We start from the raw sequence: 56,836 nt of genomic DNA, 5'->3' as shown, positions 1-56,836 counted from the left end.
TTCCTGCTCATCCGGGCAGCGCTGCCGAAGATGTACGAGCGCGGCTGGGGCAGGGTCATCAACATCTCCTCCGTGCACGGCCTGCGCGCATCCGCCTTCAAGTCCGCCTACGTCGCGGCCAAGCACGGCCTGGAGGGTCTCTCCAAGGTGACCGCCCTCGAGGGTGGGCCGCACGGCGTCACGAGCAACTGCGTGAACCCGGGTTACGTGCGCACCCCGCTGGTCGAGAAGCAGATCGCCGACCAGGCGCGCGTGCATGGCATCCTGGAGTCCGAAGTGGTCGAGAAGATCATGCTCACCGAAAGCGCCATCAAGCGACTCCTCGAGCCCACCGAGGTTGCCGACCTCGTGCGCTGGCTGTCCGGCGACACCGCCCAGATGGTCACCGGTGCTTCGTACACCATGGACGGCGGATGGAGCTCCCGATGACAGCGCCGGACTACCGCGCCCGCATGATCCCGGTGCGCGGCGGAGAACTCGCGGTGGGCAGCTGGGGGCCGGAGGAGGGACCGACCATCCTCGCGGTGCACGGCGTGACGGCGAGCCACATGACCTGGCCGTACCTCAGCGAGGCGCTGCCCGGCGTGCGCATCATCGCGCCGGACCTGCGCGGCCGCGGCCGCAGCAACCGGCTGCCGGGACCGTACGGCATGCCATCACACGCCGACGACCTGGCTGCGGTGCTCGACGCATTCGGGGTCGAGCGGCCGGTTGTCGTCGGGCACTCTATGGGCGGGTTCGCGTCCGTGGTGTTCGCCCACCGGCATCCGGAGCGAGTCGCGGAGCTCGTACTGGTCGACGGCGGTCTTCCGCTGACCGTGCCGGAGGGCATGTCCGATGCCGACTTCACCCGGGCGGTGCTCGGCCCTGCGCAGGAGCGGCTGTCGATGACCTTCCCGACGCGGGCGGCCTACGTCGAGTTCTGGAAAGAGCATCCGGCGTTCGCCGACGACCTCAACGACGTCGTGCTCGACTACATCGACTACGACCTGGACGGCAGCGAACCCGAGCTGCGCCCGTCGACCAGCTACCAGGCGGTCGCAGAGGACTCCGCCGAGCTGTCCGGCAGCGACTCGGTCATGTCGGCGCTGACCGGGATGACCCACGACGCGACCTTCCTTCGCGCACCCCGCGGGCTCATGAACGCGGCTCCGCTGTACACGAGCGAGCAGGTGGCAGGCTGGGCGGAGCGCTTCCCACGGATCTCCACGCTGGAGGTCGACGATGTCAATCACTACACGATCGTGCTAGGAGGAAGGGGCGCCCGCGAAGTCGCGGCTGTGGTTCAGGATGCGCTCGCCCGGGCTGAGAAGAAAGCGGGAGTCTGAATGACTGGAATCGACAAGAGGGTCGCCTCACCGGCCGAAGCGGTCGCCGACATCGGCGACGGTGCCAGCATTGCCGTCGGCGGGTTCGGCCTGAGCGGCAACCCGATGATCCTCATCGAGGCATTGCTCGAGCGGGGCTCGAAGGACCTCTCGATCGTCAGCAACAACTGCGGCGTGGATGACTGGGGCCTTGGCATCCTGCTCGCCGCCCGACGCATCCGCAAGATGACCTCGTCGTATGTCGGCGAGAACAAAGAGTTCGAGCGGCAGTTCCTGTCCGGCGAACTCGAGCTCGAGCTGACCCCCCAGGGCACTCTCGCCGAGAAGCTGCGCGCCGGCGGATCCGGGATCGCGGCCTTCTTCACCCAGACCGGTGTTGGCACGCAGGTCGCAGAGGGCGGCTTGCCGCGCCTCTACGACGGCGACGGCGGCGTCAAGATCGCCTCACCCGAGAAGGAGGTCCGCACCTTCACAGTGCGCGGCCGCGACCTGGAGTTCGTGCTCGAGGATGCGATCACCACCGACTTCGCGCTCGTGCACGCGCTCAGGGGCGACCGGCACGGCAACCTCGTCTTCAACAAGGCCGCGCGCAACTTCTCACCACTGGCGGCGATGGCAGGCAAGATCTGCATCGCGCAGGTCGAGGAACTCGTGGAGCCGGGCGAGTTAGATCCAGATGCCGTGCACCTGCCGGGAATCTACGTGCACCGGGTAGTCGAGGTGGGAAGCGACATCGAGAAGCGCATCGAACGGCGCACCGTGACCGAGAAGGGCGGCAACTGATGGCACTCACACGCGAGCAGATGGCGGCGCGGGCAGCACTCGAACTGGAGGACGGCGCCTACGTCAACCTGGGCATCGGCCTTCCGACGCTGGTCCCGAACTACGTACCGGACGGCCTGACCGTCGTGCTGCAATCGGAGAACGGCATCCTCGGGGTCGGACCGTACCCGACCGAGGACAAGGTCGACCCCGACCTGATCAACGCAGGCAAGGAGACCGTCACCACCCTCCCCGGCACCGCGTTCTTCGACTCAGCGATGAGCTTCGGCATGATCCGCGGCGGCAAGATCGACGCCGCGATCCTCGGTGCGATGCAGGTGTCGGTCAACGGCGACCTCGCCAACTGGATGATCCCGGGCAAGATGGTCAAGGGTCCCGGCGGTGCGATGGATCTGGTGCATGGCGCGGGCAAGCTCATCGTGCTCATGGAGCACGTCGCGAAGGACGGCTCGGCAAAGATCGTGAACGAGTGCTCCCTTCCGCTCACCGGCCGGGGTGTCGTCGACCGGATCATCACGGACCTGGCCGTCATCGACGTGACGCCCGCTGGTCTCGTGCTCCAGGAACTCGCTCCCGGCGTGACCGTGGACGAGGTGCGGGCGGCAACTGAGCCGCCGCTCACCATCGGGAAGGAACTTGCTGCATGACCGCTACCCTGATCGACGGGATCAGTTCCCGCACGCTGAAGACCGACCGGCTCAACGCAAACATCCTGGAACGCGACGGAGATGACCCGAACGCCGAGGCCGTCGTGTTCATCCACGGCAACGTCTCGTCATCGCTGTTCTGGCAGCCGACCATGCTGCGCCTGCCTGCGAACTACCGGGCGATCGCCATCGACCTGCGTGGTTTCGGCGACAGCGAGACGCTGGCGGTTGACGCGACCCGTGGGCTGGCCGATTACTCCGACGACGTCGCATCCGTGCTCCGCGCGCTGGGCATCGAGTCGGCGCATTTCGTCGGCTGGAGCATGGGCGGCGGAGTTGTGCAGCAGCTCATGCTCGACCACAACGAGCTCGTGCGCACCGTCACCCTGCAGGCGCCGGTGTCGCCGTACGGTTTCGGGCCAACCGCTCTTGACGGGTCGCTGCTGACACCGGATGCCGCAGGTTCCGGTGCCGGGGGAGTGAACCCCGACTTCAAAGCGAGGCTGCACAGCGGCGACCGCACTGCGGATGAGCAGACTTCGCCGCGCTCGGTGTTCCGCTCCGCGTACGTCGCACCCGGCTACCAGGGCGACCACGAGGACCTGTGGGTCGAGTCGATGCTCACGACGAAGGTCGCCGACGGAAACTATCCAGGCAACTCCACCCCGAGTGAGAACTGGCCCGGCTTCGCTCCGGGCGACCGTGGCGTGCTCAACACCATGGCGCCGACGTACTTCAACACGACCGGAATCGTCGATCTCGCGGTAAAGCCGCCCGTGCTGTGGATCCACGGCACCCAGGACGCGATCGTGTCCGACACGTCGTACTTCGACCTGAACTACCTCGGTCAGCTCGGTGCGATCCCTGGCTGGCCGGGCGAAGAGGTCGCTCCGGCGCAACCGATGAAGCAACAGACTCGCAACGTACTCATGGAATACGAGGCCGCCGGCGGCAGCGTGACAGAGATCGAACTCGAGAATTGCGGACACTCCCCGCAGCTCGAATACCCGGAGAAGTTCGACGCCGCTCTGCACGCACACCTGCTGGGCCGGACGGCCGTTTAACCCGCTTACCCGCGGCAATGGGGCCGCATCCCACGAGGGTGCGGCCCTAGGTCGCTGCCGCCGAGGCAGCGACTACAGTATGGGCAGCTATTCGTGCGCACAGGTGGAGGAACCCAAGTGGCAGAGTTCGTCGACGCTAATGGCCTCGTCTACCACGCGCTCCTGGAGCGGATCTCGGATGGGTCGCTCGCTCCGGGCACGAAACTGCGAGAGGGCGCGCTCGCCCTGGAGTTCGGGACCAGTCGAACACCGGTGCGTGAGGCGCTTCGTACTCTGGCGGCCGAGGGACTAGTGGAGATCGCCCAGAACCGTGGGGCGACGGTTCGCGCGTGGACGGCGGAGCAGATCTACGAGTCCTACGGTCTCCGGGCAGTCTTGCAGGCGCACGCGGGGCGTTTGGCGGCAGCGAACTCGAATCCGGAAGACGTTGAGAAGCTCCAGGCAGTCCAGACGCAGATGGAGCAACTTCTCGCCCGCCGCCCGGCGACTTTCCTCGACGATTTGGCGCGACTCAACGCCGAGTTCCATGCGACGGTTGTCGGGATGGCGAAGAGCACCTTGCTGGAAAGCATGATCAATACCCTGACGTCGGTGTCGATGGTCGGCCGCACCTTCCGGGGCTTCGAGACCGAAGACCTGGAGCGGAGCATGATGCACCACCGCGACATCATCAGGGGCATAGCAGCGGGCGACGCGGAACTGGTCGCCGCAGTGATGACGAGCCACATCCTGGCGGCCCGACCAGCGGCCCTTGCCATGCTGCAGGCATCAGCCGAGTCCCCCAAGCGGTCTGCAGCGGCGCACTAGCCTCCCGCAGCCCACCCGTTTTTCGCGCGTCGGAGACTCGCGCAATCCACTTCCCTGCCGCATCCGGGACATTCGTTCCATTGGCGTTCCTTCCTGCGCGCTGCCAGAAAACTCACGTTGCGGTATTGCGCTCACTATGTGAGTCACCATAGAGTCCTTCTCATTGGCTCTCGAAGTGGAGGTTCGGTGGTGGGCGATACCCTCACACGCAAGACTCTGCGGGCGCATCTGGTCAGCGGAGGTGCGTTGAGCGCCGGGCTCGACTGCACGGTGAGCGTCGACCAAATCCTCATCGAGGACGCCACCGGGACCATGGCCGCGATGCAGTTCGAGATGCTCGGCGTCGACCGGATCGGCGTGCCCCTCGCCGTCATGTACATCGATCACAACGTGCTGCAGATCGACGACCGCAACATGCAGGACCACCGCTACTTGCGATCGTTCTGCGACCGCTATGGTGTGCGGTACTCGCCACCGGGGCACGGCATCTCGCACTACATTCACCTGGAGAAATTCGGCAAGCCGGGCGAGATCCTCGTCGGGGCGGATTCCCACACGTCGATGGGCGGAGCCCTCGGGATGTTCGCGCTGGGTGCGGGCGGACTCGAGGTAGCAGTCGCGATGGCGGGGTACGGCTTCGACTTCGTATGCCCGGAAATTGTCGGTGTCGAGCTCACCGGAGAATTGGGAATCGCCGTCGAGGCCAAGGACATCGTCCTCGAACTGCTTCGCAGGCATGGCGTCCGCGGCGGCCGCGGCAAGGTGTTCGAATTCTTCGGGGAAGCGGTGGAGCGGCTGTCCGTCTCCGCGCGCGCGACGATCTGCAACATGATCGTGGAGACCGGCGCAATGACGGCGATGTTCCCATCCGATGAGCAGACCCGCCTGTGGCTGCGTTCGCAAGGACGCGAGAGTGACTTCATCCCGCTCGCAGCAGATGCCGATGCAGAGTTCGACGCCGTCGAGCGCGTCGACCTGAGCGTGCTGCGACCGCTTGTGGCAGTCCCTCACTCGCCGGGCAACGTCGTCGCTGTTGCCGACCTGCCGCCGACCCGGGTGGTGCAGGTGTGCGTCGGGTCATCGGTGAACAGCTCGTACGACGACCTGGCTACGGTAGCTGCGATCCTCGATGGTCGGTCGGTGCACCCCGGGGTCCAACTGACCGTCACCCCTGGTTCGCGCCAAATCCTGCAGATGATCATCGCGTCCGGCGTCTACGAGACGCTCATGAAAGCCGGAGCGAGGATGCTCGAGCCGATCTGCGGACCCTGCGTGGGAATCGGTCAGGCACCGGTAGCCGGCGCCGCATCCCTCCGAACGTTCAACCGCAACTTCCCGGGACGCAGCGGAACAGCCGAGGATCAGGTCTACTTGTGCTCCCCTTCGACCGCGGCCGCCAGCGCGCTCACGGGCACGATCACGGAGGCGACGGGGCTTGGCCCGCTGGAGCTCGTGGCCGCCGCCGCACCCGACCTTGGATTGCACGAAGCGAACATCACGCGCGTGCTGCCTGAGGCAGAACGCCGCAACGTGCAAATCGAACGAGGCTCGAACCTGGTGCCGCCGCCACTGCCCGAACCGCTGCCGGCCGACCTGAAGGCCCGGGTTCTGATCGTCGTCGGAGACGACATCTCAACCGGGGACATGGCACCGGATGGCGTGATCGCGATGTCAGTCTGGTCGAACCTCGCCGTCTGCGCCCGCTTCATGTTCAACCGTCTTGACCCGGGATTCCATGATCGGGCGATCGACTGGGGCGGAGGCATCATCGTCGGCGGCGAGAACTACGGGCAGGGTTCATCGCGAGAGCACGCGGCACTCATTCCGCTGCACCTCGGCGTGCGAATCGTCGCGGCCAAGAGCTACGCGCGCATCCACCGCCGGAACCTCATCGCAGCGGGTATCGCGCCGCTGATCCGCCCGGCCGGCGACACCACGGATGAAGGCGACGAGTGGTCGATCTCCGGGCTGCAGGCCGCGATCGCGCACGGCCACTCTGAACTGACTGTGACCACTGGCGACGGGCGGACGCTCGTGCTCGGCATCCAGCTCAGTCCCGCCGAACGCGAAATATTGCTGGCCGGCGGCCTCTTGGCCCAGGTCAACGGGGTGAGCCGACAACTCGCCATCGCATAGCCATTCGGCGACGCCAGTCGCCGAATGACAGGGCAACCCATCCCTGTCACCGCACCACCCTTGTACCAACCAGAGAGGAAGCAATGATGCTGTTGAAGAAGAAGTTGGCGACCGCGAGTGCCCTTGCGGTGCTGCTCGGACTGACCGCGTGTGCGACACCGGGCGAGACGCCTGACGAAGGTGCGCCCGGTTCGGACTCCGAGTCGAGCGCCATTGAGGTTGTTCCCGAGATTGCGGACATGCTGCCGGAGGACATCAAGAAGAGCGGCGTTCTCAAGATCGGCGCCCTGGGCACGAACTTCCCGGAGCAGTACACCACCGAGGCCGGTGAGCACACGGGCTCGATCGTGAAGCTCTACACGGCAGCGGCCCAGGTGCTCGGCCTTGAGCCGCAGTTCGACATCGTGACAAACGACGCCATCCAGGCTGGCGTCGAGTCGGGGCGCTACGACATCGCCCAGATGGCCGACAACCCGGAGCGTCAGAAGCTGTTCGACATCATCTCGGTGCAGTTGAGCGGCGTCGGGCTTGCGGCGCACGCCGACAACGAGAACGACAGTGTGAACATGGACGAGGCGCTGTGCGGTTCGTCGGTGGCTGTGACCAAGACCTCGATCGCGGAGCGGACCGCCATCGCGGTATCCGAGAAGTGCGAGGCAGCGGGCAAGGAGCCGGCCGCAATCAGCTCCTTCGTGGACAACGCAGCGGTCATGCTCGCGATCTCCAGCGAGCAGGCCGAGTACGGAATCGTCTCAACCGGTGTCGCCAACGGCTACATGGCACGGCAGCCGGAGTCCATCAAGGTCGTGGACGCCGACTACTCGTTCAGCGGCGGTCCCGCTGTGCTGAAGGGTCGCGACGAGCTGCGTGACGCCCTCCAGGCCGCACTGCTCCACCTGGTCGAAATCGGACTGTACGACGAGATCCTGGCCGAGTTCGGTCTCGAGGACCACGCCATTCCGAGCATCCCGATCAACAACATGGAAACCGGGAAGCGCCGGGAGTAACCCGTCGATCGACCCGGCGGCTGCGGTTCCGCAGCCGCCGGGTCGGTCTTATCCACCGTCCGAAGCCTTGGCGCCGGACACGAACGAAATACGAGGGCCCAGCCGTGGCGACAACAAGTGCTGCCGAGCGCGCGGTGGACATAAACCACCTGAGAGAGCTTGCCCAGAAGCGGCTGCCCGTGGCGCTATTCGACAACCTCGACAACGGCAACGAGGACGACGTCGCGGTACGACACAATGGCGAGGCCCTGAGGGCCCTCAAACTGGTGCATCGCGTCTTGCGCGACACCTCTCGCCGTGACGCATCGGCATCGCTGTTCGGCAAACGGCACGGGTTGCCGTTGGTGATCGCGCCGACCGGTGTCACCAGCTGGATCTCCTACCGCGGCGAGGTGGCTCTCGCGCGTGCCGCAGCCACCGCCAACATCCCGTTCGTCCTCACCAGCACCACCAACACACCCATGGAAACCGTGCGGAAAGAAGGCGGCGGAACCCAGTGGTACCAGCCCGTCGTCTGGCAGGACACCCGGGCAACACTCGAAGAGATCGACCGTGCGAGGCGAGCCGGGTTCGACGGACTTGTGCTCTCGGTCGATACCACCATCGGATTCAACCAACCGCGTGACAAGCGCCGCGGGTTGACCTTCCCCATGAAGTTCCGGCCCAGCCACCTGATCGAGGCCGTTCACCATCCGCGTTGGACGTTCGGCACCGCCTGCCGCTACCTGCTCACCGAGCGACGCCTGCCCGGGTTTGCCAACGTGACTGTCCCCAGCGCCCTGACCCCCGCCGAGAGGAAGCGGTTCCTCGTCAGAGACGACTCGCTGACCTGGGACTTCCTGCGCCGCGTCCGAGACAGCTGGCCGCACGCCCTGATCGTGAAGGGCCTCCTGCATCCGGATGACGCGCTCAGCGCGGCGGATGCCGGTGCCGATGCGGTCGTGGTCAGCAACCACGGCGGCCGCACCATTGATGCCGCGCCGGCGCCCATCGAACTGCTCCCGGAGGTTGTGGCCGCGGTCGGCGGCCGTGTGCCGGTGCTCGTGGATGGCGGCTTCACTCGCGGAAGCGACGTGCTCAAGGCTGTCGCGTTGGGCGCGGACGCGGTGATGATCGGCCGGGCAACCCTGTACGGACTGGCCGCCGGTGGCGAGCTCGGGGCGCAACGGGCGCTCACCATCCTGCGGGAGGAGGTCGAACGCACGATGGGGGCGCTCGGCCTCACACGTCTTTCCGAGCTCGGTCGCGACGTTCTGCTGACGCCCGGCGACCTCGCCAGCCTGCTGGTCGCAGCCCGATAACGGCGCGGCGCCCGGTCGGTTCGCCAACACACCAACATCTAGGGGAGTAATACAAGTGATTCCAAGCCGGCCACAGCTCATGGGCGACTTCGGTATGGCCACGTCGTCGCATTGGATTTCCAGTGCCGTCGCGATGGGGATGCTCGAATCCGGCGGCAACGCGTTCGATGCCGTAGTTGCTGGTGTCTTCGCCTTGCAGGTCATCGAGCCGCAACAGTCCGGACCGGGCGGCGACATTGTTGCGATGTTCGCGCGCGCAGGCGATGACGTGCCGACGGTGCTGTGCGGGCAGGGGGTTGCGCCCGCCCGGGCCGTCCCGTCCGCCTTCGCTGCGCTTGGGCTGGATCTGATCCCGGGATCCGGGCTCCTGCCCGCTTCGGTGCCGGGGGCGACGCCGGCGCTGCTGACCCTGCTGCGCGATCACGGCACTTTCTCGCTCCGGCAGGTTCTGGAGCCGACGATCGAACTCGCCGCGGGTGGGTACCCGTTGGGGGAGCAGGCGATCGTGACGATCCGCTCCATGGCCGAAGTCTTCGAGAAGTACTGGCCGGCTTCGTACTCGACCTACCTGCCCGGTGGCAGCATCCCTCGTGCCGGCGATCGATTCGTCAACCGCCAACTCGCTGAGACCTACCGACGGCTGCTGGCAGAGGCGGAGGCGGCGGGCGCCGATCGCGACAGCCAACTCGACGCCGCGCTCCTTACCTGGGGTCACGGCTTCATCGCCGAGGCGGTTCACGAGTTCAGCGCCGAAACTCACCGCGATGCCAATGGGACCGAACATCGCGGTCTGATCTCTGCCGATGACCTCGCCTCCTGGGCGCCGAGCTACGAGAGTGCCCTCGGTGTCGAATCGGGTGGGTACACGGTGTACAAGGCCGGGCCGTGGAGTCAGGGACCGGTGATGCTGCAACAGTTGGCCCTGCTCGAAGGGACCGGTTTCGATCCGGTCGACCCAGCGAGCGTGCACGCCGTGATCGAGGCGGCCAAACTCGCCTTTGCAGACCGGGAGGCCTGGTACGGCGACAGCGGAGACACCCCGATCGAGGCGCTGCTGTCGGCGGGGTACGCGGATGAGCGGCGCAAGCTCATCACCGAGTCCGCATCCCACGAGTTCCGCCCTGGCTCACCGAGCGGGCGCACACCGCTGATGCCTGACCTTGACAGGTTGGACCCCGCGAACTCCACGCATGCTGCGTTCGCCGAGCCCAACCTTGCCCTGAGCAACGCAGCGTTCGCAGAGCCGAACCTGGCCGCGCCGGGACCGAAGCCCGGAGCCACCGCGGGGGACACCGTCTCCATCAACGTCATCGACCGATTCGGAAACATGATCTCCGCGCTGCCGAGCGGCGGCTGGCTGCAGTCGTCACCGATCATCCCCAAGCTCGGGTTCGCGCTTGGCACGCGGATGCAGATGATGTGGTTGGAGCAAGGCCTGCCGAGTTCGCTCGTGCCAGGCAAGCGGCCGCGGACCACTCTGTCACCGACCATCGCATTTCGTGATGGCGCGCCCGCTATGGTGCTCGGCTCGCCGGGCGGTGACCAGCAGAATCAGTGGCAGATGGCGTTCCTGCTCGCCGTGCTGCACGGCGAGCGCAACCTGCAGCGCGCCATCGAGTACCCCAAGTTCCACATTCGCCATTTCCCCGCGTCGTTCTATCCGAGGCGCCAGACCCTCGGGCAGGTGCTGGTGGAGGAGTCGTTCGGCGCAGACGTGATCGCCGACCTGAAGGCGCGCGGGCACGATGTCACGGTCAGTCCGGCGTGGTCACTCGGGCGGATCTTCGCGGCGCAGCGCGATCGCGAGACGGGATTCCTCACCGCCGGCGCGGATCCGCGGGGTGGGCTCGGTTACGCACTCGGCCGCTAGAGCGCCAGGGTTCCGTCCGTGCTCACCGGATGCCCGTCCACGAGGGTCAGCACGGAGCGGGTGCCCGCAAGCTCGGCCAAGTCGCACTCGAGAGGGTTTCGATCGAGCACGGCGAAATCTGCGGCGAGGCCCGGGCGGATGACACCTCTCTTGTCTTCGTCGCCTGTCAACCGCGCACCGTTCACGGTGACGAGCTTCAACGCGTCATAACGGCTGACGGCCTCATCGGGGGCGACGATGACTCCGCGCTCATCCTCTCGGCTCACCACGTGCACCATGCTGTCCCAGATCGAGATCGGCCGGTTGTCGGATCCCAGCACCACTGGAACGCCAGCATCCATCAGGGATTTCACCGGCACGATCTCGCTCTCCCGATCCGTGCCGACAAGGTCTCGAGTGAACACCCCACGGTGGAGGTGATGGCCGGTGATGGTCGTCATCATCACTCCGAGGTCGGCGGCGACGTCGATCTGGTCGCGGCTCAGCGTCGGCTGGTGTCCCAGGGTCCAGCCCAACCCACCTATCGGAACCTGCCCGTCGACCCGGGCGAATATCTCGAGGAGGTTCTTGGCCAGTCCGGCCACCCGCACACCGGAGCGTGCGCAGTCGAGCAGCAGCTGCTCGACGTCCGCCATGGGCACGAACGCCCCGGCGGCGAAGCCCGCCCAACCGGTTCGCGGGTGGTTCGCGGAGCGCAGCGCCGTCGCGGTCTCATCGACAGCGCCCCCGATGAAGACGCCGTCGACGCCGGCGAACCTGCCGGCCAGAAGCTCGAAGTCACCCCTCCAGCCTTCAAGTGTGCCTCGCAGGTCGCCAATCTCGGGCCAATGCGGGCTCAACGGCAAGCTCGCGCGGAGTCTTGCACTGCCGGCCGCAGCGTAGGCATCCAGGTAGGCGTCCAAGACCTCGCTGGCGATGCCGTGGCCCTCGAATACCGCGGTTGTGCCGAAGGACGCGTACCGTTCGAACGCGTTCCGGATGGCGGCAGCGCGCTGGTGCCTGGTGAATCCGGGTGCGACTCGCAGGAGCGTGTGCTCAATGAGCGGCTGGTGCGCGGTCTCGACGAACCTGCCGGTCGGGTTGCCCCGAGCGTCACGCTCGATCACCAGGTCATCGTGCGGCGAGAGCGTCTCAGCGCTGATCCCTGCCGCGGCGAGTGCCAATGAGTTTGCAAAGGAGATCTTCTTCGCCCGCATGTTCCAGAAGCCCCAGATCGGCCGGATGAAGACCGGGTTGTCGGGGCTGACGGAGTCGAGATCGTGCCGGTCCGGAAGGCGTCCGCCGCCGAACGGGTCGTCGGCATCGGTGTAGTCCGGGGGAGTGCCCAGGGGTCTGGTGACGATCCATTCGCCCGGTTGTGCATTCACGGCGGCCTGAGCCACGACGTCCAGGATGTCCGCGACGCTTGACGCTCCCGCGAATCCGGGTAGATCGTCACCGAGGGTCTCGCGGTCCAGATGGGCGTGGCCGTCAGTCAGCCCCGGAAGCACGGCCATCCCGGCGGCGTCGATCCGCGGCAGCACGCCTGCGGTCGTCGGCAGGTCGGCATCGCTCGTGTAGACCTGCTGGATGATCCCATCGGCGACGAGCATCGCGGCACGCGGCAACTGCTGAGGCAGCCGTTCGTCCATGCTGATCAGCGTTGCGTTCGTGAGCAGGAAAGTGCGCGGAGACGCCGGTGCCCCGCTCATGGTGCGATCACGTGACCGAACCGGAACACGTTTTGCGGATCGTGTGTCGCCTTCAGCTCCAGCAAGCGGGCTGCCGTCTGCGGGTCGTAGGAGGCGAGCACCCGATCCTTGCCAACCTCATCGCCCTGGAAATTCGGAACCGGCTGGCCGGCCGAGGCGGCATCCGCGAGTTGGAACGCGCGTGCCGCTCTCGCCCGGGAAGCGTCGTCGGTGCGTCCGATCACGAGGAAGGAGAACTCCGAACCGCGTCCGGCAACGGCGTTCGGGTGCGCGGGCATCCGATCCATCGCGCCGCCCAGGTGGCGGAACTCGAGGGTCGGTGCGTATCCATCGTCGTCCGGGTACTGGTGCCACATGTCGTTGAGCAGCTCCTCAGTCAGGCGCGGCAGCAGACGGCTTCGCTCGGTGAAGGGTTTCGGCACGCCGCCGTCGTTGTGCACCTCCCGGATACGCGAGTATGCCTTCTCATCGACGCTGTCCAGGACGATGCCAGGCAGGGAGCGCATCGGATGCAGCAGCGCTGCCGCGTCGTTGCTGTCGCCGGCGGCGGTGACCCTCAGGTGCACGAACTGGGCGAACCCTTCGTTGTCCACAGGCGGCACGGGGCCGCGCATGGCTAGCGAGGTGCCGAACCACTCGGGCAGGGTGCGCACCCACTCCAGGTAGCGCGGCAGCACGTCCGCCGCCGCGTCCGGATGGAAGTAGAGGCCACCGCCGAAGTAGGACTCGAGCGGGAAGAGCTGGACTTCTATAGCCGTGGCGACGCCGAAGCTCCCGCGACCGCCGCGCACGCCCCAGAACAAGTCACTGTTCTCTTCTGGCGTCACCTCGAGGAGCTCTCCGTCCGCGGTGACCAGTTGCACCGCGAGGATCGTGTCTGCGGCGAACCCGAACATCCGCGAGAGCAGCCCGATTCCGCCGCTGAGTGCGTAGCCCATCACCCCGACCGTCGGAGATGACCCGTTGACCGGCGCGAGACCATGTTTGACGGTCTCCGCGACGACCTCGCTCCAGCGCACGCCGGCCCCGATCCACGCCGTCCGCCGATCGGGATAGACGCGGATGCCAGTCATCCGCTGGGTCGCGACGAGGACCGCGCCGTCGTTGCTGCCGATCGTTCCGTGTCCCGTCGATTGCACCGCGATGCCGCGGCCCTCTTCGACAGCCTTGCGAACGGCCCGCTGGACGTCCGCTGCCGTCTCGGCGAAGATGACCGCACTCGGGGTCGGCGGGTGGGCGAGGTTGAATGAACTGAGCTCTTGGAGGTCCGGCTCCCGCTGTCGCATCCGCGTCTTGCCTCGGACTTACGGGAGGATCGCTACTGCCTCGATCTCGACCAGGAGACCTGGGCGAGCGAGGGCGACAACCTGCACTGTGGCCTGTGCGGGGTGCCCCGCGTCACCGGTGACCTCACGAATGGCGGCGCCGATCGTTCCCGGCTCGCCCATCTCGGTCGCGTAGACCTTGCGGTGAACGATGTCGTCCCACGTCGCCCCGACCGCATCCATCGCGATCTTCAAGTTGTTCATGGTCTGGATGACCTGGGCTCGCAGATCGCCGTGGCCGACGATCTCGCCGTTCTCGTCGAACGACACCTGCCCGGCGAAGTGCACGATCGTCTGCCCGGTCCCGATCGCAACATGCGAGTAGGTACCTGGCTTGCTCAGTCCGGACGGGTTGATCAGAATGCGGCCCATGAAATCCTCCGATTGAAAGTGCCGCGTGGCGCGGCAGCATTGCCGTGACAAGCCCAAAACTCATCATGTAGGTTCTAACCCATCATGTAGTACAAAGCTCGATCGTGTCAATGGGGCCGGCGCTCACCGCGCCACTATGATCAACCGCATGGCGCAACCCGGTAGCAGCGGACACCACCCCCTGCTTGTGCTCGGAAAAATCGCCGACATCCTCAGCACCTTTTCCCTCGCCCAGCCCGAGCAGACACTGGCGACCATCCGGGCTGCAACGGGCCTGCCGCCCTCCACGGTGCAACGACTCGTCGGGAACCTGGTAGCGCACGGCTTCCTGGACCGCACCGCTCGCGGGTATCGGATTGGTGCCAGGATGCGGCAGTGGGCAGCGACGGCGATTCGGAGCGACGATGTGGTCGAGGCGGTCAAGCCGGTGCTCACCCGCCTCCGCGACGAGTCCGGGGAGACCGCGTGCTTCTTCCAGACATCGGGTGTGCACCGCGTTTGCGTGGCGATGGCGGAGACCCATCAGGTGCTGCGCGCGGCGATGAACGTGGGCGCTGTGCTTCCGCTGCATGCCGGGTCGCCCGGACGCGTGCTCCTCGCTTGGGAGGACGGCCTGCTTGAAGAGGCGCTCGCTCGCGACCTCGACGCTGTCACCGAGCGGACCATCGTCGACCCGGACGCGTTGCGTGACGCTGTCGAGAGCACTCGCGCCAACGGCTTCGCGATCACCACAGGCGAGCGCGAGTCGGGTGCGAGCGGTCTGTCTGCGCCGGTGTTCAACGCTCAGGGCGACTTGGCCGGTGCGGTCTCGATCATGGGACCCACCCTTCGGATGCCCAGGGAGCGTTGTGAGGCGTTGGTGGACACGCTGCTGAAGGCCGCCGACGAACTCACCGCGGCGATCGGCGGGCGACGACCGGCTCAGGACTGAGCACGTGCGCTGCGCGGGAATGAGCCAGCCGATGCAAGGCCGGAGCGCGGCGCAACCCCGACGATTTCGCAGATCCAGCGTCCGATCTCGGTAGCTCGCTCGGCGTCGACCCCGTGGATGTTCCCTTCCCGCTCGAGCAGCCACGCCAGGTCCTCGGTCGAGATGTTGCCGGCGGCACCGGGCGCGAACGGGCAGCCACCGAGCCCACCGACGCTGGAGTCGAAGCGTCGCACGCCGACGCTGAGTGCGGCGACGGTGTTCGCCAACGCGGTGTGGCGGGTCTCGTGGAAGTGAGCACGCAACTCGACCGCGGTGCGCTGCCGCAGCAGGTCGAAAAGACCGGCTACCTGTGACGGATTGGCGCAGCCGATCGTGTCCGCGAGTGCGAGCTCAGCGACGTCCCCTGCCTCCAGGATCGGAGACACCGTGCGAAGCACCTGGTCGGATGTGACCTCGCCCTCGTAGGGGCAACCGAACGCCACCGCGAACGTGACCGACAGCGGCACATTCGCGGCGCGCGCCTGTCTGCCCGCATAAAGAGCCCCGGCCACCGCCCGCTCCACGGTCGTGTTCTGGTTCGCGGATGCGAACGCCTCGGACACCGGTACGACGAAGTTGATCTCATCGACTCGCGCCGCCAGCGCCCGGTCCACACCGCGTTCGTTGAGCGCGAGGCCGATGTAACTGACCCCGTCGATCCGCGGCAGTGCCGCCATCACCTCGTCTGCGTCCGCCATTTGGGGCACACGCCCGGGGTGCACGAAGCTCGTCGCCTCGATCCGCCGAGCGCCTGCGTCGACGAGTCGCGCGATCAGCTCGATTTTCGCTTCGGTCGAAACGGTCGTGGCCTCGTTCTGCAGCCCGTCACGCGGCGTGACGTCGATGATCTCCACTGCGCTCATGCGAGTTCTCCGGCATCCACCACTGACTCCAAGCCCACTTCGCGTAGCACGGCCTCGGTATGTTCGCCCGGTGTCACTGGGCCGTTCCACCGCACGGCGCCCGGCTCGAGAGAGAGTTTCGGGACGATACCCGGGTGGGTGACTGTGCCCCAGTCGTCATCTGTGACCTCGAGGAACATCTCGCGCTCCCTGAAGTGCGGGTCGGCGACGATATCCGCGATTGTGTTCACGAGGCTCGCCGGCACGTCATGCGCGTCGAGCACCTCGAGCAGGTCTGCGGAGGATCGTGACACCGACCAATCGGCGATGATCTCGTCGAGTTCGGCCTGGTGCCGGCCGCGGGCGGTGTGGTCCGTGAACCGATCGTCCGTCAGAAGGTCCGGCATCGCCATCGCCGCTGCCAGCCGCGTGAAGACGCTGTCCTGGTTGGCCGCGATCACCACCCACTTGCCGTCCCTCGAGTGATAGATGTTCGATGGGGCGATGCCGGCGAGTGACGTGCCGCTCGGCCCCGGGATGTGCCCGCTCGCCATGTAGTCGGGCAGCGCACTCTCCAGCAGCGAGAAGCAGGATTCCACGAGCGAGACATCCACGACCTGGCCGCGACCACCGTTGGTCTGCCGCGCGAGCAGCGCGATCAGCACGCCCTGGACCGCGAACATCGCGCCGAGGCTGTCGCCGAGCGAGATGCCGGTACGCGGGGGTGGGCCATCCGGGAACCCATTCAGGTGCCGAAGGCCTCCGATGGCCTCGGCGATCGACGCATATCCGGGCCGGGATGCCTTGCTTCCGGTCTGGCCATAGCCGGACACTCGCGCGATGACGACGCCCGGGTTCAGTTCGAGCATCCGCTCGGGCGCCAGCCCGAGCCTCTCCAGAGTGCCCGGCCTGAAATTCTCGATCACAACGTCAGCGGTGCCGAGGATGGACTCGAACGCCTCACGGCCAACGTCGCTCTTCAGATCGAGCAACACGCTTTTCTTGTTACGGGACTGCACCGCCCACCACAGAGCGTGACCGTTCTGCTCGGCGCGACCCCAATCGCGGAACGGGTCCGTTCGACCGGGGCTCTCGATCTTAATCACTTCCGCGCCGAAGTCGGCGAGCATCCGACCTGCGAACGGGCCGGCGATCAAGGATCCGAGCTCGATGACCCGGATGCCCGCCAAGGGCCCAATGCGGCCGGTGGCCGGCTCTTCGACTGACTGCATAGGCGGCATTATTGCATACGATTTTCGCATCGTTCACGCATCCGAGCCGAAAACTGCGCCAGATTGTATGCAAACAGGTTGAGTTTGTGGCGCTGGAGCCCTAGGGTTCATATCGGGTGGGGAGCGGGGCCGCCCACACGCACTTAAGTGGCGTGAGCTAGCCAAAGGAGGACTCGCGATGCGTCTGTCAGGAGAACGCCGCCAGTGAGCGAGCGTGCCAACGCGATGAGAGCGAGCATCCTGCGGTCGCACGGCGGTCCAGAGGTACTGCGATTGAGCGAGCTTCCGGCGCCGGTGCCAACCAGCGGTGAGACGCTGATCCGGGTAGGTGCTGCAGGTGTCGAACCGGGCCTCGACGTCCGGACCCGGCTGAACGGCGCCGGTTGGCAGCTTCGGTTTCCTCACGTGCTCGGTGCGAGCATGGCGGGCACGGTGATCTCCAGCCCCGACGCCGCAGCGCCCGATCCCGGCACGAGGGTCGCCGTAGCGCCGAACATCTCCTGCGGTGAGTGTGCCTACTGCCGTTCCGGTCGCGACAACTCGTGCGCGCAGCGAGAGTTCCTGGGGATCCATCACGCCGGCGGGTACGCCGAGTTCTGCAGCGTCCCGACCCGCAATCTCATCCCCATCGCCGACAGCACCTCTTTCGCTGTCGCGGCAAGTACTGCGGTGTCGTTCGGAACGGCGTGGCATCTGCTCGTCACCCGGGCGAGGGTGAGCCCAGCCGATGTGGTTTTCGTCGTCGGTGCCGCAGGCAGCGTCGGCACGGCAGCGGCGCAGATCGCCGCGCTGTTCGGCGCCCGCGTCGTCCTCGGTTCCCGGACGCCCCAGAACTTGCGAGAACTCTCCGACGAGGTGCGCGCGTTGGGGGTTGTGGACACCACGACCGACTTCGCGCCTCAGTTGGAGTCGATTGCGCCAGGGGGAGTCGACGTCGTCGTGGAAACAGTTGGTTCCGATACGTGGGCCGGCAGCGTCGATTCGCTCGCCCCGGAGGGCAGGCTCGTGTGCTGCGGTGGTGCGAGCGGTGGTGAGGTCGGGCTCACTCTTCGCGACCTGTATCGGCGCAATCTCAGCCTGCTGTTTTCGACCAGCAGCACCTTCGAGGACCTGCGTCTGGTGCTCAGGCTGGTCGATGAGGGCAGACTGCGACCGCGAGTCGACAAGGTCTTCGACCTGGCAGACGCTGCTGCCGCCCACGCCGCGGTGGAGGCTGGCGGACTGCAGGGCAAGGTCGTCATTGTTCCGGAGTCGGCAGCATGAGCCTTGAGCACTTTGGCGATGGCATCCGGGTGTTCGCGAGCTCGCCTGGCGCATCCAACCTGTCCGTGATCACAAGCGGTTCGAGTGCACTATTGGTCGACGCAGGCAGCCTGCCCTCGGCGGCACGAGAATTCTGGCGCCAAGCCACGGACGGTGCGAATGCGCAGCTCGTGCTCACCCACCACCACGCTGACCATGTGTTCGGAGCGGCGGGGTTGGCGGATGTGCCGGTGATCGCGAGCGACCGGGCGGCTCGACTCCTCGACGAGCGAGGTGTGCATGAGCGCGATCGCCTGATCGAGCTGCTTCCCGACCACAGGGACGAGTTGGCTTCTGCAGCGGTCCCGGTCGTGACGCAGCCGGTCGACTCGACGACCACCATCGACGTGGACGGGCGAGCTGTGCGCCTTATTCCGGTTGGCCATGCCCACACACCCGGAGACGTCGTTGTTTTCGATCAGCGCACCAGCACCGTGTTCACCGGCGATGTCGTGTTCACGAATGTCATGCCGGTATTGCGCGACGCGAACACGGCAGGGTGGATTGAAGCACTTGCCGTGCTGGAAGGGCTGAAGCCAGAGCGTGTCGTCCCTGGGCATGGCACCGCCGGCAGTGCTGGCGTCCTGGATGACATGATCGAACTGCTGAGCGCGCTCCGAAGCATCGCCGAGCGTCATGCTGACGACGATGACCCCACGGCGTCGATCGCTGAGCTGCCTACCCGCTTCCGCGACCTGCGGCGAATGGAGCGGTTCGAAGGAGCCGTCTCATCGATCGTCGCCGAGCTGCGAAATTCCCCCTCAACGCTGTCACCAAGAAGGAGCGAATAATGACAATCACCGGATGGCACCACATCACCTACCCCGTGCCGGACGTCGAAGCTGCCAGTGACTGGTATCAGCGCGTCTTCAAGGGGACCGAGATCATGCGCACCGGCTGGAACGCATCCGACGTCGCTGCGAAGCGCAACCGTCAGGTGTGGGTGCAGTTCGGCACGGCCGTCATTAACCTTGCAGAGGGCCCGGTCATGCAGCGCCCGACCGACCTCCACTTCTACCACTACGCGATGCACGCCCCTGCAGAGCAGCTCGATGAATGGATTGCTCACCTCGAGGCGAACGGTGTCGAGGTTCTCGGGCCGTACGGTCACGGTGGCCTCGGTCTGCTCTCGCTCTACATGGACGACCCTTGGGGCTACCGCCTCGAGATCATCTTCGACCTCGGTGACTACGAGACCGCGAAGCAAGCAGCGATCTCCCGCGGTGGCGCACTCGGCAACCCGTCCGCGCAGTACGAATGGGACTGAGATGACCGGTCGAACAGGTGAATTGGACGACCTGATCGTCGTCGGTTGCCGCATCCTCGACCGCCTGGGCATCTTTGACAGCTCGGGTCACCTCACCTACCGGCTGCCCGGCACCAACTCATTCGCGATCTCAGCTCGCAAGGCCCCAGGTCTCGCAAGCGCTGACGATCTGATGGTGATCGACGAGGAGGGCACGGTGCTCGATGGGGCGGGCACCGTGCCGCTCGAATGGGCGATCCACGCGCGCATCTATCGCGCGCGCCCTGATGTTCGCTCGATCGTCCATTCGCACTCGCCGATGAGCCGTGCCTTCAGCATCAGCACCCAGCAGATCCTGCCGGTGTTCGGCATCGCGACGCCGTGGCTGCACGCGCCAGTGCCCGTGCTAGATGAGACGGGCCCGATTTCATCGTCTGAGGCGGGGGACCGGCTCGTCGACGTGATCGGTGACGGTCCCGCAGCCCTCCTTCACGCGCATGGCAGCGTCATCGTGGGGCCAAGCGTCGAGGCGACGGTCGTCCGCGCCGTGACGCTCGAGCAGACGGCCGAATCCCTGTTGCGCGCGATCTCGCTCGGCCCAGTGCGCTCGCTGGATGCCATGCAGGTCGAGGCGTGGCGAACCAACACACCAGCCGGCCACGCAAAGGCGTGGGACTACTTCATCGCCATGATGGAACGAGAGGAAACGCAGTGAAGCTTGCAATTTTCAACGACGATCGACTCGGGGTGGTCGTCGACGACCAGACCGTCGTTGACGTGACCTCGGCACTGCCCGAGCATGACCAGGGGCTTGGGGCGGGCTACTGGGTCCGTCTGTGCCGTGACTTCGACTCACTGAAGGATGCGATCACCGCGGCGACGGCAACCGGGAGCCGGCATGCGCTCGACAGCGTCGAGCTCCGGGCACCCGTGCTGAACCCCACCAAGGTCATCGCCGCCGCCTCGAACTACACCGAGCACGTGGAGGAGATGAGCAACCGCGGACTGCCCGAGTGGATGCTCACGTCCGACTTCTTCCTCAAGGCACCCAGTTCGATCACCGGTGGCGGAGAGATCGTGCTGCCGGAGCTTGAAGCGGAAATCCACTACGAGTGCGAGCTGGCCTTCATCATCGGCAAGGGCGGCAAGGACATCCCGGTCGAGTCGGCTCTTGAGCACGTGCTGGGCTGGACGATCCTGCTCGACATCACCGAGCGCGGCTCGGGCGACCGGTCGCGGCGCAAGTCGTACGACGGGTTCACGCCGATCGGGCCGTGGGTTGTCACCGCAGACGAGGTGTCCTCGTGGGAGGACCTGCCGATCGTCATGCATCTGAACGGCGTCGTGCGCCAGGACGTGCGTGCGGGAGACATGATCGTCTCTGTGCCCCAGCTCATCTCCAACATCTCGCGCGTGATGACCCTGGTGCCGGGAGACGTTGTGACGACGGGTGCCCCTCCGGGAGTGGGCAAGATCGAGCCGGGCGACCAGATCGTCGCGACGATCGGCGGAGTCGGCCAGTTGACCGTCAACGTCGGCTGACACCGGCCTAGTCTGAACAGCGGGCGCCCACGAAAGTGGGCGCCCGCCATCGATTAACGCTGCTCCCCGTCAGCTCACGCGGTCTCGGTGGCGGTGGCACGCTGGCTGTCGAATGGACGCGCGACGAGGTGGAGCAGGATAGTGGCCAGCAGCACAATGGCGGCGACAATGAAGCCCCATGCGTTCTGCCACAGGTAGATCGGCATCAGTACCATCGGGGCAACGCCGGCTCCGAAGAACCGGAACGCCTGCACGAACGAGATGGCGGAGTCAGCTGAGCGCAGCCCAAGCACATGCTTGTTGATGCTCAGCGCGACGGCCAGGGCGCACGGAATGGCTACCGCCCACAGCACGGCGAGCATCAGAGGGTTGATCGCAAGTGGCACCGCGAGAATGAAGCTCGCGCTGATGAGCAGGGCGGCAAGGCTGACAGTACGCGAACCCCAGCGATCCACAGCGGACCCGGCTAGCGGGGCGACGATGAGCGATGAGACGCCCCCGATCATCAGGATGATGCCGCGCTCGGAGGCGCTCGAGCCCAGGTTGTCGTAGGCGAATAACGCGACGAGGAACCCAAGTCCGGTGACGCACGCACCGATCGTGAGGTTTGTCACGCACAGCCAGACGATTGGCCAAGAGAGCGTCCTGCTCCCTGTCTGCCTCTGCTGATTCGGAATCGAGGGCAGTCGTATCGTACACAGCAGGAGCGCGTAGACAGCGACGAAGATGAACGCGTAGCGCCAGGTCAACTCTGCGAACAAGCCGCTCACCAGCGGCGCCGAGAGTTGTCCGGTGGCGGCCACCGCGCCGAAGATCCCGAGGGTTCGACCGAGACGGTCCACGGCGGTGAACCGGCTGAGCAGCGTCACGATGAGCGGGTTGGTGAAGGCGTTGCTCACCCCGAGCAGGAAGTACCCGGCAAGGAACACGTGCCAGCTGGGCGCCACTGCGCACAGCACTCCCGCTGCTGTGATCACGACGTACGCCGTGGTCATCATGCGGCGGATGCCCCAGCGTGCGCTGATGGACCCGGACACGAGCATGGTGGTCGCGAACGGCAGCAGGTAGACCATGATCGACACCGATGCCTCTTCCGGCGAGATGCCGTACGAGGCACCCAGCTCAGGAAGGATCGAGGAGGTCATGAGCCCGCCGAACGGGCCAAGGAAGCCGCCCGCATAAAGCGCGACACGCTGGACGCGCGTGAGCCGTGCCGTTTCCATCAGTCGCCGATCAGGACTTGTCGATCAGAAGCGCAACGATCGCGATGACGCCGACGACCACGATGGTGATGCGCAAGGCGAGCTCCGGAATGCGACGCCCAAGCTTCGCGCCCAGCTGACCGCCCACGATCGCGCCCACGGCGATGATCCCTGCCGCAAACCAGTCGATCGGAGTCAATGCGACGAAGACGACACCGGCCGTGAAGTTGGCGGCTGCCGTGAGAACGTTCTTCATGGCATTGGCGCGCTGCAGGGAACCCTTGAGCATTATCGACAGGATGGACAGCAGGATGACGCCCTGCGCGGCACCGAAGTAGCCGCCGTAGGTGCCGGAGAGGGCTGTCGCAACAGCCAATCCCGGACGGTTCTCGCGGAACTCCGGCTCGCCATTGTCTGCCAGGGCCACGGCATGCTGAGCGGCGAGAGCCTGATTGCGTCGCGCGCGTGCGAGCTCTTGCCGGGCAGCGATGTGCCGCTTGATTGTCGGGCCGGTGACGACGAGCACGCACGCGAGTGCGATGAGCACGGGCACGACGCCGTTGAACACTTCGGCGGGAAGCACCAGCAACAACAGCGCCCCGGCGACCCCTCCAATCCCGGACGAGATCATCAGGGGAACGATCGACCGCCACTGCCCTTTGAGCTCCCGGCGGTACCCGATGGCCCCGCTGATCGATCCTGGAAGCACGCCCAGGTTGTTCGTGACGTTGGCTAGCACCGGTGGATAGCCGACGGCGAGCAGCGCCGGAAACGTGATGAGAGATCCGGATCCGACGATCGTATTGATCATCCCAGCGCCGAGCCCGGCCAGTGCGAGGAGAAGGATGGGCACAAGGTCAAGTTCAGGCATCGTTGCTCACTATTCACTAACCGGACAATCCGTTTCACATGGATTGTATACCAAATGGATTAGGTCGCATTCATTCCTTAATCATGTGTGGCCAACCGAGTGGTGAACAACTACGATCGCAGTGTGAAGACGACAGACCCGACCCAGCAGCAGGGCGCTGACCCGAATGCGGGGTTGTCCGATCGCATTGCCGCGGAGTTGACGAAGCAAGTCTCTTCCGGCGAGCTTCCCCTCGGATCATGGCTGCGCCAGAGCAAGATCGCAGAGGAATTCGGCACAAGCCGAACCCCGGTGCGCGAAGCGATTCAATCCCTCAGCGCAACAGGAGTGGTCGAGCTCATCCCCAACCGCGGCGCTCGGATCAGGGTTCCATCGGCGGGCGAGATTGAGGATGGCTACCGCGTCCGCGCCGAACTCGAGGGCCTCGCCGCCGAGCTGGCCGCGACGTTCGCCACACAGCTGCAGATCGACCAGCTGATCGCAGCGGAGGAGCTTTTCGAGGCCGCTGTCACCGAGGTCTCCGATGCGGACACAAGCGTCGAGGTTGGCAGGCAGCGGTGGACCCAGGCCAACGATGAGTTCCACGAGATCATCCTTGCGGCAGCACGCAACCAGACTCTCGTCTCGGCCCTGGCGTGGATTCACAACCAACTCCCGCGCAACCTGACCTGGAATGAACTCGGCAGGGATGTCCGTCTCATGCGCTCGAACGTCGCGCAGCACCGTGCCATCCGAGAGGCGATCGAGGCCGGAGACGGCCGCGCCGCTCGTCAGGCGATGATCCGCCACGTACTGCGATCCGGGGAGCTCGTTTTGCTGGGTCTGCGCGAACTGGACTGAGCGACCCCTGCCTGACCCCGGCTGGTCACCACCATGAGCGCACGCTCGCATCTATTCATTTTTTGCATGCAATAAGCCTCAACTTGTTTCTAAGCAATCGGTTGAGTGACGCGCTTGGTATGCAATACTTACCCCACACGATGTCGAAGGCGCCCATTCCGCGCCGGAGACAGTGGGACAAAGTCGCATGCAAACCGTTTGTGATTGGCTCCCGAGTCTGTAGGATTGAATACACTTTGTTCCGGGCGGCAGCGCCGCGATGGATTCAAGAGACCACAAGGATGTGGCGTTCGATTCCTTAGGGGATCGCCGCATCCGAAGCACCTAGCGGGAGGTTGCGGGACGTGAAGGAAGTCTGTGTCATCGGAGCCGGCATTGTCGGCGCATCCGTGGCGTACCACCTGTCACGACTCCCGAATGTGCGCGTCACGATCGTTGATGCCGGCTATCCGGGTGCAGGTGTCACCGAGGCGGGCACGGGTTGGGTCACCGCTCGCGGCACAGCAGACGAGGGATATCGCAACCTCCGACTGCACGGAATGGAAGAGCACCTCCGGCTCGCCGAGTTGTTCCCCTCCACGCCGTGGCTCACAGTGGGCGGTACCTTGCTCACCGAGGACGCCGACGGTGACTTCGATGGAACCGTTGCCGAATCCCGAGAGCACGGGATGCCGGTCGAGGTGCTGAGCGCCGCGCAGGTGAACGCGCAACTGGAGCCGAACGTCGTCTTCGAGCGCCCCGACCTCCGTGTCGCCCACTTCACGAGCGAGTTCTCCGTCATAGGCTCATTGCTCACCCGAATCCTCTTCGAGTCCGCCACCGAGAGCGGCGCGATCGGCCACATCGGATCCCGAGTGATCGGCCTCGGGCAGCTCTCCGGCGGCCGGCACCGGGTGACACTCGATGACGGCACCTGGATCGACGCGGATGCCGTCGTGAACGCTGCCGGAGCGTCAGCGGACCAAGTAGCCGGCCTGTACGGCATCCCGATGCCGATGCGCCCCCAGCCCGGCATCGGCGTGCTCGTGAAGGTGAACGGTCAGCCGCTCGGCCGCATGATCACGGTGGAGGGGCTGGCCATCAAGCCTGAGATCGACGGCGTGATCCGGTTGCGCAGCCTCCTCGGCTGGAAGTCTGACGTGGGCGCGGCCAGCCGCGACAGCAGCTTCACCGGCGGCATGGAACGGAACGAGTTCGTCGACCACGTCGTCGGCCAATTCGAGCGGGTGCTTCCGGGCAGTGCGCCGATTCGCTCGGTGGTCACGAGGGTCGGCATTCGCCCGTTCCCCGCGGACGGCCTCCCACGCGTCGGCGAGGTCGCGGCCGTGCCCGGCTACTACGACGCCGTGATGCACAGCGGCGGAGTGCTCGCACCCCTCATCGGCCGCCTGCTCGCTTATGAGATCGCCACTGGTGAGCAGAGCGAGCTGCTCGCCGCCTACCGTCCGGGTCGGTTCCTCGAAACCGAATCCAGCCTGACCGCCGGTGACGCCGCCGGAACCACCCTGTAAGCGCACTGGAGAGACACAGATGTCGTCACCAACTCGTGAGAAGACGCTAAGCACCGACCGGCTGCTGAGCCTGCCGCAGAAGCGCCGCTTCGAGATCACCCGGTGGATCCTCCTCATCGTGGGGATCTACGTGGCCGCGGTGGTATTGAATCTCCTGATCTTCAACGAGGCTTGGGACTGGCCACTCGTGTGGTCGTACCTGTTCTCCCAGCGCATCATGCTCGGCGTGCTCAACACCGTCTGGCTCACCGTGCTGGCGCTGATGTTCGGCCTGCTCACTGGCCTCATAGTGTGCCTGGCCCGTCTGTCCCGCTTCTCAGTGCTGCGCGGCGCGGCGTTCGTCTACGTGTGGATCGTGCGCGCGACGCCGCCGCTCGTGATCCTGCTGCTCATCTACTTCCTCGGCGTGCTGAAGCCCACCCTCGGCATCGGATTGCCTTTCCTGCCCTACGTCGTCGAGTGGCCGACGAACGACCTGATCACGCCGTTCACTGCGGCCGTCGTCGGACTGTCCTTCTACCTCGGCGGCAAGACGGCCGAGATCTTCCGGTCTGGGTTCATCGCAGTGGGAGCCGGGCAGCGCGAGGCAGTGCAGGCCCTCGGGCTCGGACCGTGGACGGCGCTCAGCCGCGTCATCGGTCCGCAGGCGATTCGTGTCATCATCCCGCCGATGGCGAACGAGGTCGTCACGATGTTCAAGAACACATCGCTCGTGTCCGTCGTCGGCTTCGCTGAGCTGCTGACAACCACGCAACGGCTGTACGCGACCAACTTCGAGACCATCCCGATGCTCACCGTCGCGTGTGTCTGGTACCTCGCCCTGACCAGCATCCTCATGGTCGGTCAGCTGCGGCTGGAGCGAAAGTTCGGGCGCGGATTCGATCGCAGGGTCTTCCGGCATGACGAAAACCAGGAATTCGGGCCAGACGTGCCGGTCACGGTCGCTGTTCCTCTCTCAGAGTCGATCAATCAGAAAGGTGGTGTTCGGTGAACGCTTCCACGGAGCTCATTCTCGAGCTGGTCAGGGTGGAGAAGAAGTTCGGCTCCTTCCAGGCACTGTACGGAGTTGACCTCTCGATCGCCGCAGGCTCGGTTACCTGCATCGTCGGTCCTTCGGGCTCCGGAAAGTCCACGCTCTTGCGGACGATCAACGGGCTGGAATCGATCGATGGCGGTGCGATCTTCTTCAAGGGGGAGCTCTGCCACGAAGAGGTTCGGGGCGGCTACCGGGTTCCGGTGTCGAGGACCAAGTCGCGGGAGCAGGTCCTGAACTTCGGGATGGTGTTCCAGTCGTTCAACCTGTTCCCGAACCTCACCGCACTGCAGAACGTCATGCTCGCGCCCAAGACCGTTAGGGGCCTCTCCCAATCCGAGGCGAAGCAGGTCGCGAAAGAGCACCTCGCGCGCGTCGGCCTTGGCGACAAGCTTGGCAACTACCCCAACGAGCTGTCCGGAGGACAGCAGCAGCGTGTCGCCATCGCGCGGGCGCTGGCAATGCAGCCCGAGGTGATGCTCTTCGATGAGCCGACGAGTGCACTGGACCCCGAGCTTGTGCACGAGGTGCTCGAGGTGATGCGGAGTCTCGCGAACGACGGCACGACGATGGTGATCGTCACCCACGAGATGAACTTCGCACGCGACATCGCCGACGAGCTGGTTGTGATGGCCGACGGCCGGATCATCGAGCAGGGAGCGCCCCGTGAGGTGCTCTCCAACCCGCAGACCGAGCGCGGCCGCGCCTTCTTCGCGGCGATCGGCGAGCAGCACGAGAAGCAGGTGAGCTGAGTGAGTACAGCGCACAAGGCACAGAACCCGGACAGGAGCTAGATCAGTGGTACGTCTTGACAAGGCAGTGGAGATCAACGACCTGCGCCTCATCGCCAAGCGGCGACTGCCCGTTGCGCTGTTCAATCAGCTGGACCACGGCAGTGAGGACGACGTCTCATACCGCCACAACCGTGAGGTGTTCGAGCGCATCAAGCTCATCCACCGCATCCTCCAGGATGTCTCGCAGCGGGACCCGTCGATCACCCTCTTCGGCAAGAAGCACGACCTGCCGCTCATCATCACACCCACCGGCATAACCAGCTGGATCTCCTATCGGGGTGAGGTCTCACTCGCGCGCGCCGCGGCGAAGGCGAATATTCCCTTCACCCTGACCAGCACCACCGCCACGCCGATGGAGACCGTGCTCGAAGAGGGCGGCGGCACGCAGTGGTACCAGGCCATCATGTGGCGCGACCTCGAATCGTCGCTGCGCGGGGTCGAGCGGGCCAGGGATGCCGGCTTCGAGGCGCTGTTCCTGACGGTCGACTCCACCATCCCGTACAACCGGCCGTGGGACAAGCGCCAGGACATCAAGTTCCCGCTCGAGCGGGTCAAGCTCGGCCACCTCTTCGAAGGGGTGCGTCACCCGCATTGGGCGCTCGGCACACCGGCAAGGTACCTCCTCAAGGAGCGCCAGCTCCCGGGTATGACCAACACCGATGTCCCCGAGGGGATGACCGCAGCGGAACGACGGGCCTGGTTCGTCAAGGAGGACTCCCTCGACTGGACCTTCTTCCAGCGCGTTCGCGACCTGTGGCCGCGTACCCTCATCATCAAGGGAATTCTGCACCCGGATGACGCGGTTCAGGCGATCAGCGCCGGTGCCGACGCCATCGTGGTCAGCAACCACGGCGGCGCAACGAACGACTCGGCCCCATCTCCGCTGGAGATGCTGCCCAGTATCGTGGCGGCAGTCGCTGGCCGCGTCCCGGTGCTTGTCGACAGCGGCTTCCGCCGCGGAAGCGATGTGCTGAAGGCGATCGCGCTGGGAGCAGACGCGGTCATGATCGGACGCGCGACCCTGTACGGACTGGCGGCAGCCGGGGAGGCGGGGGCGTCCCATGCCCTGTCGATCCTCCGCGACGAGATTCGACGCACCATGGGTGCGCTGGGCCTGTCGGATCTCGCCTCGATCGGTCGAGACCACCTGCTGCTTCCCGGCGACCTCGACCACCTGTCACGCGTCGCCGTTCCGTGGAAGGGCACCATCGCCCCGGAACTCGACGCCGAGCTGCGCTGAGCGCAAAGACACCTACCCATCAACGAAGCTAGGAGAACAACGTGACTCTGGTCGTCATTGGAGACAACGCCGAGCGCTCACTTCCGGTTGCCGCCGTCGCGGCGCTGACAAGCGGGGAGCGCGTGCTCTTCACGAGCGAGCATGGCGCGGGCGAGCATTCCGTGCAGGTCGAGGGGACCGGCCTCAGCGGCACAGCGGTCATCGAAGCGGTAGCCCAGGACGCACAGTTCGAGGGCGACAGCTACGTGATCGCGGCGCCGGCCAAGGATCTCGAGTCCTTGCTGAGCGTGAGGCCCGAGCAGTTCGCGGGCAAACTGGTGCTGCTGGGCCCCGGTGGGTTCGGTGGAGCGCTGTTGGCCACCGAGCTGTTCCGCAGGTGGGGCATCGAGTCACCGATCTTCGGTGAGGTCCCGGGCTGGATCGCGGGCGGATCGCTCTCCGGGGACCGGGTGAACATCGCCATGCGCAAGCGAAACCTGGACATCGCGGGCGCCTCCGACGAGGACACGGCGGCACTGCTCGACCACTTCTCGCGGTATCTGCCGGAGCTCGTGGCCGCGGATTTCCTGACGACCTCGCTGTCCAACATCAACGCCACCATCCACCCGCCTCTCGCGATCCTCAACGCCACCCGAATCGAGAACGGCGAGGACTGGCACTACTGGGACGAGGGCCTCACGCCCGGCGTCGCTCGCCTGATGGACGCCATCGACAGCGAACGGGTGAACGTGGTGACAGCGCTCGGCGGTAGTCCCCGCACGCTGCTCGAAGGGGCACTCAACTCCTACGGTGGCGATGGAATGCAGGGCGATACCTTCTTCGACGCGGTCAAGGTGTTCCCGCTCTATCGCAACCGTCTCGGGCCCAAGCAGCTTGACTCCCGCTTCCTCACCGACGACGTGCCCTACGGCATTGCCGCCTACGAGCAACTGGCCGAACGCATCGGCGTTGACCATGCCGCGCTCACGGCTGTTCGTGTGCTGTCCGAGGTCATCCTCGGCCGAGAGCTGAGGGCGGACACGGCCGCTGTCGAGGCCATCGTCCAGTACGCGACTGAGCGTAGCTTCGCCGGTTCGAAGTGAGGTGCAGGGGATGACCACCAATGCTGCAACCGTGCCGGATCGAACTGAGCACCAGAAGGTCGCCGCAATGCCGATCCGGCGGCGTTTCGAGCTCAAGCGCTGGGTTGCCGCGGCGATCGCGATCCTTGTCGTGCTCTCGGTCATCGATTTCCTCCGCAGCCCCGGCTGGAAGTGGGATGTCGTCGCGGCGAATCTCTTCTCGGATGACGTGCTCGAGGGAGTCAGCCGCACGCTGCTGCTCACCGTGACGGCGCTCGCATGCGGGACCATCATCGGCCTGCTCGTGTGCATGGCGCGACTGTCCCGGTTCGCGGCGCTGCGGGTCATGGCACTCGCGTACATCTGGCTCGTCCGGGCGCTGCCGATCATGGTGGTGCTGCTGTTCATCTACTTTCTTGCGGCATTGGTTCCCACTCTCGGCCTCGGCATTCCGGGTCTTCCGGCACTATTTGAGATCGAAACCAAGCACGTCGTCACCCAGTTCGGTGCGGCGTTGCTTGGTCTCTCACTGTATTTCGGAGGGAAGGCGGCCGAGATCTTCCGCGGCGGCTATCTGGCCGTGGGGGCAGGCCAGCATGAGGCCTCGCATGCGCTTGGTTTGAGTGGGCCGACGAAGCTCGCGCGCGTGACCGGACCACAGGCCATCCGGGTGTTGATCCCGCCGCTCGCCAATGAGGTCGTGACGATGTTCAAGAACACGTCGATCGTCACGGTCATCGGCTATGGCGAACTGCTGACGACGGTGCAGAAGGTGTACGCGCAGAACGGGGAGACCATCCCGATGCTCACGGTCGCGTGCGTCTGGTACCTCGGGCTGACAAGTGTGCTCATGGTCGGACAGATCTGGGTTGAGCGCAGGTTCGGACGAGGATTCAACCGGCGTGTCAATTTCAAGGCTCAGGACACCGGGAGGGCGGACTCCTAGCCGCGCGTGATGCGCCCCAAGGCGTCAGCGGTGGCGGTCACCGCTGGTGAGACGAGAGAGCAATGCTCTATCGCCGACAAGAACCGAGAGCAGTACCCACCAAGAGAGGAAGCAAAGATGCTACTGAAGAACAAAGTGGCCGTCGCCGGAGCGCTCGTCGCACTGCTCGGTCTGAGCGCGTGTGCCAACCCAGGCGAGGCTGCCACCCCGGGGTCGGACATCGAAACCACCACGGAGGTCGCGCTCGTGCAGGAGATCGCGGACATGCTGCCGGCGGAGATCGCCAAGCGTGGCACGCTCCAGATCGGCGCAACCAGCACCAACATGCCGGCTCAGTTCACCGACGAGGCTGGCGAGCTGGTCGGTGTTGCCATCGAGCTGTACGACGCTGCAGCCACCGTGCTTGGGCTCAAGGCCGAGTTCGACGTCGTCACGTTCGACGCGCTGCAGCCGGGTGTTGATTCAGGGCGCTACGACCTGGCCACAATGGGTGACAACATCGACCGTCAGAAGCTTTTCGACATCATCTCGATCTACAAGAACGGCTTCGCGGTACTCGCAAACAACACGTTCGAGAAGGATGACGTCGACTACCTCACCGGACTGTGCGGCCACTCGGTGGCGGGTACCAAGGGCACGCTCGTCGACCGCACCATGACTGCGGCGTCCGAGGAGTGCGTCGCCAACGGCGAAGAGGCGATCGACTTCCACACCTACGTTGACAACGCCGGTGTTGCGCTCGCTGTCAAGAGTGAGCAGGACGAGGTCGGAGTGCTCGAGATCATCGTCGCGCTCGCCTACGCGGATCGCGACTCTGACAACCTCCGCGTCGCGGGCTTGGTGCAGAACACCACGAGCGGCCCCGCGATCAAGAAGGGCAACGACGAACTGCGCGATGCATTCCACGCAGCGCTGCAGCACCTGGTGGAGATCGGTTTCTACGAGGAGCTCATGTCCAAGTACGGCATCAAGGACATGATGATCCCGGACATGCCGATCAACAACGCCAAGTAGTCACATCCGCGACCGGCGAGGGCGTCCCCGGATGCCCTCGCCGGTTACGCGTCAGAGAGCAACAAGGAGAAGGAAGATGCACGACAGCCCGACCACCGATGTGAGCCAGCTGAACGCCGAGGCGCGCGGCCTGAGAGTCATTGGCCACACCGACCTGAACGGGTCGGGCGACGCTATGCACGTCAACTTCTACGACAAGTACGCGTACGTCGGGCACATGGGAGACAGGAGCATCGGCACTTCCGTGGTCGACATCTCAGATCCCACGAACCCGAGGGTCGTCTACCAAATGGAAAAGCCCGACGGCGTCCGCACCCACAAGGTGCAGATCCTGGGCGACATCCTGCTGGTCAATCAGGAGATCTACCCCAACGCGCAGCCGGATCCGGCGCTTCCTACCGGCTTCAAGGTGTTCTCGCTCGAGGATCCGACCCGGCCGCGCGAGCTGGCTTATTACCACATGCCTGGTCACGGCGTGCACCGGTTCAAGTACATCGAAGAGCCCTACGTCTACATGAGCGGAAGCGATCTGGGCTTCGACCGGCAGATCTTCATGATCTTCGACCTTAGCGATCCCGCGAACCCGGTCGAGGTGTCCCGGTGGTGGCTGCCCGGCATGAACCACGGTGCGGGGGAGGAGTCGCGCTGGCACTCGGGCCGGGACGTCTGGCACCACCACGCGAACATCGTGGGAGACCGAGCCTACTGTTCGTGGTGGGATGGCGGGGTTGTCATCCTCGACATCGCCGACAAGAGCGCCCCGAAGCTCGTCAAGCACATCATCCTGGACGACCTCGCGAGCCCGCCTCAGGTATCTGGCTCGGTGCACTCGGTGCTGCCCATCCCGGAGCGGAATCTGCTGATCGTCACCGAGGAGGAGATCGTCGACGACCTCGCCACCCAGAAGAAGTACGTGAGGGTGTTCGACATCTCCGATGAGCAGCGTCCCCGGCAGATTTCGATCCTGCCCGAGCCGCAGGGTGACTTCCACACTCGCGGTGGGCGCTTCGGTCCGCACAACCTTCACGAGATGCGCGCTGGCACCTACCAGAGCGTCGACGAGGTGTTCGTGACTTATTTCAGTGCGGGCGTGCGGGTCTACGACCTCAGCGATCCGTTCAGTCCGCGCGAACTGGCCTACCACGTCCCCCCATCGCCAGACGGAAAGCGTGCCATCCAGATGAACGACCTCATCGTGAACTCGGACGGCCTCATCTACGCCACCGATCGGCACGACGGCGGCATGTACATCTTCGAGCGCACCGACGACTGGGGCGTGCGCTGAGGAGTCTCAGCGCTGATCAAGGAGCAAGGATGCGCAGAATCGTTGACCTGTCGGTGCCTTTGAAGTCGGGAATCGCCTCCGACCCGCCGGGGATGGAACCCAAGATCAACTACATCGATCACACCCAGTCGCGAGACGCGATGTTGAGCTACTTTCCCGGTGCGACGGCAGCCGACCTGCCGGACGGCGAGGCGTGGGCCGTGGAGCAAGTCGACCTCTCCACCCACAACGGCACTCACCTCGACGCGCCTTACCACTACGCGTCGACCATGAATGGTGGCGAGCGCGCAATGACCATCGATGAGGTCCCGCTCGAGTGGTGCTTCCAGAACGGCGTCAAGCTCGACTTTCGCGACGCAGCCGACGGCTACGTGCTGACGCCGGCTGACATCGATGCCGAACTCGCGCGCATCGGCTACGAGTTGCAGCCGCTGGACATCGTCATGGTGAACACGAGCGCCGGCGCCCGCTACGGGGAAGACGATTACGTGTCCCGCGGCTGTGGAGTGGGCCGGGAAGCGACGCTGCACCTGCTGCGCCAAGGCGTGCGCGTCACGGGAACCGACGCGTGGAGCTGGGATGCCCCGTTCAGCTACACCGCCAAGCGCTACGCGCAAGACCGCGATGCGGGCATCATCTGGGAAGGGCACCGGGCAGGCCGCGACATCGGCTACTGCCATATCGAGAAGCTGCACAACCTCGAAGCGGTGCCAGCGTTCGGCTTCCAGGTCTCGTGCTTCCCGGTGAAGATCCATAAGGCTTCGGCCGGCTGGACCCGCGCGGTTGCGATCTTCGAGGATGCATCGTGAGCGCCGCGCAAACGGGAAGCATCGCGGATATCCACGGCACCCAGGGCTTCGGTCTGAACAACCTGCCCTACGGTTCCTTCGACGCCGGCGCCGGCTTCCGGCCCGGCGTCCGCATCGGCGACTCGGTGGTCGACCTGCGAGCCGCGCTCGCTGGACACCCCCGGGTGTCGGACGCGCTCCGCGTTGCACTCGACACGCCGTCCCTTGATGGCATCCTCGCCGCTGGCCATCTCGTATGGGCGGAGCTGCGCGAGCTCGTGACGGTCCTGCTTGGCGAGACTCCGGTCGACGACAGGCTGTCGAAGACCGTTCACGCCATCGCATCCGTGCGCATCGGCATGCCGTTCACGGTGTCCGATTACGTCGACTTCTACACCTCGGAGCAGCACGCCCTGAGGGTCGCCGAGATCTTCCAACCGGAGCGCCCCGAATTGTCACGGGCCTGGAAGCACCTGCCGATCGGCTATCACGGACGGTCGGCAACCGTTGTCGCATCCGGGACCGATGTTGTCCGTCCCAAGGGGCTGCGTCTCGACGGCTCGGCCGCAACGTTCGGGCCGACGCGGCAGCTGGACTTCGAGGCGGAGGTTGGCTTCGTCGTCGGGACAACGGATGCCGTGTCCGAGGTGTCGCTCGAAGACGCGAGCCGCCACATCTTCGGGGTCGTGCTGCTGAACGACTGGTCTGCCCGCGACATCCAGATGTTCGAGTCCGCGCCGCTCGGCCCGCACCTGGGCAAGTCGTTTGCCACCGCCATCAGCCCGTGGGTGGTGCCGATCGCGGCGCTCGAGAACGCCCGAGTCCAGCCACCGACCAGAGACACTCCACTCGCGCCGTACCTGGATGACCGCGGCATGCAGCCGTGGGGCTTCGACCTGCGGTTGGCGGTCGAACTCAACGGCGAAGTCATCTCTCGACCGCCGTTCTCCACCCAATACTGGACCGCCGTGCAGATGCTCGCGCACATGACGGTGAACGGCGCGATTCTCCGTTCCGGTGGGCTGTTCGGCTCCGGGACCGTGTCGGGCGAACGGCGTGACCAACGAGGCTGCCTGCTGGAACTGACCTGGAACGGGACCGATCCGCTTCCGCTCGCCGACGGCACGACCATCAGCTACTTAGCCGATGGGGACGAGGTGCGCATCACCGCCACGGCTCCCGGCGCGGGTGGCTCCACCATCTCGTTGGGGGAGGTCACAGGGTGGATCAGCCCGGCGACAGCGATGAAACCCGTCTAGCTCACGGCGTGAGCTCGTAGAAGCGGAAGAAGCCTGCCTCAGCAATCGGAGCGCAGTCGCTGAACCCCGCGTCGAGCGCATATCCGCGCAGCACTGACGGCCTCATGACCGTTCCGGTGGCGACCGACGGCCGGGAGGAACGGCCATCCGGAAGGCACACCAGCAGGCTGAAGCCGTACATCAGCCGTTCGACATCGTCGGATGGGCCGGCGAAGCTCTCGCCAACGGCCTCGTCCATGACGACACAGATCCCGTCGTCCCTCAGCATCGAGCGCATCGCACGCAGGACCCGGACGGGCCTCGGCATGTCGTGGATGCACTCGAACGCCAGGACCACGTCGCAGTGCGCATCGACGGGGTGCTCCGCGATGTTGTCGGAACTGAAAGTCACCCGATCGGCGACTCCCTCTGCCTCCGCATTGCGCCTGGCCATCTCGATCGCCACGGCGTCGATGTCGAAGCCGTTCAGCGTCGCGTTGGGGTAGGCCCTGGCCAGGTGGATGGTCGACCAGCCCGCGCCGCAGCCGACATCGGCGGCCAGCGCATCCGGTTTCGAGAGCAACTCGTGGACTCGCCCCAGCCGGCCGAAGACGTCCGCGAGCTCGTTCTGGAAGAACGGGCGGTTCATGTCGGCTTGCGACTCGCGCATGTCTGGGCCGTACCGGTCCCACGGCACACCGCCGCCGGACCGGTATGCCTCGAGGAGGTCAGGCAGCTGTCCGCCCGCGGCAGTCAGCATGCGAGTCATGGGCGCCAGATAGTTGCTGTCGGTCGCCTCGGTCAGCACCGGCCGGTGCGCGATGGGAAGCGTGAACACCGGATCTGCGCCGCTGAGGTCGACGTCGAGGATGCCGCTTGCGGACTGCTGCTCCAGCCACTCGCGCGCATAGCGCTCGTCGGTCTTCGTGGCAGTGGCGAGCTGGGATGCGGTGACAGCGCGGCCGGCCAGAACCCGGTAGTAGCCGAGGCGATCGCCGATGTAAATCGAGTACATCTCGATCGATCCGAGCGCAGATGCGAAGACCCGCTCTGCGAACTGTTCTGTCGTGAGTGACACTGCTCCTCCATGGCGGGTGACGGTGGCCGGGCCCGGGCACGCAGATTACTCCCCGCATCCGCGAGCCGCCTCGGACGCCGCCGGGAGAGGCACAGCGCACGGACGTAGACTTGAGGCGTGGCAGCAATAAATCTGGGTATGCCCCGAGTCCCCGAAGTACTGGCCCCGAGGCGCAAGACGCGGCAGATCCGGGTCGGCAAGGTTCTCGTCGGAGGCGACGCTCCGGTGAGCGTGCAGTCGATGACCACGACGCAGACCACCAACATCAACGCGACGCTCCAGCAGATTGCGGAGCTCACCGCCACCGGCTGCGACATCGTGCGCGTCGCCGTGCCCCACCAGGAGGACGCCGATGCGCTGAAGATCATCGCCGCCAAGAGCCAGATTCCGGTCATCGCGGACATCCACTTCCAGCCGCGCTACGTCTTCGCCGCCATCGATGCCGGCGTCGGCGCGGTGCGGGTGAACCCGGGGAACATCCGCAAATTCGACGACCAGGTCGGCGCGATCGCGAAGGCCGCCCGTGACGCAGGCGTCAGCATCCGGATCGGCGTGAATGCGGGCTCGCTCGAGCCGAGCCTGCTGCAGAAGCACGGCAAGGCCACTGCGGAAGCGCTCGTCGAGAGCGCGGTGTGGGAGGCGAGCCTGTTCGAGGAGCACGACTTCCACGACTTCAAGATCTCGGTGAAGCACAACGACCCGATCGTCATGGTCAAGGCCTACCGGATGCTTGCCGAGCAGGGCGACTGGCCGCTGCACCTCGGCGTCACCGAGGCAGGCCCGGCGTTCCAGGGCACGATCAAGTCGGCCACCGCGTTCGGCATCCTGCTGGCTGAGGGCATCGGCGACACGATCCGGGTCTCGCTGTCGGCGCCGCCGGTGGAGGAGGTCAAGGTTGGCTTGCAGATCCTGCAGTCGCTGAACCTGCGCGAGCGCAAGCTCGAGATCGTCTCCTGCCCGAGCTGCGGCCGCGCACAGGTCGACGTCTACAGCCTCGCGGACGAGGTCACAGAGGGGCTGCAGGGCATGACGGTGCCCTTGCGCGTCGCCGTCATGGGCTGTGTCGTTAACGGTCCTGGCGAAGCGCGCGAGGCGGACCTCGGTGTCGCATCCGGGAACGGCAAGGGCCAGATCTTCGTCAAGGGCGAGGTCATCAAGACGGTGCCAGAGAGCGAGATCGTCGCGACCCTGCTCGAGGAGGCGCGCCGCATCGCATCCGAGATGCCGGATGCGCCGGTCGGCGAACCCGTCGTCACCACGAGCTAGCGGCCGAGGTCGACCGTTGCGCGCGTGACGCGCGGCGGATCGCCGTGAGGTGTAGCCATGTCGACGAGGGCCAGCTGGGGGAGGGTGTAGCGCTCGCCATCGGTCACCCGCCCGTGCCGTGTCGCCGTGATGTGCGGGCGGTAGCCACGCCCGACATGCGACAGCGTCTCATGGTCGACGAGGCAGCGTCGCAACGTCACCAGCAGGTTGTCGTGCAGCTTCTGGATCCGTCCGTCGTCTGTCACGAGCGAGACGAGCACGTCCTTGCGGTGGCCAAACCAGTCATCCGGCCCCACCGTGATCCGCAGCGGCTCGCGGGCCCGGGCGACCGCGGTCATGGCCTCGCGCAGCTGCTCTGCAGTGCACCGGGTGCGGAACGGCGGCACCACGGTAACGTGCAGCGGCCAGTCGGCGGTGACGAAGCCATCGCCGACGTTCAGCGGCTCAAGCGGCAGGATGATCACGAAGCGGCCCACGCCAGCCTCCCGTCAGTCGGCCGAGCCGATCACGACGGTGGAGTCCAACTTGTCGTCGTGCACGGTCCTTGGCGTGAGGCCGGCGGATGCCATCAGTGCGCTCAGCGTTGCCGCTTGGGTGCGGCCCGTCTCGATCAGCAGGGCGCCGCCGGGTGCGAGCCAATCGGGTGCTGCGGCGATGATGCGGCGTGCGACGTCGAGGCCGTCACTCCCGCCGTCGAGCGCGTGCACCGGCTCGTGGTGGCGCGCTTCGGGCGGCATGAACGGCAGTTCATCCGTCGGCACGTACGGCGCGTTGGCTGCGATGACGTCGATCCTGCCGCGCAGCGACGCGGGAAGCGGCTCGAACAGGTCGCCCGCGAACACGCGCTCTGCCCGGAGGTTTCGCCTGGCGCACGCCACCGCGTTCTCGTCGATGTCGGCCGCAAAGACCTCCACCAACGGCTCCGCCGCCGCGATCACCGCGCCGAGTGCGCCACTGCCGCAGCACAGGTCCAGCACGATCGAGAAGGCATCCGCGAGTGCGAAGGATTCGCGAGCGAGCAGCTCGCTGCGGCGACGCGGCACGAACACTCCGGATGCGACGTGCACGCGCTGCCCGACGAACTGCGCCCAGCCCACCACATGCTCGAGCGGCTCGCCTTCGATGCGGCGGCCGACCAGCGTCTCGAACTCCTCGGCTGTGGTCGCCTCGTCGGCGAGGAGGGCCGCCTCGTCCGCGGCGAACACGCATCCGGCCGCACGCAGGCGGTCGGTGAGGAGTGCGAGTTCCCCGGTCACAGGCTCGGCAGTACGTTCAGCGGGCTCTCGATGCACCGCGCGACGAAGGTGATGAATTCACTGGGCACGTCGCCGTCACAGACCCGGTGGTCGAACACCATCGAGAGCACCATGACCTTGCGCACCGCGAGCTGGCCGTCAACGACCCAGGGCCGGTCGATAATGCGTCCCATGCCGAGCATCGCGACCTCCGGCTGGTTGATGATCGGCGCTGAACCGTCAACGCCGAAGCCACCGTAGTTGTTGAGCGTGAACGTGCCGCCGCGCAGCTGCTCGTTCGGGAAGCCGCCGGTTGCCGCGGTGTCGACGACCGAGGCGATGGCGTCCCGCAGCTGCTGCGTGGTCATCGCGCCAGCACCATGCACGACCGGCACCATCAGACCGCGCGGCGTCTGCGCGGCGAGACCGAGGTTGATGTCGGAGTGCTGCACGATCTCGCCCGCGGCCACGTCGACGGACGAGTTCAGGATCGGGTGCTGCTTGAGACCGGCGATCACGAAGCGTGCGACCAGCGCGAGCAGGCTCCAGCGCTCGCCGGTGGTGCGCTGCAGCTGCTCCTTCGCTTCGAGCAGCGCCGTCGCGTCGACGTCGAGCCAGATGGTTGCCTCCGGCACCTCACGCCGGGACGCGCTCATCCGCTCTGCGATCACCTTGCGGATGCCGGTGAGCGGAATCCGGACGTCGCCGTCGGCGGTGGACTCGGTCGTGCCCGTGAGTTGGGCGATGTGGGCTTCGACGTCGGCGCGCATGACCAGCGAGTCGGGGCCAGACCCCTGGATGCTGGTCGCGTCGATGCCGTGCTCACGCGCGAGCTTGCGCACCAGCGGCGAGACGACGGGGGAGCGGCGGGCGGTGGTGGTCGTGGGAGGTTCGGCTTCGGCCACCGCGGTGCCGCGGCCGTGGAACCGTCCGGCCGGCACGGCACGGTTGGAGGTCTTCCGGGCCGTTGTCCCGTAGCCGATCAGCACGGCGCCGGACCCTTCGTCGCGCAGCGCCGTGCCGGGGACGACATCGCCTCCGCTGGTCTCCTCGACAGTGAGCAGCGGCTGTCCCGCGTGCACGGTCTGCCCCGGCTCGGCGTGAAGCGTGCCGACGACACCCGCGAACGGGCTGGGCAGTTCCACGACCGCCTTGGCCGACTCGACTTCGACGACCGGCTGGTCGATCACGACGGTGTCGCCGGGTGAAACCAGCCAGCGCACCAACTCGGCCTCGGTCAGGCCCTCACCGAGGTCGGGCAGGATGAAATCGCGGCTCACGGCAGCTCCCATTCCCAGGTTGCGAGGGCGTTCAGGATGCGCTCCGGGGTCGGCAGGTAGTACTCCTCGAGCTTGGGGCTGGGGTAGGGGATGTCGAAGCCGGTGATCCGCAGGATCGGTGCGGCCAGGTGATAGAACTCACGTTCGGTGACCCTCGCGGCGACCTCGGCGCCGAAGCCGCCGAATTGGGCCGCCTCGTGGATCACCGCGGCGCGGGAGGTCTTGCGCACCGATGCTCCGACGGTCGCGTCGTCGAACGGGGACAGGCTGCGCAGGTCGATGACCTCGATCGACAGCTCCTCCGCCTCGGCCATCTCGGCGGTCTCCAGCGCGGTCGCCACCGTCGGCCCGTAGGCGATCAGCGTCACGTCCGTGCCCTCCCGCACGACCTTCGCGGTGCCGATCGGCTCGGTTGTGACCGGCAGCGCGACCTCTTGCTTCGACCAGTAGCGGCTCTTCGGCTCCATGAAGATGACCGGGTCGTCGGAGCGGATCGCCTCGCGCATGAGCGAGTACGCGTCAGCCGGATTCGACGGCATCACGACCGTCAGCCCTGGGGTGTGCGTCCAGTACGCCTCCGACGAGTCGGAGTGGTGCTCGACGCCGCCGATGCCACCGGATGCTGGGATCCGGATGACCATGGGAAGCGCGACGCGTCCCTTGGTGCGGTTGTGCATCTTCGCGACGTGGGAGACGATCTGCTCGAACGCCGGGTAGCTGAATGCGTCGAACTGCATCTCCACGACCGGGCGCATGCCGTACATCGCCATGCCGACCGCGGTGCCGACGATGCCGGACTCAGCCAGCGGTGAGTCCCAGACGCGGTTCTCGCCGAACTCGGCCTGCAGCCCGTCGGTGACCCGGAACACCCCGCCGAGCGGGCCGACGTCCTCCCCGTAGACGACGACGGTCGGGTCCTCGGCGATCGCGTCTCGCAGCGCGGCGTTCAGCGCCGCAGCCATCGTGATCGGCTTCGCCTCTGTTGTCGTCATCGGTTCCCCTCGGCCTTCAGGAATTCGCGCTGCTCGACCAGGGACGGCCGCTCGTTCACGTACACGTGCGCGAACAGGTCCATCGGGTCAAGAACGGGCTCTGCGCTCATCGCCTCACGGGTCGCGGCGGCTCTTCGCTCGCCCTCAGCCGTGATCTCGTCCCGGTCGGCGTCGCTCAGGGCATCCTGCGAGACGAGGTAGCGCTCGAGCCGCTCGAGCGGGTCCTTGCCCTTCCAGATCGCGACGTCGTCCGCGGTGCGGTAGCGGGTCGGGTCATCCGAGTTGGTGTGAGCCTCCACCCGGTAGGTGAGGCACTCGACGATGGTCGGGCCGTCGCCGCGGCGTGCGCGCTCCATCGCCCGCGACATGACCGCGTAGACGGCCGCTGCGTCATTGCCGTCGACGTAGTAGCCGGGGATGCCGTAGCCGATCGCCCGGTCGGCGAGCGTGCGAGCGCGGGTCTGCTTGGACAGGGGCACACTGATCGCGAACTGGTTGTTCTGCACCACGAATACCGTCGGCGCCTGCCAGACGCCGGCGAAGTTGAACGCCTCGTGGGTGTCGCCCTCGCTGGACGCGCCGTCGCCGATGAACGTCACTGTCGCGATCCGCTCGCCGTTCAGCTTGGCCGCGGTCGCGTAGCCGACGGCGTGAAGGGCCTGTGTCGCGAGTGGTGTCGCCTGCACCGAGGTGCGGTGCTTCTTCGGGTCCCAGCCGCTGTGCCAGTCGCCGCGGAAGCCCTGCAGCAGTTCGCCCGGGTCGATGCCTCTGGTCATCAGCGCGATCGAGTCGCGGTAGGTGGGGAACAGCCAATCCTGCTCGGTCATCGCGAGGACGGTGCCGATCTCGCACGCTTCCTGGCCGAGCGCCGACGGGTAGGTCGCCAGCCGACCCTGACGGGTGAGTGCGGTCACCTGGGCGTCCCAGCGCCGGGCGATCGCCATCCGGCGATACAGCTCCTTGAGCGTCGCCACGGGCGGAAGTTCGAACCCCTGCCTGGCGCTCGAGCGCACCGCGCGCCCCTCGTCGTCGATCAGTCGCAGCGGCTCCGGGTCGGGCAGGCCGACGGTCGGTTTGGTCTCAACATTGAGGCTCATACCCCATATCGTGCGCCCGATTCCCGGGGCTGATCGGCAGTTTTCAGCGAATCCGAACGCTTGGCGCTCGCACACCCTAAGGCAGTGCCATCCGTCCGCGAAAAACGCGTCAGAGCTGCCAACTGTCCGTCGACTGCTCGGGCGGTGTGCCCGTCCGTTCCTCAAGGATGATGTACGACCGCGTCGACGCGACGCCCGAGATGTTCCGGACGCGACGCAGGATCGTCTCGGACAGTGCGTCGTGATCCGGGGCGCTCACGGTGAGCAGGATGTCGATGTCGCCGCTGAGCGCCTGCACGCGTTCCACGAACGGCAGAGAGGCGAGCTCCTCGGACACGCTCTGCCACGCGCTGTCGACCTTGACGATGACGATCGCGGTGAGGGGCAGGCCGAGCGCCTCGCGATCCACCGTCGCCGTGAAACCGGTGATCACGCCGTCGTCGATCAGGCGGGTGAGCCTGGTGTTGGCGGCGGTGCGGGAGATGTGCACGCGCTCCGCAAGCGAACGGATGGAGAGCCTCGCATCCTGACCGAGCTCGGCGATGATCCGCCTGTCGACCGAGTCGAGCGCGCGCTGCCGCTCCGCCATCGCCTGCCCCTCCACCCTCGCTAAGGCACCAGCGTAGTCAGCGGGTGGTGCCCTGCGCTTCAGTAGACTCGACTGCTGTGATCACGCGCCTGTCCCAGCTCTTCGTCCGCACCCTCCGCGAGGACCCCTCCGACGCCGAAGTGACGAGCCACCGCCTGCTCGTCCGCGCCGGCTATATCCGTCGCCAGGCGCCCGGTGTGTTCGCCTGGCTGCCACTGGGGCTTCGGGTCAAGCGCAAGATTGAGAACATCATCCGCGAGGAGATGGCGGCGATCGGCGCGCAGGAGGTGCACTTCCCTGCGCTGCTGCCGCGGGAGCCGTACGAGGCCTCCGGCCGCTGGGAGGCCTACGGCGACGGCATCTTCCGGCTCAAGGATCGCAAGGGCTCGGACTACCTGCTCGCCCCAACGCACGAGGAGGCTTTCACGCTGATGGTGAAGGACCTGTACTCGAGCTACAAGGACCTGCCGCTCGCGATCTACCAGATCCAGGACAAATACCGCGACGAGGCCAGGCCACGCGCGGGCCTGCTGCGGGGTCGCGAGTTCACGATGAAGGACGCTTACTCGTTCGACTACACGGATGAGGGGCTCGACAAGTCCTACCAGGACCAGCGCGACGCGTACGAGCGGATCTTCGCGCGACTCGGCCTTGAGTACGTGATCGTGCAGGCGGACAACGGACTCATGGGCGGCGCGCGAAGCGAGGAGTTCCTGCACCCGACGCCAGTCGGCGAGGACACCTTCGTGCGCTCAGCGGGAGGCTACGCAGCCAACGTTGAGGCCTACGAGACCGAGCGACCTGAGCCCATCCCGGTGGACGGGCTGCACCCCGCGGCGGTGCTCGATTCGCCCAACACGCCGACCATCTCGACGCTCGTCGATCTGGCGAACGCGGAGTACCCCCGTGAAGACCGCGCGTGGACGGCGGCAGACACGCTGAAGAACGTCGTGCTCGCGCTCAGTCACCTGGACGGAACCCGCGAACTAGTCGTCGTCGGCGTGCCAGGCGACCGAGAGGTCGACCTCAAGCGTGTCGAGGTCGCGTTTGCGCCCGCAACAGTCGAGGCGGCCACGGAGGCCGACTTCGACAGCAACGACAACCTCGTGAAGGGCTACATCGGGCCATGGTCCGAGCGTGGGCCCATCCTCGGCGAAGAGTCGGCCAGCGGCATCCGGTACCTCGTCGATCCCCGTGTGGTGGACGGAACCCAATGGGTCACGGGCGCGAACGAGAACGAGAAGCACGTGTTCGGGCTGGTCGCGGGACGCGACTTCGTGCCGGACGGGTTCGTCGAGGCCGCTGAGGTGCGCGACGGCGACCCGGCACCGGATGGCTCAGGGCCGATCGAGACCGCCCGAGGCATGGAGATTGGTCACGTCTTCCAACTCGGCCGGTTCTTCGCTGAAACGCTCGGCCTGAAGGTGTTGGACGAGAACGGCAAGCTCGTGACCGTCACCATGGGGTCGTACGGCATCGGCGTCACGCGCATCCTGGCCGCGATCGCCGAGTCCAACAACGACGACAAGGGCCTGATCTGGCCGGAGGAGGTCGCGCCGTTCGATGTGCACGTGATTGCGACGGGCAAGGACGAGGCCGCCTACACGCTGGGTGAGCGGCTCGCGGCGGAACTCGACGCATCCGGTCGGGATGTGCTGTTCGACGATCGCCCCAAGGTGTCGCCCGGCGTGAAGTTCGGTGACGCTGAGCTGATCGGCGTGCCAAGGATCGTCATCGCCGGACGCGACTCGGCCGAAGGGCGCGTCGAACTGTGGGACCGCCGCACCGGGGAGCGCGAGAGCGTCACGGTCGACGAGGCCATCGTCCGCCTGTGCTGAGGCAGGGCAGACTCAGACGCCGGGTAACTCCATGCCGAGGTTGATGAGATTGCCGTCGATGTCGCGAATTTGCGCGACTCGCTCGCCCCACGGCATGTCCATCGGCGAGCGAGTTTCCACGGCGCCCGACTTGAGAGCGGTAGCGAACGCCTTATCAACGTCGTCGACATAGAACCAGAGCGCAACTCGGTCTCCCGCGTTTACGGCCTCCACAACGTCCGGATCATGCCCGATGCCGAGAGACGCCGGTCCAATCATCAGCGAAACGTAGTCGTCCCCGTCCTCGCCGGGGAATCGGTAGGCGACCTCAGCGCTGAGCGCTCGTTCGTAGAATTCGACGAGCGCGGGCAAGTTTCGTGTCGACAGGATCGGGAACAGGCTGCGGACGGCCATGGCACGACGCTAGTCCACGAGCTTGGAATGAAAGTGCCCTTCGAGAAACTCGGGTACCGTAGACAGACGGCTTCTCCGTTGCGGTGAAGCCGTGTGTTACGAGAGTTGAATAGTGGAGGGTCCGCAGTGGAAATCGACCTGAGCGTGCTGCGCTTGATGGAGCGCGAACGTGAAATCCCATTCGACGAACTCGTCACCATCATCGAGCAGGCCATCCTCACCGCCTACCTCAAGCACACCGGGCGTTCAGAGACGGGCCACGGTCACGGACACGGCCACGCGCATCGTGACGAGCCGGCACCCGCGCGCGTCGAACTCAACCAGAAGACCGGCAAGGTGTCGATCTTCGTGCCGGAGTTCGATGACGAGGGCAACATCATCGGCGAGGCCGAGGACAGCCCGGACGACTTCGGACGCATCGGCGCGTTCGCCGCGAAGCAGGTCATCAACCAGCGCCTGCGCGACATCGCGGATGACGCGGTGCTCGGCGAGTTCCGTGGCCGCGAGGGCGACATCGTCGCAGGGGTGATCCAGCAGGGACCGAACCCGCGGATGATCCACGTCGACCTCGGCACCATCGAGGGCATCCTCCCGCCCGAAGAGCAGGTACCCGGCGAGGACTACTCGCACGGCAACCGCATCCGGGTCTACGTGACGAGCGTCAGCAAGGGGCTCAAGGGTCCGTCGATCACCGTCTCGCGCACGCATCCGTCCCTCGTCCGCAAGCTCTTCGCGCTCGAGGTGCCGGAGATCGCGAACGGCGTCGTGGAGATCGTCTCGCTCGCGCGCGAGGCCGGCCACCGCACCAAGATCGCGGTGAAGGCCAACGAGCCAGGGGTGAACGCCAAGGGAGCGTGCATCGGCGAGCTCGGGCAGCGCGTGCGCGCCGTCACCGCTGAGCTCAACAACGAGAAGATCGACATCGTCGACTACAGCGAGGATCTCGCGACCTTCGTCGCGAACGCGTTGTCGCCGGCGAAGGTGACGAGCGCCTTCGTGATCGACGAATCGCTCAAGGCGGTGCGGGCGCTCGTGCCCGACTACCAACTGTCACTCGCGATCGGCAAGGAGGGCCAGAACGCGCGTCTGGCCGCCAAGCTCACCGGGGCCAGAATCGACATCCAGCCCGACTCGACCATGGAGTCCTGACTGGCCCTGCGCCAAGCATCGGCGTTCCGTCGAACCGAGGCTGGGACACGCTCAGCGTGGGAGGGTCTAGTATGGAACCAGTCAGAACCTGCCTCGGCTGTCGGCAGCGGGACGACCGATCGGCATTGCTGAGGGTTGTTGCGCGCGACGGTCAGGTTGTAGCGGATGTCGCGGCCAGCATGCAAGGACGCGGCGCGTGGGTGCATCCCACCCGCGACTGCATCGAGACCGCAATCAGACGACGAGCCTTCGGGCGCGCGTTGCGCGTGACCGGTGACCTCGACACGAGCAAGGTTGACCCAAGAAGTCCGGAGACCTTCCGGCATCCACAAGTAACAGCTGACAGAACAGGCTGAATGGCAAATGGACAAGTAATGAGCGGCTCGAAATGAGACCCGTCCGTAACTAGGTCCACTCCGTCTCGGAGTGGACTTCGAGACAGGAGAACTGTGGCAAAACCACGCGTGCACGAGATCGCGGCAGAACTCGGCATTGAAAGCAAGAAAGCCCTTGAGAAACTCAAGGAGATGGGCGAGTTCGTCAAGGGCCCGTCGTCGAGTATCGAACCCCCGGTAGCGCGGAAGTTGAAGGCCGCGCTTGAAGCGGACGGCATCACCGCGCCGAAGCCCGCCGAGGAGCCGAAGAAGGAGGCCCCGAAGGCGGCCCCCAAGCAAGAGGAGCCCAAGGCGGCCCCCGCTCCGGCACCTGCCCCGGCGCCAGCCCCTGCGGCACCGGCAGCTGAGGCAGCCGCGCCGACCCCGGCGGAGCCCCGCAAGCCGGATGCCCCGGCAGCAGGTGGCGCACCGCGCCCCGGCATTCCGCGGCCAGGCAACAACCCGTACGCCTCCAGCCAGGGGATGCAGCGCCCAGGCGCCCCGCGCCCGGGCAACAACCCGTACGCGTCGACCCAGGGCATGCAGTCCCGGCCGACGCCCGCGAACATCCCCAGGCCGGCTGCGCCGCGCCCAGGTTCGCCGCGCCCCGGTGCGCCGCGTCCCGCTGGTGCTGGTGCAGGTCGTCCCGCACGCCCCGGTGCCGGCGGCGGCGCTCGTCCCGGTGGTGCCGGTGGCGGCTTCCGTCCCGGCGGCGCCCCGGGCGGCGGTGGTGGCTTCGGAGCGCCCCGCCCAGGCGGCGGTGGTCGTGGTCGCGGTCCCGGTGGTGGAACCGCCGGTGCGTTCGGTCGCGGTGGCAGCAAGAGCAAGGCCCGCAAGTCGAAGCGGACGAAGCGCGCAGAATTCGAGATGAGGGAAGCGCCGTCGATTGGCGGCGTCAGCGTCCCGCGCGGGGACGGCAACACCGTCATCCGGATGCGGCGCGGAGCCTCCATCACGGACTTCGCCGACAAGATCGACGCGAGCCCCGGCAACCTGGTCACGGTGCTGTTCCACCTCGGTGAGATGGCGACCGCAACCGAGTCGCTGGATGACGCGACGTTCGAGGTGCTGGGTGCCGAACTGGGCTACAAGATCCAGATCGTCTCGCCAGAGGACGAGGACCGCGAGCTGCTCGAGGGCTTCGACATCGACCTGGAGCAGGAGCTCGAGGACGAGGACGACGAGGACCTGGCGGCACGCCCGCCGGTGGTGACCGTCATGGGTCACGTCGACCACGGTAAGACCAAGCTGCTCGACGCCATCCGTCAGGAGAACGTCGGAGCGGGCGAGGCCGGTGGCATCACCCAGCACATCGGTGCCTACCAGGTCGGCGTCTCGCACGACGGCACGGATCGCAAGATCACCTTCATCGACACCCCGGGTCACGAGGCGTTCACCGCCATGCGTGCTCGCGGTGCGCAGGTGACCGACATCGCGATCCTCGTTGTCGCAGCCGACGACGGCATCATGCCGCAGACCATTGAGGCACTGAACCACGCGCAGGCGGCGGAAGTGCCGATCGTGGTTGCGGTGAACAAGGTGGACAAGCCTGAAGCGAACCCGGCAAAGGTGCGCCAACAGCTCACCGAATTCGGGCTGGTTGCCGAGGAGTACGGCGGCGACACGATGTTCATCGACGTGTCTGCGCTGAAGGGCTCCGGCATCCCCGAGCTCCTCGACGCCGTGCTGCTGACCGCTGACGCCGGTCTCGACCTGCGCGCCAACCCGGATAAGGATGCGCGTGGTGTCGCGATCGAGGCAAAGCTCGACAAGGGCCGCGGTGCCGTGGCGACGGTGCTGATCCAGTCGGGAACGCTGAAGGTCGGCGACCCGATTGTCACCGGAACCGCACACGGTCGCGTCCGTGCGATGTTCGACGAGAACGGCGAGAACGTCGAGGAAGCGACCCCGTCGCGTCCGGTGGCGGTGCTCGGCCTGACTTCGGTGCCTCGCGCAGGTGACGTCTTCATCGTCACCGACGACGACCGCACCGCGCGTCAGATCGCGGAGAAGCGCGAGGCTGTCGAGCGCAACGCCCTGCTGGCCCGCAGCCGCAAGCGCATCAGCCTCGAGGACTTCACCAAGGCGCTCGAGGACGGCAAGGTCGAGTCGCTCAACCTCATCATCAAGGGTGACGTCTCCGGTGCCGTCGAGGCGCTCGAGGAGTCGCTGCTCAAGATCGAGGTCGACGAGTCGGTTCAGCTGCGCATCATCCACCGCGGTGTCGGTGCTGTGACCGAGAGCGATGTCAACCTGGCAACAGTCGACAACGCGATCATCATCGGATTCAACGTTCGGCCCGACTCGAAGGCGCGCGACCGCGCGGCTCGTGAGGGCGTGGACATCCGGTTCTACTCGGTCATCTACAACGCCATCGAGGACGTCGAGAACGCGCTCAAGGGCATGCTCAAGCCCGAGTACGAAGAGGTCCAGTCCGGTGTCGCGGAGATCCGCGAGGTGTTCCGGTCGAGCAAGTTCGGCAACATCGCCGGTGTGCTCGTGCGGTCCGGCACCATCACCCGCAACGCCAAGGCGCGCGTCATCCGTGACGGCGTCGTTGTCGGTGACAACCTGGCGATCGAGAGCCTGCGCCGCTTCAAGGACGACGTCACCGAGGTGCGGACCGACTTCGAAGCCGGTATTGGCCTCGGCAAGTTCAACGACATCCAGATCGGCGACGAGATCGAGACGATCGAACTCAAGGAGAAGCCCCGCAAGTAGCGCTTCGCCGGCCGGGTCAGTCAGCTGACCCGGCCGGTGCGTGCGCACTCGGGAAGGGAGTGAACCATGGCTGATCCGGCCAGGGCACGAAAGCTCGCCGATCGCATCAAGGTGATCATCGCGAAGCGGCTGGAGCGGGGGATCAAGGACCCGCGGCTCGGCTTCGTCACGATCACCGACGTGCAGGTGACCGGCGACCTGCAGCACGCGACGGTGTTCTACACGGTGTACGGCACCGACCAGGAGCGCGAGGACTCCGCGGCTGCGCTGAAGTCGGCGACCGGGATGCTTCGTACAGAGGTGGGCAAGAACATCACCTCGCGGCTGACCCCCAGTCTCGAGTTCGTCGCAGATGCGATCCCGGAGAACGCGAAGCACATCGAGGACCTCCTTGCTGCCGCGCGCCTGCGCGATACCGAGGTGAGCGAGATCGCGAAGACCGCGCAGTACGCCGGCGACGCGGACCCGTACATCAAGCCTCGCGAAGACGAAGAAGACTAGCTCCGTCAGGGCAGGCGGTAGCCGGATGCCGCGGTGCCGGTCGCGAGACCGTCGGCCAGCAGGCCGCGCAGCGCACGCTCGAACTGAGTAGCATCCGGCCAAAGCCCGGCCAGGTCGCTGTGCTGCACCAACCCATCGGCTTGCCGCAGCGCGGCGACGATGAGCCCGCGCACCTGCCGGTCGGATCCCTCGAACTTCTTCTGCACGGCCGCGCGTGGACCGCTGTACGCCGGCCGGCCGGCAGCACGCCACGCGCAGTGTCCGGCGATCGGGCAGTCGTCGCAGCGCGGCGACCGTGCGGTGCACACCAGGGCGCCGAGTTCCATCGTCCCCGCGTTCACGAGCTTCGCATCCGCGGGAGCAGCCGGCAGCAGAGCCTCCATTGCGGCCAGGTCGCGTCGAGTCGAAGGTGGCCCGGCTTCGCCGTGCCCCACGATCGCGCGGGCGATCACCCGACGCACGTTGGTATCGACCACCGGATGCCGCTCGCCGAACGCGAACGACGCGACCGCACGGGCCGTGTAGTCGCCGACCCCGGGCAGGGCGAGGAGCGAAACCAGATCGCGTGGCACCTCGCCGCGATGCCGCTCGGTGATCGTCACCGCCGCCGCATGCAGGTTCAGGGCCCGCCGCGGGTAGCCCAGCCGGTGCCAGGCCCGCACCGCCTCGCCCGGCGCCTCGGCAGCCAGGTCAGCGGGCGACGGCCAGCGCCGCATCCACTCGTCGAACCGGGGCAGCACACGGCTCACCGGGGTCTGCTGCAGCATCACTTCACTCACCAGCACACCCCACGGCGTGCAGTCGGGGCTGCGCCACGGCAGGTCGCGCGCGTTGCCGACGAACCACTCGATGACCGCACCGACGAGGGCGTTCTCGCCACTGTTCGCGTTGCGGGTCACGGTCATCCTCTCAGGCTATCCGGGCGTGTGCCGTCTTCCCGGCCTAGGCTGGGGCCATGGCCAGGTGGGCACCGCTGAAGAAGGACCAGCTCGAGTCACTCGCGACCGAGATCCTGCACAACTATGCGCGCGGCCGAGCCACTGTCGCCATCGACGGGCGCTACAACGCGGGCCAGAAGGAGTTCGCCGACGGACTCGCGGATACCTTGCGCGCCTCGACGAAGCACGTCTTCCGGGCATCGATAGACGACTTCTTCCAGCCACGCGCCGAGCGCGATCGCGCCGGCTGGCTGGACCCGAGGGCGCACTACCGCAGCGCGTACGACTATTCGCTGTTCCGGCGCGTGCTGCTCGACCCGTTTCGCACCGCAGGCAGCACCGGCTTCGTGCTCACCGGTTTCGATGAACAACGTGACCAGCCGGTGACGCAACCGAAGTGGATGTCGGCCGGACCGGATGCCGTTCTCGTGGTCGACGGGGTGTACCTGCACCGCCCGGAGCTCGCTCCGTTGTGGAATTACTCCGTATGGGTCACCCGCACCCAGACGCCCCCGGCAACCGAGCTTGAGACCAGGGGAGCGGAGGCAGACGGGTTCTACATCTCGAGCGTTGACCCGAGCATGAAGGCCTCGGCGATCATCGACAACACCGACCCCGGGCATCCGAGACGCGTCTTTGAAGACTCCTGCTGACTCGGGCCTTCAGCCCACGCGGGCGATGACTTCCTGCGGGCTCAGGTGCCTCCCGGTGCGCTCGACCTCGTGCACGAGTTCCACCAGCGCGGCGTTAACCGGCGTGGGCAGGCTGACCTTCCTGCCTGCGTCCACGACCGCGCCGTTAAGGTAGTCGACCTCGGTCGGCTGTCCCCTCCGCAGCGACTGCAGGGTGGAGCCGGGATTAGGAACCGGTCCCATCCTGCGGGCCATGAGCGCCGGCACGACCTGAGCGATCCCGATCGGCGCGTGCGCGAGCATCCACAGCAGCGCCGGAGTGAGCCCCTGCAGCGACTCGAACCGGACGTTGGACGCGTAGCCGACCCGCACGTTCTCCCGCATGCTTCGGGTCATGATGTGTCGCAGCTGCCGGCGGGCGATGGTCGCCTGCGCGCTCAGCCCGGTGATCGCCGGCAGGGCGTTGATCTGGTTGACGACCAGTTTGGTCCACTGGGCGCCCGCGAAATTGTCGGTCACGCTGACCGGCATGACGCCGCCGATCACCTGGGCGGCCAATCGAACGGCCGAGTGGCTCGCACCGCCGATGTAGGTGGAACCGTCGTTGGTCACCGTGACCTCACCGGGCTTCACGTACGACGCCGCGTACAGGGCGAGACCGCCGATGACCTCGGAGTCCGGCAGCACTTCGGTCGCGGTCTCGACGCCGCGCAGCCCGTTCTGCACCACGAGCACCGGGATGCCTCGCAGGGCTTCGGCGTTCGCGAGCAGCGCGTCCCGCGCGTCGAGGGCCTTCGTGGTCACCACGGCCAAGTCAGGGGAGCGGGTCAGCCGCTCGCCGACCGCAGGTCGGGCGACGTGCTCGCCCCAGGAGCCGGTCAGGGTGAGGCCACGGTCCCGGATGGCGGCGATCCCGTCGCCGCGGGTCGTCACCTCGACGTCGTGGCCGCCCCGGTCGAGCAGCGCCGCGATGACTCCGCCTACCGCGCCAGCGCCGATCACCCCCACCCGCATGCACCGCATCCTACTGGGCAGCACCGGTCGCCTGGCCGTTGGTAGCCTCTGGGCATGGAACCCAGGCGCAGCGGAATCCTGCTGGTCGACAAGCCGGCTGGCATGACCAGCCACGACGTCGTCTCGCGCGTGCGCCGGCTGGCGGCCACCAGGAAAGTGGGCCACGCGGGCACCCTCGATCCGATGGCGACCGGGCTGCTGCTGCTTGGCCTGAACAGCTCGACGAGGCTGCTGACCTACCTGGTCGGCCTCGACAAGGAGTACCACGCCACTATCCGGCTCGGGCAGACCACGACAACCGATGACGCCGAGGGTGAGGTTGTCGCGACAGCGGAGGCCCCCCTCGTCGAGTCGCTCACCGACGACCAGCTCGCGCGGGAGATCGGGCGGCTCACCGGCGATATCCAGCAGGTTCCGTCCTCGGTCAGCGCCATCAAGGTCGACGGCAAGCGCGCCTACGACCTGGCGCGCAAGGGCGAGGAGGTCGTGCTCGCCGCGCGCGCGGTGACCGTCTCCGCCTTCGACGTGCTGGACGTCCGCTCGTCCACGAGCGACCTCACGCGCCACGTCGACGTCGACGTTCGCGTCGAGTGCTCGTCGGGCACCTACATCCGGGCGCTCGCTCGCGACCTGGGGGCAGCGCTGGGTGTCGGCGGCCACCTCACCGCCCTGCGACGCACGCGCGTCGGCCCGTTCCCGATCGACGCGGCCGGTTCACTCGAGCAACTCGCCGTGGACGAGAACCTCCTGAATCCGGCCGAGGTCGCCACTACGCTTTTCCCGAGCGAACGGCTGGATGCAGATCAGGCGCGGGACCTCGCCAACGGCAAGCGCATCACGGTTGCCGGCGGCGACGGTGGCCCGATTGCCGCGCTGGGTCCGGATGGCCGACTGATCGGACTGGTCGAAGTGAGCGGCGGCCGGGCGCGAGCGCTCGTGAATTTCCCGAGCGATGAGGTGGCTGAATGATCGACTGGTTCGCGTACGTGCAGGTGGCGATCGCCGTGCTCGCCGGGCTCTTCTGCCTGGTGCGCGGGTTCATGGGCCGCAAGCCCGACGACTTCACCCTGGGCGCGACCACCGTCGTCGAGGTGCTGCTGCTCGTGCAATTGGTCGTCGCGCTGCTCGCCCCGGGCTTCGGGAACGTGCCGAGCGGCAATGTTCTCGAGTTCTACACCTACCTCGTGTCCGCGATCATCCTGCTGCCGCTGGCGGGCCTGTGGTCCCTCATCGAGCGCAACAAGTGGAGCAACATCGTGCTTGCGATAGCGAATCTCGCGGTCGCCGTGATGGTCTACCGGATGCTGCAGATTTGGTCGTTCCAACTCGCCTAGTCTTGAGGGCGATGGACTCCACTGACACTCGTCGGCGACTCGGCATCGGCCGCGCTCTGATCGCGGTGTACGGTGTGCTCGCGCTGGCGGCAACCGGACGCTCGTTCGTCCAGATCGTGACGCGCTTCGACGAGGCGCCGGTCGCGTACGCACTGTCGGCGCTCGCCGCTGTGGTGTACATCGTCGCCACTGTTGCGCTCATCGCTCCGGGCCGCGGCTGGTACCTGGTCGCCTGGGCCACAATCGGGTTCGAGTTCATCGGCGTGCTCGTCGTCGGCGCGCTGAGCCTGTTCGACCCCGCGCTGTTCCCGGATGACACGGTGTGGTCGTTCTTCGGGCGCGGCTACCTGTTCATCCCGTTGGTGCTGCCGTTGCTCGGCATGTGGTGGCTGTGGTCGCAGCGCGACCGCTTCGCGCGGAAGGCGTGAGAAGTGGACGTCTATTTGAACGCAGCGGACGTTCCGGCCGATTTCGGTCCATCGGCGGTGACGATCGGCAAGTTCGACGGGCTGCACATCGGCCATCGGGCGATGATCGAGCAGCTGCGGCAGGAGGCATCCGGTCGCGGGCTCGTCGCCGCCGCGCTGACCTTCGACCGCAACCCGCTCAGCGTGGTGCGCCCGGAAGTCTGCCCGCGCGCGCTCATCTGCAACGACCAGAAGCTCGAGCTGCTCGCCGACGCCGGCCTGGACGCGACCGTCATGCTCGAGTTCAGCGATGAGTTCTCCCGGATGGAGCCCGACGAGTTCGTGCGCAGCATCCTCGTAGACACGCTGCACGCCGGCTTCGTGCTCGTCGGACCGGACTACCGGTTCGGGCGCGGCGGAGCCGGCACGGTCGAACTGCTGCAGCGCATGGGCTCAGAGCACGGCTTCGAGACGCGCACCATCGACTCTGTGGAGCACGACGGCCGCCGGGTGTCCTCCACCTGGGTGCGAGAACTGCTGACCGACGGACGGGTCGCGGAAGCCGCGGAGCTGCTGCAGCGCCCGCCGAGCGTAAGGGGAGAGGTGGTCTACGGCGCGCAGCGCGGTCGCGAACTCGGCTTCCCGACTGCGAACCTGTCGCCACAGCTCGACGGGTTCATCCCCGCCGACGGCGTCTACGCCGGATGGTTGGCTGTCCATGGTGAAGCCGGCGCCGGACGCTCGCCGGACCCGAAGCGGCTGCCCGCGGCCATCTCGGTCGGCAACAACCCGACCTTCACCGGCGTGCCGGACAGCCAGGTCGAAGCTCACGTTCTGGGTCGAGGTCTCGAGGAGGGATTCGACCTGTACGGGAAGATCGTCGAAGTGGAGTTCGTCGACCGCGTGCGCGGTATGGAGCGGTTCGACTCGATCGACGAACTGACCGCGCAGATCGGCAAGGACGTCGACCAGGTGCGCTCGCTCCTGCACCTGACTGCGGCGCCGGATGCCTGACGCGAACCAGCGTGCGCTTCCGCTGTGGGCGGGCCGCACAACAGCTCTGCTCGGCATCCTGCTTGTCGCGCTGAACCTTCGCACCGCCGTCACGTCGCTGTCGCCGGTGGTGTCGCCGGTCGCGGCAGACATCCCACTGGACGCGATCGGGTTGGCCCTGCTCGGGACGATTCCGCCGATCGTGTTCTCGCTGAGCGGCCTCTTCGGCCCTGCGGGAGCGCACCGGCTGGGGCTCGAGCGCTTCACGGTGGTTGCCATCGTCGTGATGGTGGTCGGCTACGGCCTGCGCGCGGCCGCGTGGGATTTCCCGTCGCTGTTCGCCGGTACAGCGCTCGGGCTGATCGGGGCGGGACTCGGCAACATCCTGCTTCCACCGCTCGTCAAGCGGTATTTCCCCGACCGCATCGGGCTGGTCACTTCCGCGTACGCGACGGTGATCGCCGTCTCCACCGGACTGCCGGCAGCGCTCGCGGTGCCGGTGGCGGAGTCCTCCGGCTGGCGCGCGTCGTTGGCGGTGTGGTGTGTTCTGGCCACGGTCAGCCTCCTGCCGTGGCTGGTGATGCTCGCCAGAGCCAGGCGCGATCGGCTCGCACGCCTGGATACCGCACCGGAGGTTCAAGAACCGGAGCCGCAACTGCTGCGGCGGATCTGGCACTCGAAGGTCGCGTGGGCGGTGACATTGCTGTTCGGGATGACGTCGTTCCACGCGTACGCGAACTTCGCCTGGCTGCCGCAACTGGTCATGGATACCGCGGGCGTGAGCGAGTTCGACGCCGGCGTCATGCTGAGCATTTTCGGGTTCGTCGGCATCCCGACCTCGATCATCGTGCCGATTCTCGCCACGCGCCTGAAGAACTTCGGCTTGCTCGTCTACACGGGCGTCGCCTGCTACCTGATCGGCTACGCGGGGCTGCTGCTGGCCCCCGGGAGCGCTCTCGTGCTCTGGGTCGTGCTGCTCGGCGGCGGGCAGATGCTGTTCCCGGCCGCGCTGGTCATCATCAACCTGCGCACCCGCACACAGCGCGGTGCGGTCGCCCTCAGTGGTTTCGCGCAGGGTGTCGGCTACGCGTTAGCGGCGACCGGACCGCTGTTCATCGGCATCCTGCACGACGCGACCGGCGGCTGGACCCTGCCGATCATGCTGCTGCTGTCGACCAACGTGGTGTTGGTCGCGGTCGGCTTCGCCCTGCGCAAGCGCGTGTTCGTCGAGGACGAGCTGCACGTCTAACCGAGCAGCTCCGCCCGGTGCACGAGCGCGCCAGCGCCAATCAGCGGTCCGTCGCCGGACAGCCCGGATCGCACGACCTTCACCTTGGTGACGAAGCCGAACTCGTGACGCTCGTCGATCGACTGCCGGATGAAGCCGAACAGGTCCCCAGTCGCCTGCGAGAATCCGCCGCCGATGGTGACGAGGTCCAGGTCGACGAGAGCCGTCGCGGAGGCGATCGCGTGACCAAGCGCTCGACCGGAGCGCTCGATCGCTCGGCGGGGGACGTCGTCACCAGCCGCATAGCCCGCTGCGAGCTGCTCACCGGTGGAGCCGTCCCAGCCCTGCGAGCGCGCCCACGCGACGGTGTTCGGCCCGGAGGCGATCGCCTCGATGCAGCCGATACTGCCGCACGCGCACCGGTCGACGAACCCGGCGACCTGCACGTGGCCGATGTGACCGGCGTTCCCTGTCGGTCCCGACACCGTT

The 56,836-nt window shown here is 66.5% G+C and carries 57 protein-coding genes (2 of these 57 only partly in view); 39 read left to right on the top strand and 18 right to left on the bottom strand.

The annotated features are described in order from the left end of the window. The 10 genes from IRG63_RS08695 to IRG63_RS08650 all read left to right on the top strand — a co-directional run. Positions 1-429, top strand: the 3' portion of a protein-coding gene (locus tag IRG63_RS08695) for a 3-hydroxybutyrate dehydrogenase (RefSeq protein ID WP_193509887.1). It extends 318 nt beyond the left edge of the window; only the last 429 of its 747 coding nucleotides appear in the window; its start codon lies off the left edge, out of view; its stop codon occupies positions 427-429. After that, the gene (locus tag IRG63_RS08690; RefSeq protein WP_227411979.1) at positions 426-1,328 is read left to right on the top strand and encodes an alpha/beta hydrolase; all 903 of its coding nucleotides are present in this window, start codon (positions 426-428) and stop codon (positions 1,326-1,328) included. The genes IRG63_RS08695 and IRG63_RS08690 overlap by 4 nt, the downstream gene beginning before the upstream one ends. After that, positions 1,329-2,111: a CoA transferase subunit A gene (locus IRG63_RS08685; protein WP_193509885.1), complete on the top strand. Its 783-nt coding sequence runs from the start codon at positions 1,329-1,331 to the stop codon at positions 2,109-2,111. Then, complete coding sequence (locus IRG63_RS08680; protein WP_193509883.1) at positions 2,111-2,758, top strand: CoA transferase subunit B; 648 nt, start codon at positions 2,111-2,113, stop codon at positions 2,756-2,758. The genes IRG63_RS08685 and IRG63_RS08680 overlap by 1 nt, the downstream gene beginning before the upstream one ends. After that, positions 2,755-3,822 carry an alpha/beta hydrolase gene (locus tag IRG63_RS08675; RefSeq protein WP_168626699.1) on the top strand — a complete coding sequence of 356 codons (1,068 nt, stop codon included), beginning with the start codon at positions 2,755-2,757 and terminating at the stop codon, positions 3,820-3,822. Before IRG63_RS08680 ends, IRG63_RS08675 begins: the two co-directional genes overlap by 4 nt. Before the next feature lie 117 nt (positions 3,823-3,939). Next, a complete protein-coding gene (locus IRG63_RS08670; RefSeq protein ID WP_193509882.1) occupies positions 3,940-4,629 on the top strand; it encodes a GntR family transcriptional regulator in 690 nt (229 codons plus the stop codon). Positions 4,630-4,818: 189 nt separating this feature from the next. After that, a complete protein-coding gene (locus IRG63_RS08665; RefSeq protein ID WP_193509880.1) occupies positions 4,819-6,765 on the top strand; it encodes an aconitate hydratase in 1,947 nt (648 codons plus the stop codon). An 86-nt stretch (positions 6,766-6,851) separates the two neighbouring features. Beyond that, positions 6,852-7,772 carry a transporter substrate-binding domain-containing protein gene (locus IRG63_RS08660; RefSeq protein WP_168626702.1) on the top strand — a complete coding sequence of 307 codons (921 nt, stop codon included), beginning with the start codon at positions 6,852-6,854 and terminating at the stop codon, positions 7,770-7,772. 104 nt (positions 7,773-7,876) lie between these two features. Then, the gene (locus tag IRG63_RS08655; protein ID WP_168626703.1) at positions 7,877-9,073 is read left to right on the top strand and encodes an alpha-hydroxy acid oxidase; all 1,197 of its coding nucleotides are present in this window, start codon (positions 7,877-7,879) and stop codon (positions 9,071-9,073) included. A 79-nt stretch (positions 9,074-9,152) separates the two neighbouring features. Next, positions 9,153-10,943, top strand: a complete 1,791-nt coding sequence (locus tag IRG63_RS08650) for a gamma-glutamyltransferase family protein (RefSeq protein ID WP_227411978.1) — start codon at positions 9,153-9,155, stop codon at positions 10,941-10,943. On the opposite strand, the gene IRG63_RS08645 is transcribed toward IRG63_RS08650, so the two are convergent. Genes IRG63_RS08645 through IRG63_RS08635 form a run of 3 tightly spaced genes read right to left on the bottom strand, consistent with a single transcriptional unit; the run spans position 10,940 to position 14,331 of the window. Beyond that, complete coding sequence (locus tag IRG63_RS08645) at positions 10,940-12,634, bottom strand: amidohydrolase (RefSeq protein ID WP_193509878.1); 1,695 nt, start codon at positions 12,632-12,634, stop codon at positions 10,940-10,942. The genes IRG63_RS08650 and IRG63_RS08645 overlap by 4 nt on opposite strands. Beyond that, positions 12,631-13,920, bottom strand: a complete 1,290-nt coding sequence (locus tag IRG63_RS08640; protein WP_193509877.1) for an FAD-binding oxidoreductase — start codon at positions 13,918-13,920, stop codon at positions 12,631-12,633. Before IRG63_RS08640 ends, IRG63_RS08645 begins: the two co-directional genes overlap by 4 nt. Positions 13,921-13,938: 18 nt before the next feature. Then, positions 13,939-14,331, bottom strand: coding sequence for a RidA family protein (locus IRG63_RS08635; protein WP_168626707.1), 393 nt, complete (start codon positions 14,329-14,331; stop codon positions 13,939-13,941). 148 nt (positions 14,332-14,479) lie between these two features. Here IRG63_RS08635 and IRG63_RS08630 point away from each other — a divergent pair, with 148 nt between their 5' ends. Beyond that, the gene (locus IRG63_RS08630) at positions 14,480-15,262 is read left to right on the top strand and encodes an IclR family transcriptional regulator (protein WP_168626708.1); all 783 of its coding nucleotides are present in this window, start codon (positions 14,480-14,482) and stop codon (positions 15,260-15,262) included. On the opposite strand, the gene IRG63_RS08625 is transcribed toward IRG63_RS08630, so the two are convergent. Together IRG63_RS08625 and IRG63_RS08620 are read right to left on the bottom strand one after the other, a co-directional pair. Further along, positions 15,253-16,164 (bottom strand): hydroxymethylglutaryl-CoA lyase, encoded by a 912-nt coding sequence (locus IRG63_RS08625; RefSeq protein ID WP_193509876.1) that lies wholly within the window; start codon positions 16,162-16,164, stop codon positions 15,253-15,255. The two genes, IRG63_RS08630 and IRG63_RS08625, sit on opposite strands and share 10 nt — an antisense overlap. Further along, a complete protein-coding gene (locus tag IRG63_RS08620) occupies positions 16,161-17,375 on the bottom strand; it encodes a CaiB/BaiF CoA-transferase family protein (RefSeq protein WP_227411977.1) in 1,215 nt (404 codons plus the stop codon). The genes IRG63_RS08625 and IRG63_RS08620 overlap by 4 nt, the downstream gene beginning before the upstream one ends. 204 nt (positions 17,376-17,579) lie before the next feature. On the opposite strand from IRG63_RS08620, the gene IRG63_RS08615 reads away from it, so the two are divergent. From IRG63_RS08615 to IRG63_RS08595, 5 genes are read left to right on the top strand one after another with little or no spacing between them, the layout of a single operon-like run. Next, on the top strand, positions 17,580-18,638 hold the full coding sequence (locus IRG63_RS08615) for a zinc-binding dehydrogenase (RefSeq protein ID WP_193509874.1): 1,059 nt from the start codon (positions 17,580-17,582) through the stop codon (positions 18,636-18,638). Beyond that, positions 18,635-19,468 carry an MBL fold metallo-hydrolase gene (locus tag IRG63_RS08610; RefSeq protein WP_168626712.1) on the top strand — a complete coding sequence of 278 codons (834 nt, stop codon included), beginning with the start codon at positions 18,635-18,637 and terminating at the stop codon, positions 19,466-19,468. The genes IRG63_RS08615 and IRG63_RS08610 overlap by 4 nt, the downstream gene beginning before the upstream one ends. Continuing rightward, positions 19,468-19,944 carry a VOC family protein gene (locus IRG63_RS08605; RefSeq protein WP_168626713.1) on the top strand — a complete coding sequence of 159 codons (477 nt, stop codon included), beginning with the start codon at positions 19,468-19,470 and terminating at the stop codon, positions 19,942-19,944. Before IRG63_RS08610 ends, IRG63_RS08605 begins: the two co-directional genes overlap by 1 nt. A 1-nt stretch (position 19,945) precedes the next feature. Continuing rightward, entirely contained in the window at positions 19,946-20,638 is a 693-nt protein-coding gene (locus tag IRG63_RS08600; protein WP_168626714.1) for a class II aldolase/adducin family protein, read from the top strand. Further along, positions 20,635-21,465 (top strand): fumarylacetoacetate hydrolase family protein, encoded by an 831-nt coding sequence (locus IRG63_RS08595; RefSeq protein ID WP_193509873.1) that lies wholly within the window; start codon positions 20,635-20,637, stop codon positions 21,463-21,465. The genes IRG63_RS08600 and IRG63_RS08595 overlap by 4 nt, the downstream gene beginning before the upstream one ends. A gap of 74 nt (positions 21,466-21,539) precedes the next feature. Here IRG63_RS08595 and IRG63_RS08590 read toward each other — a convergent pair whose 3' ends face one another. Both IRG63_RS08590 and IRG63_RS08585 read right to left on the bottom strand, forming a co-directional pair. After that, positions 21,540-22,688 (bottom strand): MFS transporter, encoded by a 1,149-nt coding sequence (locus tag IRG63_RS08590; protein WP_168626716.1) that lies wholly within the window; start codon positions 22,686-22,688, stop codon positions 21,540-21,542. A gap of 10 nt (positions 22,689-22,698) precedes the next feature. Next, complete coding sequence (locus tag IRG63_RS08585; RefSeq protein WP_168626717.1) at positions 22,699-23,538, bottom strand: sulfite exporter TauE/SafE family protein; 840 nt, start codon at positions 23,536-23,538, stop codon at positions 22,699-22,701. Between the two features lie 123 nt (positions 23,539-23,661). Here IRG63_RS08585 and IRG63_RS08580 point away from each other — a divergent pair, with 123 nt between their 5' ends. The 11 genes from IRG63_RS08580 to IRG63_RS08530 all read left to right on the top strand — a co-directional run bounded on the left by IRG63_RS08580 (position 23,662) and on the right by IRG63_RS08530 (position 35,309). Further along, a complete protein-coding gene (locus IRG63_RS08580; RefSeq protein ID WP_168626718.1) occupies positions 23,662-24,378 on the top strand; it encodes a GntR family transcriptional regulator in 717 nt (238 codons plus the stop codon). A 344-nt stretch (positions 24,379-24,722) separates the two neighbouring features. Continuing rightward, entirely contained in the window at positions 24,723-25,889 is a 1,167-nt protein-coding gene (locus tag IRG63_RS08575; RefSeq protein WP_168626719.1) for an FAD-dependent oxidoreductase, read from the top strand. 19 nt (positions 25,890-25,908) lie between these two features. After that, positions 25,909-26,880 (top strand): amino acid ABC transporter permease, encoded by a 972-nt coding sequence (locus IRG63_RS08570; RefSeq protein WP_168626720.1) that lies wholly within the window; start codon positions 25,909-25,911, stop codon positions 26,878-26,880. Next, the gene (locus IRG63_RS08565; protein ID WP_349236152.1) at positions 26,877-27,674 is read left to right on the top strand and encodes an amino acid ABC transporter ATP-binding protein; all 798 of its coding nucleotides are present in this window, start codon (positions 26,877-26,879) and stop codon (positions 27,672-27,674) included. Before IRG63_RS08570 ends, IRG63_RS08565 begins: the two co-directional genes overlap by 4 nt. 46 nt (positions 27,675-27,720) lie before the next feature. After that, the gene (locus IRG63_RS08560) at positions 27,721-28,956 is read left to right on the top strand and encodes an alpha-hydroxy acid oxidase (protein WP_168626721.1); all 1,236 of its coding nucleotides are present in this window, start codon (positions 27,721-27,723) and stop codon (positions 28,954-28,956) included. Between the two features lie 41 nt (positions 28,957-28,997). Beyond that, positions 28,998-30,038 carry an NAD/NADP octopine/nopaline dehydrogenase family protein gene (locus IRG63_RS08555; protein ID WP_193509872.1) on the top strand — a complete coding sequence of 347 codons (1,041 nt, stop codon included), beginning with the start codon at positions 28,998-29,000 and terminating at the stop codon, positions 30,036-30,038. Between the two features lie 10 nt (positions 30,039-30,048). After that, positions 30,049-30,963 (top strand): amino acid ABC transporter permease, encoded by a 915-nt coding sequence (locus IRG63_RS08550; protein ID WP_168626723.1) that lies wholly within the window; start codon positions 30,049-30,051, stop codon positions 30,961-30,963. 117 nt (positions 30,964-31,080) lie between these two features. Next, entirely contained in the window at positions 31,081-31,977 is an 897-nt protein-coding gene (locus IRG63_RS08545) for a transporter substrate-binding domain-containing protein (protein WP_193509871.1), read from the top strand. A gap of 76 nt (positions 31,978-32,053) precedes the next feature. Further along, positions 32,054-33,262 (top strand): LVIVD repeat-containing protein, encoded by a 1,209-nt coding sequence (locus tag IRG63_RS08540; RefSeq protein ID WP_193509870.1) that lies wholly within the window; start codon positions 32,054-32,056, stop codon positions 33,260-33,262. Between the two features lie 29 nt (positions 33,263-33,291). Beyond that, positions 33,292-34,071 carry a cyclase family protein gene (locus tag IRG63_RS08535; protein ID WP_193509869.1) on the top strand — a complete coding sequence of 260 codons (780 nt, stop codon included), beginning with the start codon at positions 33,292-33,294 and terminating at the stop codon, positions 34,069-34,071. After that, positions 34,068-35,309 (top strand): fumarylacetoacetate hydrolase family protein, encoded by a 1,242-nt coding sequence (locus IRG63_RS08530; RefSeq protein ID WP_349236153.1) that lies wholly within the window; start codon positions 34,068-34,070, stop codon positions 35,307-35,309. The genes IRG63_RS08535 and IRG63_RS08530 overlap by 4 nt, the downstream gene beginning before the upstream one ends. Before the next feature lies 1 nt (position 35,310). Here IRG63_RS08530 and IRG63_RS14090 read toward each other — a convergent pair whose 3' ends face one another. Beyond that, positions 35,311-36,366 (bottom strand): class I SAM-dependent methyltransferase, encoded by a 1,056-nt coding sequence (locus IRG63_RS14090; RefSeq protein ID WP_370566215.1) that lies wholly within the window; start codon positions 36,364-36,366, stop codon positions 35,311-35,313. Between the two features lie 117 nt (positions 36,367-36,483). Between IRG63_RS14090 and ispG the strand changes: the two genes are divergently transcribed. Then, on the top strand, positions 36,484-37,632 hold the full coding sequence (gene ispG / locus IRG63_RS08520; protein WP_193509868.1) for a flavodoxin-dependent (E)-4-hydroxy-3-methylbut-2-enyl-diphosphate synthase: 1,149 nt from the start codon (positions 36,484-36,486) through the stop codon (positions 37,630-37,632). Here the strand turns inward: ispG and IRG63_RS08515 are convergent. The 6 genes from IRG63_RS08515 to IRG63_RS08490 all read right to left on the bottom strand — a co-directional run bounded on the left by IRG63_RS08515 (position 37,629) and on the right by IRG63_RS08490 (position 42,825). After that, complete coding sequence (locus IRG63_RS08515; protein WP_193509867.1) at positions 37,629-38,108, bottom strand: 2'-5' RNA ligase family protein; 480 nt, start codon at positions 38,106-38,108, stop codon at positions 37,629-37,631. The two genes, ispG and IRG63_RS08515, sit on opposite strands and share 4 nt — an antisense overlap. A gap of 12 nt (positions 38,109-38,120) precedes the next feature. After that, entirely contained in the window at positions 38,121-38,888 is a 768-nt protein-coding gene (locus IRG63_RS08510; RefSeq protein WP_168626728.1) for a putative protein N(5)-glutamine methyltransferase, read from the bottom strand. After that, entirely contained in the window at positions 38,885-40,147 is a 1,263-nt protein-coding gene (locus IRG63_RS08505) for a dihydrolipoamide acetyltransferase family protein (RefSeq protein WP_370566214.1), read from the bottom strand. The genes IRG63_RS08510 and IRG63_RS08505 overlap by 4 nt, the downstream gene beginning before the upstream one ends. Next, the gene (locus IRG63_RS08500) at positions 40,144-41,139 is read right to left on the bottom strand and encodes an alpha-ketoacid dehydrogenase subunit beta (protein ID WP_168626730.1); all 996 of its coding nucleotides are present in this window, start codon (positions 41,137-41,139) and stop codon (positions 40,144-40,146) included. Before IRG63_RS08500 ends, IRG63_RS08505 begins: the two co-directional genes overlap by 4 nt. After that, a complete protein-coding gene (gene pdhA / locus IRG63_RS08495) occupies positions 41,136-42,236 on the bottom strand; it encodes a pyruvate dehydrogenase (acetyl-transferring) E1 component subunit alpha (RefSeq protein ID WP_193509864.1) in 1,101 nt (366 codons plus the stop codon). Before pdhA ends, IRG63_RS08500 begins: the two co-directional genes overlap by 4 nt. Before the next feature lie 109 nt (positions 42,237-42,345). Next, the gene (locus IRG63_RS08490) at positions 42,346-42,825 is read right to left on the bottom strand and encodes an Lrp/AsnC family transcriptional regulator (protein ID WP_193509863.1); all 480 of its coding nucleotides are present in this window, start codon (positions 42,823-42,825) and stop codon (positions 42,346-42,348) included. A gap of 77 nt (positions 42,826-42,902) precedes the next feature. On the opposite strand from IRG63_RS08490, the gene IRG63_RS08485 reads away from it, so the two are divergent. After that, positions 42,903-44,663, top strand: a complete 1,761-nt coding sequence (locus IRG63_RS08485) for a proline--tRNA ligase (protein WP_193509862.1) — start codon at positions 42,903-42,905, stop codon at positions 44,661-44,663. 12 nt (positions 44,664-44,675) lie between these two features. Here IRG63_RS08485 and IRG63_RS08480 read toward each other — a convergent pair whose 3' ends face one another. Then, positions 44,676-45,056, bottom strand: coding sequence for a glyoxalase/bleomycin resistance/extradiol dioxygenase family protein (locus IRG63_RS08480; protein ID WP_193509861.1), 381 nt, complete (start codon positions 45,054-45,056; stop codon positions 44,676-44,678). A 126-nt stretch (positions 45,057-45,182) separates the two neighbouring features. Between IRG63_RS08480 and nusA the strand changes: the two genes are divergently transcribed. The 4 genes from nusA to rbfA all read left to right on the top strand — a co-directional run bounded on the left by nusA (position 45,183) and on the right by rbfA (position 49,801). Further along, positions 45,183-46,205, top strand: coding sequence for a transcription termination factor NusA (gene nusA / locus IRG63_RS08475; protein ID WP_168626735.1), 1,023 nt, complete (start codon positions 45,183-45,185; stop codon positions 46,203-46,205). Positions 46,206-46,276: 71 nt separating this feature from the next. Continuing rightward, complete coding sequence (locus tag IRG63_RS08470; RefSeq protein ID WP_168626736.1) at positions 46,277-46,561, top strand: YlxR family protein; 285 nt, start codon at positions 46,277-46,279, stop codon at positions 46,559-46,561. A gap of 93 nt (positions 46,562-46,654) precedes the next feature. Beyond that, entirely contained in the window at positions 46,655-49,300 is a 2,646-nt protein-coding gene (gene infB / locus IRG63_RS08465; RefSeq protein WP_193509860.1) for a translation initiation factor IF-2, read from the top strand. A gap of 66 nt (positions 49,301-49,366) precedes the next feature. Beyond that, complete coding sequence (gene rbfA / locus IRG63_RS08460) at positions 49,367-49,801, top strand: 30S ribosome-binding factor RbfA (RefSeq protein ID WP_168626738.1); 435 nt, start codon at positions 49,367-49,369, stop codon at positions 49,799-49,801. A 5-nt stretch (positions 49,802-49,806) separates the two neighbouring features. On the opposite strand, the gene IRG63_RS08455 is transcribed toward rbfA, so the two are convergent. Continuing rightward, positions 49,807-50,706: an A/G-specific adenine glycosylase gene (locus tag IRG63_RS08455; RefSeq protein WP_193509858.1), complete on the bottom strand. Its 900-nt coding sequence runs from the start codon at positions 50,704-50,706 to the stop codon at positions 49,807-49,809. 50 nt (positions 50,707-50,756) lie between these two features. Between IRG63_RS08455 and IRG63_RS08450 the strand changes: the two genes are divergently transcribed. Beyond that, the gene (locus tag IRG63_RS08450; RefSeq protein WP_193509857.1) at positions 50,757-51,392 is read left to right on the top strand and encodes a uridine kinase; all 636 of its coding nucleotides are present in this window, start codon (positions 50,757-50,759) and stop codon (positions 51,390-51,392) included. 9 nt (positions 51,393-51,401) lie between these two features. On the opposite strand, the gene IRG63_RS08445 is transcribed toward IRG63_RS08450, so the two are convergent. Next, a complete protein-coding gene (locus tag IRG63_RS08445) occupies positions 51,402-52,385 on the bottom strand; it encodes a ketopantoate reductase family protein (RefSeq protein WP_193509856.1) in 984 nt (327 codons plus the stop codon). A 54-nt stretch (positions 52,386-52,439) separates the two neighbouring features. On the opposite strand from IRG63_RS08445, the gene truB reads away from it, so the two are divergent. The 5 genes from truB to IRG63_RS08420 are packed head-to-tail and all read left to right on the top strand — an operon-like array spanning position 52,440 to position 56,368. Further along, positions 52,440-53,354: a tRNA pseudouridine(55) synthase TruB gene (truB, locus tag IRG63_RS08440; RefSeq protein WP_193509855.1), complete on the top strand. Its 915-nt coding sequence runs from the start codon at positions 52,440-52,442 to the stop codon at positions 53,352-53,354. Then, a complete protein-coding gene (locus IRG63_RS08435) occupies positions 53,351-53,719 on the top strand; it encodes a hypothetical protein (protein WP_193509854.1) in 369 nt (122 codons plus the stop codon). Before truB ends, IRG63_RS08435 begins: the two co-directional genes overlap by 4 nt. 11 nt (positions 53,720-53,730) lie before the next feature. Continuing rightward, positions 53,731-54,147, top strand: coding sequence for a hypothetical protein (locus IRG63_RS08430; RefSeq protein WP_168626744.1), 417 nt, complete (start codon positions 53,731-53,733; stop codon positions 54,145-54,147). 3 nt (positions 54,148-54,150) lie between these two features. Further along, positions 54,151-55,140 carry a bifunctional riboflavin kinase/FAD synthetase gene (locus IRG63_RS08425; RefSeq protein ID WP_193509853.1) on the top strand — a complete coding sequence of 330 codons (990 nt, stop codon included), beginning with the start codon at positions 54,151-54,153 and terminating at the stop codon, positions 55,138-55,140. Further along, complete coding sequence (locus IRG63_RS08420) at positions 55,133-56,368, top strand: MFS transporter (protein WP_168626746.1); 1,236 nt, start codon at positions 55,133-55,135, stop codon at positions 56,366-56,368. The genes IRG63_RS08425 and IRG63_RS08420 overlap by 8 nt, the downstream gene beginning before the upstream one ends. Here IRG63_RS08420 and IRG63_RS08415 read toward each other — a convergent pair. Beyond that, positions 56,365-56,836 carry the 3' portion of an ROK family protein gene (locus IRG63_RS08415; RefSeq protein ID WP_193509852.1) on the bottom strand. Its footprint extends 470 nt past the window's final position, so 472 of the gene's 942 nt are visible here — the last part of the coding sequence; its start codon lies off the right edge, out of view — the gene reads right to left on this strand; it ends in the stop codon at positions 56,365-56,367. The two genes, IRG63_RS08420 and IRG63_RS08415, sit on opposite strands and share 4 nt — an antisense overlap.

Source organism: Cryobacterium sp. BB736 (assembly GCF_014980265.1).
GTDB lineage: Bacteria > Actinomycetota > Actinomycetes > Actinomycetales > Microbacteriaceae > Terrimesophilobacter.
This window is presented reverse-complemented; position numbering and strand designations above follow the sequence as displayed.

Excerpts from the sequence above, each read along its gene's own strand:
- IRG63_RS08690 (WP_227411979.1), top strand. The coding sequence starts at position 426 with ATGACAGCGCCGGACTACCGCGCCCGCATGATCCCGGTGCGCGGCGGA.
- IRG63_RS08685 (WP_193509885.1), top strand. The coding sequence starts at position 1,329 with ATGACTGGAATCGACAAGAGGGTCGCCTCACCGGCCGAAGCGGTCGCC.
- IRG63_RS08680 (WP_193509883.1), top strand. The coding sequence starts at position 2,111 with ATGGCACTCACACGCGAGCAGATGGCGGCGCGGGCAGCACTCGAACTG.
- IRG63_RS08675 (WP_168626699.1), top strand. The coding sequence starts at position 2,755 with ATGACCGCTACCCTGATCGACGGGATCAGTTCCCGCACGCTGAAGACC.
- IRG63_RS08660 (WP_168626702.1), top strand. The coding sequence starts at position 6,852 with ATGCTGTTGAAGAAGAAGTTGGCGACCGCGAGTGCCCTTGCGGTGCTG.
- IRG63_RS08650 (WP_227411978.1), top strand. The coding sequence starts at position 9,153 with ATGGGCGACTTCGGTATGGCCACGTCGTCGCATTGGATTTCCAGTGCC.
- IRG63_RS08645 (WP_193509878.1), bottom strand. The coding sequence starts at position 12,634 with ATGAGCGGGGCACCGGCGTCTCCGCGCACTTTCCTGCTCACGAACGCA.
- IRG63_RS08640 (WP_193509877.1), bottom strand. The coding sequence starts at position 13,920 with ATGCGACAGCGGGAGCCGGACCTCCAAGAGCTCAGTTCATTCAACCTC.
- IRG63_RS08635 (WP_168626707.1), bottom strand. The coding sequence starts at position 14,331 with ATGGGCCGCATTCTGATCAACCCGTCCGGACTGAGCAAGCCAGGTACC.
- IRG63_RS08630 (WP_168626708.1), top strand. The coding sequence starts at position 14,480 with ATGGCGCAACCCGGTAGCAGCGGACACCACCCCCTGCTTGTGCTCGGA.
- IRG63_RS08625 (WP_193509876.1), bottom strand. The coding sequence starts at position 16,164 with ATGAGCGCAGTGGAGATCATCGACGTCACGCCGCGTGACGGGCTGCAG.
- IRG63_RS08620 (WP_227411977.1), bottom strand. The coding sequence starts at position 17,375 with ATGCAGTCAGTCGAAGAGCCGGCCACCGGCCGCATTGGGCCCTTGGCG.
- IRG63_RS08610 (WP_168626712.1), top strand. The coding sequence starts at position 18,635 with ATGAGCCTTGAGCACTTTGGCGATGGCATCCGGGTGTTCGCGAGCTCG.
- IRG63_RS08605 (WP_168626713.1), top strand. The coding sequence starts at position 19,468 with ATGACAATCACCGGATGGCACCACATCACCTACCCCGTGCCGGACGTC.
- IRG63_RS08600 (WP_168626714.1), top strand. The coding sequence starts at position 19,946 with ATGACCGGTCGAACAGGTGAATTGGACGACCTGATCGTCGTCGGTTGC.
- IRG63_RS08590 (WP_168626716.1), bottom strand. The coding sequence starts at position 22,688 with ATGGAAACGGCACGGCTCACGCGCGTCCAGCGTGTCGCGCTTTATGCG.
- IRG63_RS08585 (WP_168626717.1), bottom strand. The coding sequence starts at position 23,538 with ATGCCTGAACTTGACCTTGTGCCCATCCTTCTCCTCGCACTGGCCGGG.
- IRG63_RS08570 (WP_168626720.1), top strand. The coding sequence starts at position 25,909 with ATGTCGTCACCAACTCGTGAGAAGACGCTAAGCACCGACCGGCTGCTG.
- IRG63_RS08550 (WP_168626723.1), top strand. The coding sequence starts at position 30,049 with ATGACCACCAATGCTGCAACCGTGCCGGATCGAACTGAGCACCAGAAG.
- IRG63_RS08545 (WP_193509871.1), top strand. The coding sequence starts at position 31,081 with ATGCTACTGAAGAACAAAGTGGCCGTCGCCGGAGCGCTCGTCGCACTG.
- IRG63_RS08540 (WP_193509870.1), top strand. The coding sequence starts at position 32,054 with ATGCACGACAGCCCGACCACCGATGTGAGCCAGCTGAACGCCGAGGCG.
- IRG63_RS08535 (WP_193509869.1), top strand. The coding sequence starts at position 33,292 with ATGCGCAGAATCGTTGACCTGTCGGTGCCTTTGAAGTCGGGAATCGCC.
- IRG63_RS08500 (WP_168626730.1), bottom strand. The coding sequence starts at position 41,139 with ATGACGACAACAGAGGCGAAGCCGATCACGATGGCTGCGGCGCTGAAC.
- pdhA (WP_193509864.1), bottom strand. The coding sequence starts at position 42,236 with ATGAGCCTCAATGTTGAGACCAAACCGACCGTCGGCCTGCCCGACCCG.
- IRG63_RS08490 (WP_193509863.1), bottom strand. The coding sequence starts at position 42,825 with ATGGCGGAGCGGCAGCGCGCGCTCGACTCGGTCGACAGGCGGATCATC.
- IRG63_RS08480 (WP_193509861.1), bottom strand. The coding sequence starts at position 45,056 with ATGGCCGTCCGCAGCCTGTTCCCGATCCTGTCGACACGAAACTTGCCC.
- IRG63_RS08470 (WP_168626736.1), top strand. The coding sequence starts at position 46,277 with ATGGAACCAGTCAGAACCTGCCTCGGCTGTCGGCAGCGGGACGACCGA.
- rbfA (WP_168626738.1), top strand. The coding sequence starts at position 49,367 with ATGGCTGATCCGGCCAGGGCACGAAAGCTCGCCGATCGCATCAAGGTG.
- IRG63_RS08455 (WP_193509858.1), bottom strand. The coding sequence starts at position 50,706 with ATGACCGTGACCCGCAACGCGAACAGTGGCGAGAACGCCCTCGTCGGT.
- IRG63_RS08450 (WP_193509857.1), top strand. The coding sequence starts at position 50,757 with ATGGCCAGGTGGGCACCGCTGAAGAAGGACCAGCTCGAGTCACTCGCG.
- IRG63_RS08445 (WP_193509856.1), bottom strand. The coding sequence starts at position 52,385 with ATGCGGGTGGGGGTGATCGGCGCTGGCGCGGTAGGCGGAGTCATCGCG.
- truB (WP_193509855.1), top strand. The coding sequence starts at position 52,440 with ATGGAACCCAGGCGCAGCGGAATCCTGCTGGTCGACAAGCCGGCTGGC.
- IRG63_RS08435 (WP_193509854.1), top strand. The coding sequence starts at position 53,351 with ATGATCGACTGGTTCGCGTACGTGCAGGTGGCGATCGCCGTGCTCGCC.
- IRG63_RS08430 (WP_168626744.1), top strand. The coding sequence starts at position 53,731 with ATGGACTCCACTGACACTCGTCGGCGACTCGGCATCGGCCGCGCTCTG.
- IRG63_RS08420 (WP_168626746.1), top strand. The coding sequence starts at position 55,133 with ATGCCTGACGCGAACCAGCGTGCGCTTCCGCTGTGGGCGGGCCGCACA.